56 protein-coding genes, 1 pseudogene and 1 riboswitch (1 of these 58 only partly in view) are annotated in these 56,426 nt (G+C 69.7%); of the genes and pseudogenes, 29 read left to right on the forward strand and 28 right to left on the reverse strand.

Annotated elements, in window-relative coordinates; genetic code table 11:
• Together CXP56_RS13655 and CXP56_RS13660 are read right to left on the reverse strand one after the other, a co-directional pair.
• A protein-coding gene (locus tag CXP56_RS13655) for a serine/threonine-protein kinase (RefSeq protein WP_286901348.1) crosses the window boundary here: on the reverse strand, positions 1–744 show its 5' portion. Its footprint begins 471 nt before the window's first position; the window shows 744 of its 1,215 coding nt (coding positions 1–744); its start codon is at positions 742–744; its stop codon lies off the left edge, out of view.
• A gap of 33 nt (positions 745–777) precedes the next feature.
• Positions 778–1,383: an AIM24 family protein gene (locus tag CXP56_RS13660; protein WP_028848661.1), complete on the reverse strand. Its 606-nt coding sequence runs from the start codon at positions 1,381–1,383 to the stop codon at positions 778–780.
• A gap of 83 nt (positions 1,384–1,466) precedes the next feature.
• Here CXP56_RS13660 and moeA point away from each other — a divergent pair, with 83 nt between their 5' ends.
• The 5 genes from moeA (at position 1,467) to CXP56_RS13685 (ending at position 7,114) form a co-directional block, all read left to right on the forward strand.
• Positions 1,467–2,702 (forward strand): molybdopterin molybdotransferase MoeA, encoded by a 1,236-nt coding sequence (moeA, locus tag CXP56_RS13665; protein WP_051310447.1) that lies wholly within the window; start codon positions 1,467–1,469, stop codon positions 2,700–2,702.
• A gap of 30 nt (positions 2,703–2,732) precedes the next feature.
• Positions 2,733–3,008, forward strand: a complete 276-nt coding sequence (locus CXP56_RS13670) for a GlsB/YeaQ/YmgE family stress response membrane protein (protein ID WP_028848659.1) — start codon at positions 2,733–2,735, stop codon at positions 3,006–3,008.
• 45 nt (positions 3,009–3,053) lie between these two features.
• On the forward strand, positions 3,054–3,764 hold the full coding sequence (locus tag CXP56_RS13675; protein WP_028848658.1) for a phosphatidylserine decarboxylase: 711 nt from the start codon (positions 3,054–3,056) through the stop codon (positions 3,762–3,764).
• Positions 3,761–4,729: a CDP-diacylglycerol--serine O-phosphatidyltransferase gene (gene pssA, locus CXP56_RS13680; RefSeq protein WP_028848657.1), complete on the forward strand. Its 969-nt coding sequence runs from the start codon at positions 3,761–3,763 to the stop codon at positions 4,727–4,729. The genes CXP56_RS13675 and pssA overlap by 4 nt, the downstream gene beginning before the upstream one ends.
• 117 nt (positions 4,730–4,846) lie before the next feature.
• A complete protein-coding gene (locus CXP56_RS13685) occupies positions 4,847–7,114 on the forward strand; it encodes an AAA family ATPase (RefSeq protein ID WP_028848656.1) in 2,268 nt (755 codons plus the stop codon).
• A gap of 8 nt (positions 7,115–7,122) precedes the next feature.
• On the opposite strand, the gene CXP56_RS13690 is transcribed toward CXP56_RS13685, so the two are convergent.
• Positions 7,123–7,323 carry a hypothetical protein gene (locus tag CXP56_RS13690; protein ID WP_156899334.1) on the reverse strand — a complete coding sequence of 67 codons (201 nt, stop codon included), beginning with the start codon at positions 7,321–7,323 and terminating at the stop codon, positions 7,123–7,125.
• Positions 7,324–7,669: 346 nt separating this feature from the next.
• Between CXP56_RS13690 and CXP56_RS13695 the strand changes: the two genes are divergently transcribed.
• Together CXP56_RS13695 and CXP56_RS13700 are read left to right on the forward strand one after the other, a co-directional pair.
• Positions 7,670–8,449 (forward strand): helix-turn-helix domain-containing protein, encoded by a 780-nt coding sequence (locus CXP56_RS13695; RefSeq protein WP_286901351.1) that lies wholly within the window; start codon positions 7,670–7,672, stop codon positions 8,447–8,449.
• 1 nt (position 8,450) lies between these two features.
• A complete protein-coding gene (locus tag CXP56_RS13700) occupies positions 8,451–8,924 on the forward strand; it encodes an NUDIX hydrolase (RefSeq protein WP_028848655.1) in 474 nt (157 codons plus the stop codon).
• Here CXP56_RS13700 and CXP56_RS13705 read toward each other — a convergent pair.
• The 5 genes from CXP56_RS13705 to CXP56_RS13725 all read right to left on the reverse strand — a co-directional run bounded on the left by CXP56_RS13705 (position 8,888) and on the right by CXP56_RS13725 (position 12,072).
• Entirely contained in the window at positions 8,888–9,475 is a 588-nt protein-coding gene (locus CXP56_RS13705) for an HDIG domain-containing metalloprotein (RefSeq protein ID WP_286901354.1), read from the reverse strand. The genes CXP56_RS13700 and CXP56_RS13705 overlap by 37 nt on opposite strands.
• Positions 9,476–9,603: 128 nt before the next feature.
• Positions 9,604–10,215, reverse strand: a complete 612-nt coding sequence (locus CXP56_RS13710; RefSeq protein WP_353744560.1) for a DUF3558 family protein — start codon at positions 10,213–10,215, stop codon at positions 9,604–9,606.
• Positions 10,215–10,856, reverse strand: coding sequence for a hypothetical protein (locus tag CXP56_RS13715; protein WP_286901358.1), 642 nt, complete (start codon positions 10,854–10,856; stop codon positions 10,215–10,217). Before CXP56_RS13715 ends, CXP56_RS13710 begins: the two co-directional genes overlap by 1 nt.
• A 227-nt stretch (positions 10,857–11,083) precedes the next feature.
• Positions 11,084–11,698 carry a LytR C-terminal domain-containing protein gene (locus CXP56_RS13720; protein WP_286901360.1) on the reverse strand — a complete coding sequence of 205 codons (615 nt, stop codon included), beginning with the start codon at positions 11,696–11,698 and terminating at the stop codon, positions 11,084–11,086.
• 41 nt (positions 11,699–11,739) lie between these two features.
• Complete coding sequence (locus CXP56_RS13725) at positions 11,740–12,072, reverse strand: DUF3263 domain-containing protein (protein WP_028848652.1); 333 nt, start codon at positions 12,070–12,072, stop codon at positions 11,740–11,742.
• 145 nt (positions 12,073–12,217) lie between these two features.
• On the opposite strand from CXP56_RS13725, the gene CXP56_RS13730 reads away from it, so the two are divergent.
• Positions 12,218–12,787 carry a peptide deformylase gene (locus tag CXP56_RS13730; protein WP_028848651.1) on the forward strand — a complete coding sequence of 190 codons (570 nt, stop codon included), beginning with the start codon at positions 12,218–12,220 and terminating at the stop codon, positions 12,785–12,787.
• Positions 12,788–13,009: 222 nt separating this feature from the next.
• Positions 13,010–13,954, forward strand: a complete 945-nt coding sequence (locus CXP56_RS13735; protein WP_286901361.1) for a S1C family serine protease — start codon at positions 13,010–13,012, stop codon at positions 13,952–13,954.
• Positions 13,955–13,957: 3 nt separating this feature from the next.
• Here CXP56_RS13735 and CXP56_RS13740 read toward each other — a convergent pair whose 3' ends face one another.
• The gene (locus CXP56_RS13740) at positions 13,958–14,416 is read right to left on the reverse strand and encodes a nitroreductase/quinone reductase family protein (protein ID WP_028848649.1); all 459 of its coding nucleotides are present in this window, start codon (positions 14,414–14,416) and stop codon (positions 13,958–13,960) included.
• A 218-nt stretch (positions 14,417–14,634) separates the two neighbouring features.
• Here CXP56_RS13740 and thiC point away from each other — a divergent pair, with 218 nt between their 5' ends.
• The 5 genes from thiC (at position 14,635) to CXP56_RS13765 (ending at position 20,291) form a co-directional block, all read left to right on the forward strand.
• A complete protein-coding gene (gene thiC, locus CXP56_RS13745; protein ID WP_084609337.1) occupies positions 14,635–16,332 on the forward strand; it encodes a phosphomethylpyrimidine synthase ThiC in 1,698 nt (565 codons plus the stop codon).
• Positions 16,329–17,165, forward strand: a complete 837-nt coding sequence (gene thiD / locus CXP56_RS13750) for a bifunctional hydroxymethylpyrimidine kinase/phosphomethylpyrimidine kinase (RefSeq protein ID WP_028848647.1) — start codon at positions 16,329–16,331, stop codon at positions 17,163–17,165. Before thiC ends, thiD begins: the two co-directional genes overlap by 4 nt.
• A 167-nt stretch (positions 17,166–17,332) precedes the next feature.
• On the forward strand, positions 17,333–18,139 hold the full coding sequence (locus tag CXP56_RS13755) for an ion transporter (RefSeq protein ID WP_286901364.1): 807 nt from the start codon (positions 17,333–17,335) through the stop codon (positions 18,137–18,139).
• Positions 18,140–18,213: 74 nt separating this feature from the next.
• Complete coding sequence (locus CXP56_RS13760; RefSeq protein ID WP_286901365.1) at positions 18,214–19,050, forward strand: ion transporter; 837 nt, start codon at positions 18,214–18,216, stop codon at positions 19,048–19,050.
• A gap of 533 nt (positions 19,051–19,583) precedes the next feature.
• On the forward strand, positions 19,584–20,291 hold the full coding sequence (locus CXP56_RS13765; protein WP_286901366.1) for an HNH endonuclease family protein: 708 nt from the start codon (positions 19,584–19,586) through the stop codon (positions 20,289–20,291).
• A gap of 350 nt (positions 20,292–20,641) precedes the next feature.
• Here the strand turns inward: CXP56_RS13765 and CXP56_RS13770 are convergent, their stop codons facing one another.
• From CXP56_RS13770 to thiO, 3 genes are all read right to left on the reverse strand, one after another.
• Positions 20,642–21,409 (reverse strand): thiazole synthase, encoded by a 768-nt coding sequence (locus CXP56_RS13770; protein WP_245566715.1) that lies wholly within the window; start codon positions 21,407–21,409, stop codon positions 20,642–20,644.
• 2 nt (positions 21,410–21,411) lie between these two features.
• Positions 21,412–21,615, reverse strand: a complete 204-nt coding sequence (gene thiS, locus CXP56_RS13775) for a sulfur carrier protein ThiS (RefSeq protein ID WP_353744561.1) — start codon at positions 21,613–21,615, stop codon at positions 21,412–21,414.
• A complete protein-coding gene (gene thiO / locus CXP56_RS13780; RefSeq protein ID WP_286901367.1) occupies positions 21,612–22,739 on the reverse strand; it encodes a glycine oxidase ThiO in 1,128 nt (375 codons plus the stop codon). Before thiO ends, thiS begins: the two co-directional genes overlap by 4 nt.
• A riboswitch (TPP riboswitch) is annotated at positions 22,731–22,837 on the reverse strand. It overlaps the preceding gene by 9 nt.
• Before the next feature lie 167 nt (positions 22,838–23,004).
• On the opposite strand from thiO, the gene thiE reads away from it, so the two are divergent.
• A complete protein-coding gene (thiE, locus tag CXP56_RS13785) occupies positions 23,005–23,676 on the forward strand; it encodes a thiamine phosphate synthase (protein WP_028848642.1) in 672 nt (223 codons plus the stop codon).
• 199 nt (positions 23,677–23,875) lie between these two features.
• On the opposite strand, the gene CXP56_RS13790 is transcribed toward thiE, so the two are convergent.
• Positions 23,876–24,904 carry a hypothetical protein gene (locus CXP56_RS13790; protein ID WP_286901369.1) on the reverse strand — a complete coding sequence of 343 codons (1,029 nt, stop codon included), beginning with the start codon at positions 24,902–24,904 and terminating at the stop codon, positions 23,876–23,878.
• A gap of 186 nt (positions 24,905–25,090) precedes the next feature.
• Here CXP56_RS13790 and CXP56_RS13795 point away from each other — a divergent pair, with 186 nt between their 5' ends.
• Positions 25,091–26,047 (forward strand): threonine ammonia-lyase, encoded by a 957-nt coding sequence (locus tag CXP56_RS13795; RefSeq protein WP_028848640.1) that lies wholly within the window; start codon positions 25,091–25,093, stop codon positions 26,045–26,047.
• On the opposite strand, the gene CXP56_RS13800 is transcribed toward CXP56_RS13795, so the two are convergent.
• Positions 25,986–26,675: a DUF3159 domain-containing protein gene (locus CXP56_RS13800; RefSeq protein ID WP_038045496.1), complete on the reverse strand. Its 690-nt coding sequence runs from the start codon at positions 26,673–26,675 to the stop codon at positions 25,986–25,988. The genes CXP56_RS13795 and CXP56_RS13800 overlap by 62 nt on opposite strands.
• A 307-nt stretch (positions 26,676–26,982) precedes the next feature.
• On the opposite strand from CXP56_RS13800, the gene CXP56_RS13805 reads away from it, so the two are divergent.
• From CXP56_RS13805 to CXP56_RS13820, 4 genes are all read left to right on the forward strand, one after another.
• Positions 26,983–27,795 carry an SGNH/GDSL hydrolase family protein gene (locus CXP56_RS13805; RefSeq protein WP_028848639.1) on the forward strand — a complete coding sequence of 271 codons (813 nt, stop codon included), beginning with the start codon at positions 26,983–26,985 and terminating at the stop codon, positions 27,793–27,795.
• Positions 27,796–28,047: 252 nt separating this feature from the next.
• The gene (locus CXP56_RS13810) at positions 28,048–28,398 is read left to right on the forward strand and encodes a PE domain-containing protein (protein ID WP_028848638.1); all 351 of its coding nucleotides are present in this window, start codon (positions 28,048–28,050) and stop codon (positions 28,396–28,398) included.
• 35 nt (positions 28,399–28,433) lie between these two features.
• Positions 28,434–29,915 (forward strand): hypothetical protein, encoded by a 1,482-nt coding sequence (locus CXP56_RS13815; RefSeq protein WP_286901370.1) that lies wholly within the window; start codon positions 28,434–28,436, stop codon positions 29,913–29,915.
• Positions 29,912–30,700 carry an ESX secretion-associated protein EspG gene (locus CXP56_RS13820; protein WP_028848636.1) on the forward strand — a complete coding sequence of 263 codons (789 nt, stop codon included), beginning with the start codon at positions 29,912–29,914 and terminating at the stop codon, positions 30,698–30,700. The genes CXP56_RS13815 and CXP56_RS13820 overlap by 4 nt, the downstream gene beginning before the upstream one ends.
• A gap of 49 nt (positions 30,701–30,749) precedes the next feature.
• Here the strand turns inward: CXP56_RS13820 and CXP56_RS13825 are convergent.
• The 6 genes and pseudogenes from CXP56_RS13825 to CXP56_RS13850 all read right to left on the reverse strand — a co-directional run.
• Positions 30,750–30,899 (reverse strand): annotated as a pseudogene (locus CXP56_RS13825) (Y-family DNA polymerase); the annotation flags it as partial.
• Positions 30,900–31,762: 863 nt separating this feature from the next.
• Positions 31,763–32,155, reverse strand: a complete 393-nt coding sequence (locus CXP56_RS13830; RefSeq protein ID WP_028848634.1) for an ectoine synthase — start codon at positions 32,153–32,155, stop codon at positions 31,763–31,765.
• A gap of 80 nt (positions 32,156–32,235) precedes the next feature.
• Positions 32,236–33,498 (reverse strand): diaminobutyrate--2-oxoglutarate transaminase, encoded by a 1,263-nt coding sequence (ectB, locus tag CXP56_RS13835; RefSeq protein WP_028848633.1) that lies wholly within the window; start codon positions 33,496–33,498, stop codon positions 32,236–32,238.
• A gap of 47 nt (positions 33,499–33,545) precedes the next feature.
• Positions 33,546–34,082 (reverse strand): diaminobutyrate acetyltransferase, encoded by a 537-nt coding sequence (gene ectA, locus CXP56_RS13840; RefSeq protein ID WP_286901374.1) that lies wholly within the window; start codon positions 34,080–34,082, stop codon positions 33,546–33,548.
• A 149-nt stretch (positions 34,083–34,231) separates the two neighbouring features.
• Positions 34,232–35,014 carry a hypothetical protein gene (locus CXP56_RS13845; RefSeq protein WP_286901376.1) on the reverse strand — a complete coding sequence of 261 codons (783 nt, stop codon included), beginning with the start codon at positions 35,012–35,014 and terminating at the stop codon, positions 34,232–34,234.
• A gap of 96 nt (positions 35,015–35,110) precedes the next feature.
• The gene (locus tag CXP56_RS13850) at positions 35,111–35,296 is read right to left on the reverse strand and encodes a hypothetical protein (RefSeq protein ID WP_038045494.1); all 186 of its coding nucleotides are present in this window, start codon (positions 35,294–35,296) and stop codon (positions 35,111–35,113) included.
• 72 nt (positions 35,297–35,368) lie between these two features.
• On the opposite strand from CXP56_RS13850, the gene CXP56_RS13855 reads away from it, so the two are divergent.
• Entirely contained in the window at positions 35,369–36,295 is a 927-nt protein-coding gene (locus CXP56_RS13855; RefSeq protein WP_028848630.1) for a LysR family transcriptional regulator, read from the forward strand.
• A gap of 74 nt (positions 36,296–36,369) precedes the next feature.
• On the opposite strand, the gene CXP56_RS13860 is transcribed toward CXP56_RS13855, so the two are convergent.
• Entirely contained in the window at positions 36,370–37,269 is a 900-nt protein-coding gene (locus tag CXP56_RS13860) for an alpha/beta hydrolase (protein WP_028848629.1), read from the reverse strand.
• Between the two features lie 623 nt (positions 37,270–37,892).
• On the reverse strand, positions 37,893–39,443 hold the full coding sequence (locus CXP56_RS13865; RefSeq protein ID WP_028848628.1) for an alpha/beta hydrolase: 1,551 nt from the start codon (positions 39,441–39,443) through the stop codon (positions 37,893–37,895).
• A gap of 196 nt (positions 39,444–39,639) precedes the next feature.
• On the opposite strand from CXP56_RS13865, the gene CXP56_RS13870 reads away from it, so the two are divergent.
• From CXP56_RS13870 to CXP56_RS13880, 3 genes are all read left to right on the forward strand, one after another.
• A complete protein-coding gene (locus CXP56_RS13870) occupies positions 39,640–40,836 on the forward strand; it encodes a beta-1,3-glucanase family protein (protein ID WP_038045491.1) in 1,197 nt (398 codons plus the stop codon).
• A gap of 247 nt (positions 40,837–41,083) precedes the next feature.
• Entirely contained in the window at positions 41,084–42,271 is a 1,188-nt protein-coding gene (locus CXP56_RS13875; RefSeq protein ID WP_028848627.1) for a beta-1,3-glucanase family protein, read from the forward strand.
• Between the two features lie 799 nt (positions 42,272–43,070).
• Positions 43,071–44,909, forward strand: a complete 1,839-nt coding sequence (locus tag CXP56_RS13880) for an Hsp70 family protein (RefSeq protein WP_286901377.1) — start codon at positions 43,071–43,073, stop codon at positions 44,907–44,909.
• Positions 44,910–45,296: 387 nt separating this feature from the next.
• On the opposite strand, the gene CXP56_RS13885 is transcribed toward CXP56_RS13880, so the two are convergent.
• Together CXP56_RS13885 and CXP56_RS13890 are read right to left on the reverse strand one after the other, a co-directional pair.
• Entirely contained in the window at positions 45,297–46,082 is a 786-nt protein-coding gene (locus CXP56_RS13885) for an HpcH/HpaI aldolase/citrate lyase family protein (RefSeq protein WP_028848625.1), read from the reverse strand.
• Positions 46,079–47,059, reverse strand: coding sequence for a MaoC family dehydratase (locus CXP56_RS13890; RefSeq protein ID WP_028848624.1), 981 nt, complete (start codon positions 47,057–47,059; stop codon positions 46,079–46,081). Before CXP56_RS13890 ends, CXP56_RS13885 begins: the two co-directional genes overlap by 4 nt.
• A gap of 113 nt (positions 47,060–47,172) precedes the next feature.
• Between CXP56_RS13890 and CXP56_RS13895 the strand changes: the two genes are divergently transcribed.
• The 5 genes from CXP56_RS13895 to CXP56_RS13915 are packed head-to-tail and all read left to right on the forward strand — an operon-like array spanning position 47,173 to position 52,300.
• On the forward strand, positions 47,173–48,363 hold the full coding sequence (locus tag CXP56_RS13895; protein ID WP_028848623.1) for an MmgE/PrpD family protein: 1,191 nt from the start codon (positions 47,173–47,175) through the stop codon (positions 48,361–48,363).
• On the forward strand, positions 48,360–49,541 hold the full coding sequence (locus tag CXP56_RS13900) for a CaiB/BaiF CoA transferase family protein (RefSeq protein ID WP_028848622.1): 1,182 nt from the start codon (positions 48,360–48,362) through the stop codon (positions 49,539–49,541). The genes CXP56_RS13895 and CXP56_RS13900 overlap by 4 nt, the downstream gene beginning before the upstream one ends.
• A gap of 9 nt (positions 49,542–49,550) precedes the next feature.
• Positions 49,551–50,696, forward strand: a complete 1,146-nt coding sequence (locus CXP56_RS13905; protein ID WP_028848621.1) for an acyl-CoA dehydrogenase family protein — start codon at positions 49,551–49,553, stop codon at positions 50,694–50,696.
• Positions 50,697–50,705: 9 nt separating this feature from the next.
• Complete coding sequence (locus tag CXP56_RS13910; RefSeq protein ID WP_028848620.1) at positions 50,706–51,446, forward strand: GntR family transcriptional regulator; 741 nt, start codon at positions 50,706–50,708, stop codon at positions 51,444–51,446.
• A 50-nt stretch (positions 51,447–51,496) separates the two neighbouring features.
• Entirely contained in the window at positions 51,497–52,300 is an 804-nt protein-coding gene (locus CXP56_RS13915) for a hypothetical protein (RefSeq protein WP_286901380.1), read from the forward strand.
• Positions 52,301–52,339: 39 nt separating this feature from the next.
• Here CXP56_RS13915 and CXP56_RS13920 read toward each other — a convergent pair whose 3' ends face one another.
• The 4 genes from CXP56_RS13920 to CXP56_RS13935 form a co-directional block, all read right to left on the reverse strand.
• Positions 52,340–53,083 carry an MBL fold metallo-hydrolase gene (locus CXP56_RS13920; RefSeq protein ID WP_286901381.1) on the reverse strand — a complete coding sequence of 248 codons (744 nt, stop codon included), beginning with the start codon at positions 53,081–53,083 and terminating at the stop codon, positions 52,340–52,342.
• Between the two features lie 119 nt (positions 53,084–53,202).
• Positions 53,203–54,840, reverse strand: coding sequence for an AMP-binding protein (locus CXP56_RS13925; protein ID WP_286901382.1), 1,638 nt, complete (start codon positions 54,838–54,840; stop codon positions 53,203–53,205).
• A gap of 238 nt (positions 54,841–55,078) precedes the next feature.
• Positions 55,079–55,972 carry a fumarylacetoacetate hydrolase family protein gene (locus tag CXP56_RS13930; RefSeq protein ID WP_028848617.1) on the reverse strand — a complete coding sequence of 298 codons (894 nt, stop codon included), beginning with the start codon at positions 55,970–55,972 and terminating at the stop codon, positions 55,079–55,081.
• Positions 55,969–56,376 carry a RidA family protein gene (locus tag CXP56_RS13935; protein ID WP_286901383.1) on the reverse strand — a complete coding sequence of 136 codons (408 nt, stop codon included), beginning with the start codon at positions 56,374–56,376 and terminating at the stop codon, positions 55,969–55,971. Before CXP56_RS13935 ends, CXP56_RS13930 begins: the two co-directional genes overlap by 4 nt.
• Positions 56,377–56,426: the final 50 nt, after the last annotated feature.

Here is a 56,426-nt window from a genome sequence, read left to right on the forward strand (position 1 = left end):
CGGCGGCGTGTTCAGGTGGCCCTTGATCACCGTCGGCACGTCTCCCATGAACGGCGGCCGCCCCGCCAAGCAAGCGAACAACACACACGCCAGCGCGTACTGGTCGGTCCGGCCGTCCAGCGGCTCCCCACGCAGATGCTCCGGCGCCGCGTACGTCGGCGAGCCGAGGAAGTCCCCGCCCCGCGTGCGGTGCCCTGTCGCGCCGCGCCTGGTCAACCCGAAATCGGCCACGTACACGTGCTCTCGGATCGACTCGCGCTGGGTCACCAGCACGTTGGCCGGTTTGACGTCCAGGTGCACCAGCCCCCGCTTGTGCAGTGTGTCCAGCGCGTCGGCCACCTGCTCCAGCAAGCTCAGCGCGCGCGACGGCTCCATCGGCCCGCCGGAGATGATGCTGGCCAGATCGGCCCCGTCGACCAGCCGCATGCCGATGTAGTGCATGCCGTCCAGTTCGCCGAAGTCGTACAGCGGCACGATGTTCGGGTGGTCGATCGCCGCCGTGTTGCGCGCCTCGTCGACGAACCGCTCGCGGAACTCCGCATCGGCGCCCAGATGCTCACCGATGACCTTCAGCGCCACTTTGCGCCCCAGCCGAACGTCGGTGGCGCGGTACATGACGCTCATGCCGCCCTTGCCCAGGACACCGTCGATGCGATAGTTGCCGAGCCTGCGGCCCGTCAGGTCGGTAGCGTCCTTGGCAGGGCTCTCCCCCGCCGCCGGGTCGGCAGTCGCCTCGTCCGGCATGCTCATCCCTTCTCTGCCGTGCTCGCCGACAGCCTAGACCGAAGCGCGTGACGCGCGGGCGCGAGACAACACGGTTCCCGGGCCTGCGAAGTCGAGCAACAGTCCCTCGCCGGTGCGCAGCGACTGGTGGCCCGCCGGGTCGATCGCCCGCAGCCTGCACTGCATGCCCTCCGGGTAGGCCAGCAGGTAGGCCGGGTTCATCGAGATCAGGTCGCCGTGCGCGAGCTCGAACGCGTCGATCGGGCCCGCGCAGGTGAGCACCAGCGTGCCGACCCCGCTGCAGTACTCGAGGAATCCCGTCTCCGTCCCGAACAGCGGGGCGAACCCCGGCCACTGGGGGTTCCGGCGCACGCCCGGCGGCTCCGCCAGCACCGCGTCGCGCGCCACACACCAGCCACGCTGGCCGTCCAGCTCCAGCGCATAGACGTCACCGGCGGCGGCGGGCGCCAGATCGATCCACCCGCCGTCGGAAGGGGCGGTGAACACCACGCGGTTGCTCTTGCCGCGCCCGTCCGGCGCGATGGTCACCCCGAAACTGCAGGCCAGCAACGCGTCCCGATCAGCGCGCACGGCCTCGCCGCCGCGCAGTCCCAAGCGCGCGACCCCGAACGACGGCGTGTGCCGGGTGTGTACCTCCACCAGGTTCCTCCGTTCGCGCGATCAGCGTTTCCAGCGAGTGCAGAGTGTGGCATGGCCGGTGGGCGCGGGATGATGTGCTCACCATGAGCACTGCGAACTCACCCTCCCGGGCAGGCCGTTCGGTCGACGAGCACCGTGCGGCGATCGCCGGCCTGATGCCGCCGCCGCGGGCAGACGCGCTGCCCCTGCAGGCCTGTGCCGGCCTGGTGCTGGCCGCCGACGTCAACGCCGATGTGGACCTGCCACCGTTCGACAACTCCGCCATGGACGGCTACGCGGTCCGCGCCGAGGACGTGGCGGCGGCGGGCGAACGGCCGGTGACCCTGCCGGTGGCCGCGGACATTCCCGCGGGCCGCACCGACGTTCCGGCGCTACAGCCGGGCACCGCGCATCGGATCATGACCGGCGCCCCGATGCCGGCAGGCGCCGACACCGTGGTGAAGGTCGAAGACACCGACGCCGGCACCGAGCGCGTGACCATCCACGCTGCTCCCCCGCGTGGGACGAGCGTGCGGCACGCCGGCGAGGACATCCGCCGCGGCACCACCGCGTTGACCGCGGGCACCCGGCTCGGGCCTGCGCAGCTCGCACTCGCCGCCGCTATCGGCCGCGGCGAGCTGCCGGTCTACCTGCCCCCCAAGGTCCTGATCGTCGCCACGGGCTCGGAACTGGTGGTGCCGCCCGCGCCGCTGCGGCACGGGCAGATCTACGAGTCCAACTCGGTGTATCTGGCCACCGCCCTCGGCTCGCTCGGCTGCCAGGTCGACGTTCTCCGCGCCGTCGCCGACGACGTGGACGAGTTCATGCGGCTGCTGACGCCCCGAGCCGCCGAGGCCGATCTGGTGGTCACGACCGGCGGGGTCAGCGCGGGTGCCTACGAGGTGGTCAAGGACGCGCTCACCGCGCGCGGTGTGGAGTTCACCAAGGTCGCCATGCAGCCGGGCGGGCCGCAAGGCTGCGGACGCATCGGCTCGACACCGATCGTGACGCTGCCCGGCAATCCGGTCAGCGTGGCGGTGTCGTTCGAGGTCTTCCTGCGGCCTGCACTGCTCAAGCTGCTCGGGCACCGGCAGACCGAACGGCAGCGGGTGCGGGCGCGGCTGCTGGAGGCCCTGCGGGCGCCCGCGGGCAAGCGGCAGTTCCGCCGCGGGTACTTCACCTGGGACGAGGGCAGCGTCACCGGCACGGTCGGGCCGCGCGGCGGACCGGGTTCGCACCTGCTGGCCGCGTTCAGCCAGGCGAACTGCCTGATCGACATCCCCGAGGAGGCCACCGAGCTCGCCGAGGGCGACCTGGTCGACGTGCTGCTGCTCGGTTGACCGGCTCGGACGATCACTACCATCGCGGCCATGGGATTGCTCGCCTGGATCGTGTTCGGAGCGCTGGCAGGCTGGGCCGCCAACGTGGTGGTCGGTGGACGCGACCGGCCTCGGCGCGGTTGCCTGGTCAGCGTGCTCGTCGGCATCGTCGGTGCGGCGCTCGGCGGGCTCATCTACCGGCTGGTGACCGGGCGGGAGAAGGTCTTCGAGTTCGACTTCGGCAGCTTCGGGGTCGCGGTGCTCGGCGCGATCGTGCTGCTCGTCCTGCTCAAAGCCGTCGATGGGGCGGTGCAACGCAGGCGGTAGCGTAAGGGCGTGGCCAGACCGGAAACGCCTGCGCCCGAGTCGGGCATGCGCGGCACTGTTCGGCACGCGGCGGAACTCGCACGCCAGACCATCCCCCCGATGCACCCGGCGGGGCGCCCGTTCGTGCTCGGTGCACTGGCGAGTGCCTTCGTGTTGCGCAAGCTCGCGCGGCCGCTCGGCACGCTCGGCTTGCTCGGTGCGGCCGCGACGGCGTGGTTCTTCCGTGAGCCCAAGCGGGTGCCGCCTGCCCGGGACGACGTCGCGGTTGCGCCGGCCGACGGCGTGGTGTCGCTGATCGAGGAAGCGGTGCCGCCGCCCGAGCTGGGCATGGCCGACCGGCCGCTGCCGCGGGTGAGCATCTTCCTGTCGGTGTTCGACGTGCACGTCCAGCGTGTCCCGGCCACCGGCCACGTCCAGCGAGTCGCCTACCGGCCAGGCAAGTTCCTCTCCGCCGATCTGGACAAGGCCAGCGAGGAGAACGAACGGAACAGCGTCCTGCTGCACACCAGCACCGGCCACGAGCTCGCCGTCGTGCAGATCGCCGGGCTGATCGCGCGCCGCATCGTCTGCCAGGTGTCCGAGGGGCAGGCCGTGCGGGTCGGCCAGACCTACGGGCTGATCCGCTTCGGGTCCCGCGTCGACCTGTACTTGCCGGCGGGCAGCACGGTGACAGTGCGTGTCGGTCAGCGCACCATCGGCGGTGAGACCACGCTGGCCGAGCTGCCTGCTGACCATCGGGAGTCGACGAAGGCATGAAGCCCGCCAGCGGGGTCCGCCTCCTGCCCAACGCCATCACCGTTCTGGCGCTGTGCGCCGGGTTGTCCTCGGTGCAGTTCGCACTGCAGAAGAGCTTCCAGTTGGCCATCGCCTGCGTGGTGGTGGCCGCGGTGCTGGACAGCCTGGACGGCCGCATCGCGCGGCTGCTGGACGCCACGTCGAAGATCGGCGCGGAGCTGGACTCGCTGTCCGACGCGATTTCCTTCGGTGTCGCGCCCGCGCTGATCCTGTTCGTGTGGCAGGCCGACGGCAGCCGGTTCGGCTGGGTCGCCGCGCTGATCTTCGCGGTGTGCATGGTGTTGCGGCTGGCCAGGTTCAACACCCTGCTGGACGATGCCGATCAGCCGCCGTACGCCAACGAGTTCTTCGTCGGCGTGCCCGCCCCCGCCGGCGGCCTGCTGGCGTTGATGCCGGTCATGGCCACCTCCGCGTTCGGTCCCGGCTGGTGGTCGGACGGCCCGGTGGTCTGGGGGTGGATCATCGCCATCGCCATGCTGGCCATCAGCCGGATCCCGACGCTGTCGGTGAAGGCGGTCAAGGTGCCCGCGAAGGCCGTCGCCCCGCTGCTGGTCGGCGTCGGGCTGCTGGCGGCCGCGGTGATCCAGTTCTCGATGACCACGCTGATGGTGCTGCTGATCGGCTACCTGGCGCACATCCCGTACGCGGTGCACCGGCACCATTGGCTGGCCAACCACCCCGAGGCGTGGGACGTCCCACCGCGCGAGCGGCGCGCCATCCGGCGCAGCACGCGACGGGCCCGCCGCCTCAGCCTCCGCAGGCCGCGGGTGGCGCACATCGCCGGTGGCCGCATGCGGCTGCCCCGCGCCGGCTTCACCCACGGCGAGGCGAAGCGCGCCGCCCAATCCGCCAACGGTCGTCCCCGCGCGGAGCGTCAGCGCAACTGGCGGCGGATCGGGCTGCGCCGGAACAACCCGGGGCGCTGATCCCAGCGTCGTGCTCGCGTCGTGCTCGCGTCGTGCGGCACGGGCGCGGCGGTGGGCGATTAGGCTCACGGACGAGCCGCCGCACATTCCCACCGGGGCTGGAAACAGGAGACTCGTGTGACCGAACCGCAGCTGGCCCTGACCCTCCGGCTCACCCCGTCCGCACTCGACGCCCGCCGGGGTGTCGTGCGGCTGCATCGCGAGGTGATCGACGCACTCGGGTTGCGCGCCTGGGATGCTGTGCGGTTGATCGGGTCGCGGGTCAGCGCGGCGTTGGCGGCCCCTGCGGAGTCCAGCCAGCCGCCGGGTGTCGTGCTGGTCGACGACGTCACGTTGTCCAACGTGGGGCTGACCGAGGGCTCCGAGGTGGTCGTCGCGCCTGCCACCGTCGCGCACGCCCGCACGGTGACCGTCGCCGGTTCGCGGATGGCGACGCTGTCGCTGCAGGCCGACACGTTGCGGCTGGCCCTGATGGGCAAGGTGTTCACGGCCGGTGACGCGATTTCGCTGCTGCCGCAGGATCTCGCGCCGGAACCCGGGGTCGACCCGGCCGACGCCCGCACCCGCCTGTCCCGGGCCATCGGCGCCACGTGGACCACCGAGCTGCTGACCATCACCGCCACGGATCCCGAGGGGCCGGTGTCGGTGGGCCCGTCGACGGTGATCGGCTGGCGGCACGACCCTCCCCGGCCGAGCCCCAGCCAGCCCGCCACGACGACGGCGACGCCTGCCTCGAGCGGACCCCAGACCACGCAGGCAGCGCAGCGGAGCGAATCGGTGCGCGTTCTGGTCGAACAACCCCAGCCGGAGCTGCCCGAGCCGATCCCGGTGGCCGACCTGGCCGGTGCTCGCACGGTCGCGCAGACGTTGACCGAGTGGTTCGAGCTCGCCTTCCGCCACCCCGAGCTGCTGGCGAAACTCGGGGCGTCCGGACAGCTCGGCGTGCTGCTGGCCGGACCGGAAGGGGTCGGCAAGACCACTGTGGTGCGGTCGGTTGCGCACGCGCTCGATCTTCCGGTGTCGCTGCTGGCCGGACCGTCGGTGGCGGTGCTGGAACCCAACGCGGCGGTGTCGGCGCTGGAGGCCGCGGTCGAACGGGCTCGCTCGCAAGGCCCTGGCGTTCTGCTGGTGACCGACGTCGATGCGCTGCTTCCGGCCAGCCAGCCGCCGCCGGTGGCCACCGTGCTGATCGATCGGCTGCGCGCGGCACTGGCCAACCCCGGGCTGGCGATCGTCGCCACGACTGCGCACCCGGAAGCGGTCGACCCCCGGTTGCGTGCCGTCGGGCTGCTGGACCGGGAGCTGGGGTTGCCGTTGCCCACCAAGGAGGTGCGCACCGAGCTGCTGAGGATCCTGCTCCGGGACGTGCCGTTGGAAAGCGGTATCGACCTGGGCGCGATCGCGGAGCAGACGCCGGGGTTCGTTGCCGCCGATCTCATCGCCTTGCGGCGGGACGCGGCGCTGCGTGCGGCCGTGCGACAGCGCGACGCGGAGAATCCGGTGGTTTCGCAGCAGGACTTGCTCGACGCGCTGCAGACCGTGCGCCCGATCTCCATGTCGGAGTCGGACACGCTGGCCACGGGTGGTCTGACGCTGGACGACGTCGGCGACATGGCCGAGGTCAAGCAGGCCCTGACCGAGTCGGTGCTGTGGCCGCTGCGGTACCCGGACTCGTTCGCCCGCCTCGGAGTGTCGGCGCCGCGCGGTGTCTTGCTCTACGGGCCACCCGGGGGCGGGAAGACCTATCTGGTACGCGCGCTGGCAGGCACGGGGGCGTTGAACGTCTTCGCTGTCAAGGGCGCGGAACTGATGGACAAATGGGTCGGCGAGTCCGAGCGGGCGGTGCGGGAACTCTTCCGCCGTGCCCGGGACGCCGCGCCGTCGCTGGTCTTCCTGGACGAGGTCGATGCGCTGGCGCCGCGGCGTGGTCAGTCGTCGGATTCCGGGGTGGCGGACCGCGTGGTCGCCGCGTTGCTCACCGAGCTGGACGGCGTGGAACCGATGCGCAACGTCGTCGTGCTCGGCGCGACCAACCGCCCCGAGCTGGTCGACCCCGCGCTGCTCAGGCCAGGGCGCCTGGAACGGCTGATCTACGTGCCGCCACCGGACACCGAAGCCCGGGCAGCCATCCTGCGCGCCGCCGCCAAACACACACCCCTGGCCGAGTCGGTGGACCTGGACGCACTGGCGGCCGAGCTCGACGGCTACTCGGCAGCCGACTGCGCCGCCCTGATTCGCGAAGCCGCTCTCACCGCCATGCGCGAATCCCTGGATGCCACCGAAGTCACCGCCGCCCACCTGGCGAAAGCACGCGAGACCGTCCGCCCCTCACTCGACCCGGAACAACTCGCCGCCCTAGCCGCATACGCCGCGTCACGCAGCTAGGCCAGATCTCAGCCGGCGTCGGCTTCGGTGGCGCATTCGACGATCTTGTGCCCTCGCGACACGCGGACGAGCGCAGCCGTCTCCTCCAGCAACATTGCCAGCTCCTCGGCACGGACTGTGGTGAGGCTCGCGACATCGCGGGCTACGCTGTCCAGCGCCCACTGGAGCTGACGCAACACAACAGCTAGCGCCGCATCGGTGCACGTCACTGCGACTGACTCCGGTGGACATCGGCCCCGGCCACAGGCCGCATCTGGCACAGGGATAGCGCTTGTGCGAGTAGTCATACGGGTGCGGCGTACGCATCCACTCCTCTCGGCTCGGCGGCACATCAAGGTCCCCAAGTCGTGGCGCGAACGCGAACCGTTCGAAAGCTCCATTGCCGACGTCCGAGTAGCTAGCCGGGAGCGGCATTGCAACAATGCCTCCAATCGAGTGCCGACTCTGCGCACTGTTTTGACTAGTCTCATGAAATCGCGAAAATGGAGGACGAGAAACGGCCTGCCGGGACATCTGCGGACGTCCTGGGACGCACAGAACTCGGTGGGACGTCCCATGAAGTACCAAGGGGGTGCGGTGCCGAACGAACGGCTACGTGGATGTATCTCAGCAGCCGGACTGACAGTTGCCGAACTCGCTCAGCAAGTAGGCGTGAACCGCAAGACGGTGGAGCGGTGGATCACCACGAACCGGTTGCCTTACCGCGAGCATCGTTGGAAGACGGCCACCATTCTCGGCCGAGACGAAACCTATCTTTGGCCAGAGCTGAACGACGATCCCGTGACCCAAAGGGCATGGAATGCCGAGTTCGTTCAGATCTATCCGAATCGTGGATGCGTTCCGTACACGACGTGGGTTCGACTCATCGACGGCGCAACAGAGGCCCTCGACATCCTGGCCTACGCGGGAAAGTTTCTCTTCGACAGCCGACCAGATCTTGCTGACGTACTGATCGAGAAGGCGAAGGCGGGGACTCGCATTCGCCTTCTTTTCGGCGATCCCGACTTCAGCGAAGTTCGTCGTCGCAGCGAAGAGGAAGGCCTACCCGCTTCCGCACTGTCCACCCGGATAGATATCGTCTTGAACTACGTGCGCAAAGCCATCAACGCACCGGGCATCGAGGTTCGGCTCCATGACACACCCTTGTACAATTCGATCTTTCGCAGCGACACAACGATGCTCGTGAATCTCCACACGTACGGCTCAGGTGCTCCGTTCAACCCCGTGCTTCACCTGCAGCACGTTCCCGGTGGGCGAATCTTCGACCACTACCAACAGAGCTTTCACAAAGTTTGGGACGCCGCCAAGCCTTTCGGAAGCGAGGTAAGCAGCTGACGTGGCACGAGTCGACTACTACTACGATCCGAAAGCTCCCGAAGCCAACAGTGTGGTGCCGTCGGTCACGGTGGCCGTGCAGGACGACGAGGGGCGAATCCTGCTCGTGCACAAGACTGACAACGACCTCTGGGCACTGCCGGGAGGCGGCCACGAGATCGGCGAGTCGATCTCGGCAACGGCGGTCCGGGAAGTCGAAGAAGAGACGGGCGTGACCGTCGAGCTGACGGGCATCGTCGGGCTCTACACGGACCCGAACCACGTCATGGCCTACGACGACGGCGAGGTCCGGCAAGAATTCTCGATCTGCTTCTCGGCGCGGCTGGTCGGCGGTCATGCGCGCGAGGACGGCACGGAGACGAAAGAAGTGCGCTGGGTCGATGTCGACCAGCTCGACCGGCTGAGCATCCACCCGTCCATGCGTCTTCGCATCCAGCACTATGTGGAGAGGAGACCGAAGCCGTTCATCGGATGACGGCGTATGCGCTCCTGGGTTCGCACCACGCACGCCTTCATCGGGTCCGCGGCCCGAAGCCACGCCCGATGAACCGGGTCCTCGGGTGGGTAGCGCCGAAGTATCTCTGCGATTCGCTGCTGATAGCTGACCTGCTCGCCCGCGGGGCCGGTCGTGAGATCCGCCGTGACCAAAGCGTCCATGACCGGGGTGTCTTCGAGCTCGAACTCGGCCAGCTCCGTTCTCAAGTCACGCTCGGCCGCTTCGAACCGCGCCCCTGAATGATGTGCCACCAGGTCGACGACACGGTCCGGATAACCCTCGGCACGAAGGTAGCGGGCACCATCGAGGGGATGAAATCCTGTGTCGACCAGCTCGGCGGCGTATCCGATGTCGTGAAGCCAAGCGGCGGCGATCAGCACCGGCCGCTCTTCGGGCGCCAAGACCGATGCCAACTGAGTCGCCGCACGGGCCACTGCTTGCACATGAGCCCAACGACGCCCCAGCGGCCGCATCAACTGCTCCGCCAGCCCGGCAGACTGGCGCACGAGGTCGGTCATGCTCGTCGCCACTCGCTCGACGTTACCTGCAACATGAAGCGGATCAACCCCGCCGTTCGCCTGAGCCAACCACCGCCGGTGGCCACTGATCCATCGGCTGCGAGCGGCGCCGGCCGACCCGCTGCTGACGATCGTCGGAACTAGTTGGCTGGTTCCGGTGTTTTGGGCTCGACCACCTCGGCCGCCCGATCAGCAATCTCGCAAGCACGCTCTACTGAGTCAGCCTCCACCACGACATCGACTCGCCCCTGCTCGGCAGCGAACGTCACAACACACTCGCCGGAATCATCCTTGATTTGCTTGGCCGGCCGCCCACCGACTTGGCCGTCGACGACCTGATCATTGGGTGTTGTCTTGTAGTTGTCGATCGTCAGCTTCGACCAGATGGCAATCCCCACGACAACGGATCCTTCGGAGGAGTCGCTGCTTTTGGACTGCCTTGTACATGTGTCACTATTGGGACCAACCGAACCTTGATCGACGATCTCAAAACTCTTGTAATTCTTATCCAGTTGATTGACTTCTTCGGTCGTGAGCAACTCGCACGCCACGGCCTTGTCGAGTTGCCCTTCTGGGCTACCCCGACCATCGGATGACTGCGGAGCCAAGCTGGCTGGCGGGGGACTGCTCGGGGTATTCTGACTACCAGCGACAGCCCGTCCCTCTTCGGTGGAGCAAGCCGAGCTCATCGCCAACAATCCTGTCGCCACGGTTGCCGAAACCAGCCGAGCAGAACGGGCCCAGCACCTCATCAAGCCTTCCCTCCGAACGATGTTGCCGCAGAATCATCGAGGCGCCGGTAGTTTTTCATGGCAGCGTCGATGCCTTCTCGATAGTATTGAAGCACTTTCCTCGTCGCCTCGAGTGAATTCTTGGCGGACTGTCCAGCCTCCGCGTAGGCGGGCGCGGCGCTGTTGGATGCGAACGGCGTGTTCCCGATAGGCAGCTGTGCCAGGTACTCGGAGATGGCGCTAGCCTTCTTCAGGCTGTCCTCAGCGTCTTCAAGCTGCCTGATTGCCTTCTGTGCCTGGTCGGGATCGACGGCGAACTTGCCTGCCTTGGCGGCGCCCCGGAATGCCTTGGCTCCTTCGACGGCTGCCGAGTTCTTGGCGCTGGAGCCGAACAGTGCTGCGACGCTACCTCCGATTTTCCGCCAGCGGGAACGGCCGGCCCGGTGGGGACGAAAGCCATGCGTACAACCCCCCTCACACTCAGTACGCGGCGGCCAGCTTACCAACGCTGACCAGGAGAAATAGGCACTTCGGACGAGCATTCGCCCGCCCGTACCATCAGCTGGCACCTGCTCCCAGCGCGGCACACCCCGCCTGGACTTCCGCACCTGGACGTCGACGGCGCCGAAACCCAGCCGCGGCCGCGCGAACAGCCGCAACACACCACGCCCTCGCAGGCCCGGCACGACCGCACCCGAGCCACCGGACCGAACTCGTCCTGCCCGTGATGCGGCTTCTCCAACGAACCGTCGCCAGAACGCGCCCGCCTCGGCACCGTCGCGCTCTTCGGCGCCACGGTCGCCTGTCGCCCACACGCGCCCGGATGACCTCGCAGCCTGGCGGCCGACGCGTGGCCCGGCCGCCCGTCGCCAGCACGCGCCCGGATCGCCTACTTGCCGCCCACGTAGTCCTTGGTGACGATGACGATCACGCCGGGACTGGAGTCCTCGATGCCCGGGAACCGCGGCTCGACCCGCATGCCGAACTCCGCACCGATGGCTTTCGCGGCCGCCTCCTCGCTGGTGCCCGGCCGGTAGTACACCGTGGTCTCGTAGATGATGCCCTGCGAGTAGTTCCCGACCGCGACCACGTTCCAGCCGCGGGACCGCAGGTCGTCGGCCGCGTGCGACGCCAGCCCCTTGATCTTGCTGTTGTTGTAGACGCGGATCGACACCCACTTGTACGCGTCGCCCTTGGCGCCGCCTGCAGGCCGCGCCGAACCGTCGGACGTCCCGCCCCGCGTGCCGTCCCCGGCCCCGCCGGGCTTGCCGGACTCGGGCGGGCGAGCCGACGACCGCGGTGGCTCGGACACCTCCGTGGACTGCTCCGGAGGCCGGCTCGGCTCCGGCTCTTTCGGCGTTGTGCCCGGCTCCTCGTCAGGAGCCGGCGTCTGCGACGTCTCCGGCCGGTCCGGCCGAGGCGAGGCCTGCTCGTCCTCGTCGCCGCTGATCGCGCTGGCCACCCCGATGACGGCCGCGACCGCGGCGATTCCCAGCAACGCCATACCCCCGAGCCGCATCGGCCGAGCTGGTCCCCGATGTGTCATCACAGCTCGATCCCCAACCTGCGGGCACTGCGCTTACGCCTGCGTTCCGCCCGCGTCTTGCGCAGGCGCTTGACCAGCATCGGGTCCGCGCGCAGCGCACGTTCGGTGTCCAGCAACCGGTTCAACAGCTGGTAGTAGCGAGTCGACGACATGCCGAACTGCTCGCGGATGGCCTTCTCCTTGGCGCCTGCGTACTGCCACCACTGGTTCTCGAACGCCAGGATCCGGCGTTCCAGATCAGACAGTTCCGCGGCCGCCGGACCGCGCGGGTCGCCGACAACCGGTGCGACCGCGCCCTCATCGCCCCGGGACATCGACTCCGCAGCGTCCATCCTCCTCCGATCGACTCACCGGCATGCGCCTGAGCTCCACGGCGAAATCACAGGCATGTGATTCCCCACCCGGATTCATTAGATCATGCGGGACCGGCACCCGCCCGGCTCCGGGCCCGGCGCGTCCCGCTTACACTCACCCGCTGTGACCATTCACCCCATCCGCATCGCCGGCGACCCCGTGCTGCACAAGCCGACGCGTCCGGTGGAGAAGTTCGACGAGTCGCTGCGCACCCTCGCCGACGACATGTTCGAGACCATGTACGCCGCGGAGGGCGTCGGCCTCGCCGCCAACCAGATCGGCGTCGATCTGCGCATCTTCGTCTACGACTGCCCGGACGAGGAGCTCGGCGAGCGGCGCAAGGGCCTGGTGGTCAACCCGGTGCTGGAGACCTCCGAACGCCCGGAGACCATGCCGGACCCGGACAACGACTACGAAGGCTGCCTGTCCGTGCCCGGCGAGTCGTTCCCGACCGGCCGCGCCACCTGGGCCAAGGTCACCGGCTTCGACCTGTACGGCAACCCGATCGAGGTCGAGGGCAAGGGCTTCTTCGCCCGCTGCCTGCAGCACGAGACCGACCACCTGGACGGCTACCTCTACCTCGACCGCTTGGTCGGCAGGTACGCCCGCGCGGCGAAGAAGATGATCAAGCGCAGGGGGTGGGGCAAGCCGGGCTTGAGCTGGGACCCCAGCAAGGACAGGCCCGAGGACTGACCGCCCTGCCACGACCGCACCGCGGCCCCGCCCGCCGCGACGTCGGCTTCGGCTCGTCCGGCCGCCCGACGGCGTCCGACGCCGTGACTCGGCACCCGGCCACCTCCCGGGCCGCCGTGTCGGCCATTTCTGCTCGCTGACCGCGAACACCGCTGACACCGGGCATCATTGCAACCCCGCTCACGTTGTAACGGTGTAATCGGCGTTGTGGAGGTGGTCGTCATGCCGGACAGCCGCCGGCCCGATGAATCGCTCGACGAACAAGCACTCGACGCCTACTCGCGCGTGGTCACCTCGGTGGCCCGGCGCCTCACCCCCCAGGTGGCCAGCGTCCGGCTGCCGCACGGCGGTGGGTCGGCCGTGGTGTTCGATCCCGGCCACCTGATCACCAACGCCCACGTCGTCGGCAGCTCCCGGCACGGCACGGCGACGTTCTCCGACGGCTCCGAGGCACCGTTCGAGGTCGTCGGCTCGGACCCGCTCTCCGACCTGGCCGTGCTGCGCGCGGACGGCACGCTGCCCTTCCCCGCCGAACTCGGCAACGCCAACGACCTGGTCGTCGGCCAGCTGGTCGTCGCCGTCGGCAGCCCGTTGGGCCTGTCCGGATCGGTGACCGCCGGGGTCGTCTCCGCGCTCGGCCGGGCGTTGCCCGCCCGGCACGGCCGCACCACCCGGCTGATCGAGGACGTCATCCAGACCGACGCGGCGCTCAACCCGGGCAATTCCGGCGGCGCACTCGCCGATTCCGCCGGGCGCGTGGTGGGCATCAACACCGCGCTGGCCGGCATCGGGGTCGGGCTGGCCGTGCCGATCAACGACACCACGCGCCGGATCATCGGCACGCTGCTGGTCGAAGGCCGGGTCCGGCGCGCGTACCTGGGCATCGTGGGCACCCCCGCTCCGCTGCCCGACGACGTGGCCGAACGCACCGGGCAGCGGGCGGGCCTGCGCATCGTGGAGACCGTGCCCGGTGGCCCTGCCGATGTGGCCGGGCTGCGCGCCGGGGACATCGTCCTGACCGTGGCCCGCACCCCGGTCAGAGACGCGCAAGGCATCCAGCGTCAGCTGTTCGCCGAGGTCATCGGCACCCGCCTTGCCGTGACCGTGCTGCGCAACGGTGCCATGGTCGACGTCTTCGCCACACCGACCGAGCTCACCGTCGGCTGACGCTCAGCCGCGCGGGCGACCTGCTGGGTCGATCCGGAACACCGGGAACCCGGGCGCGGCCGACCGCAGCCGCTCGTCCGGGGCGTCCTTGGTCAGGTCGCCGAGGAAGCCCTTGACCTCCCACGCCCAGCGGCGCAGGTACTCGCGCAGCACCGGCAGCTTGTCCTCGTCGGCCACCTCGCTCGCGGTGAACACCTCGGTCCGCTTGCCGACCCGCAACTCGGCCCGCCCGGCCACCCGCAGGTTCTTCACCCACTGCGTCTGGCCCCGCGGCGCAACCAGATACCTTCGACCGCCCACCTTCAGCGGATTGACCGGCACCCGCTGGATCCTGCCGGTCTTGCGGCCCGGCACGGCCAGCTCCCGGCTGCCCGCCACGCTCACGCCCAGCCGGGTCAGCCGGACGACGAACCAGTTGAACACTCGCGTCGCCCGATCCGGCGCGACATATCGCTCGGCCATGCGTCCACCTTTCGTGGGCCTGGCCACCACGCTAGCGCCGACCTTGAACCGATGCAGGAGACCATGGCAAGGTCGAAAGCCGACAACTGCACAAAACCACGCGGGAGCTCGCGCCGTACTCGTACCAGCGGGCTGAGAGGGCGGCTGATGTCCACGCGGACTCGGTGCCGCCGACCGCACGAACCTGTCCGGGTAATGCCGGCGTAGGGAGGAAAAGCGTGTCAACGCTGAGTGATTCGACGCGGCTGAACGACGTCAAGCCCACCATCACCACCGGACCGATCCCGGGATCGCGCAAGCACTACATCACCACCGAACGGCGTGGCTTGCGCGTGCCGGTGCGGCGGATCGACCTGACCAACGGCGATCACTTCGACGTCTACGACACCTCCGGCCCGTACACCGATCCGGACGCGGAGATCGACGTGCACCGGGGACTGCCCAAGCTGCGTCAGCCGTGGATCGACGGCCGGGAGCACAACACCCAGCTCGGCTACGCCAAGGCCGGGATCGTCACCGAGGAAATGGAGTTCATCGCCGCACGCGAGCGGGTCAGCCCGGACTTCGTGCGGGACGAGGTGGCCGCGGGCCGCGCGGTCATCCCGGTCAACCGCAAGCACCCCGAGTCCGAGCCGGCGATCATCGGCAAGAACTTCCTGGTGAAGGTCAACGCCAACATCGGCAACTCGGCGGTGTGGTCGTCGGTGGAGGAAGAGGTCGAGAAGATGGTGTGGGCCACCCGCTGGGGGGCGGACACCGTGATGGACCTGTCCACCGGCAAGCGCATCCACGAGACCAGGGAGTGGATCCTGCGCAACTCCCCGGTGCCGATCGGGACCGTGCCGATCTACCAGGCGCTGGAGAAGGTCAAGGGCGACCCGGCCAAGCTGAGCTGGGAGGTGTACCGGGACACCGTCATCGAGCAGGCCGAGCAGGGTGTGGACTACATGACGGTGCACGCCGGCGTGCTGCTGCGCTACGTCCCGCTCACCACCAACCGGGTCACCGGCATCGTCTCCCGCGGCGGGTCGATCATGGCCGCCTGGTGCCTGGCGCACCACAAGGAGTCGTTCCTCTACACCCACTTCGAGGAACTCTGCGAGATCTTCCGCGAGTACGACATCACGTTCTCGCTCGGCGACGGCCTGCGGCCCGGCTCGATCGCCGACGCCAACGACCGCGCGCAGTTCGCGGAGCTGGAGACGCTGGGCGAGCTGACCAAGATCGCCCGTGAGCACGACGTGCAGGTGATGATCGAGGGCCCCGGCCACGTGCCGATGCACAAGATCAAGGTCAACGTGGAGCTGGAGGAAAAGCTCTGCGGGGAAGCGCCGTTCTACACGCTCGGCCCGCTGGCCACCGACATCGCCCCGGCCTACGACCACATCACGTCGGCCATCGGCGCGGCGCAGATCGGCTGGCACGGCACCGCGATGCTGTGTTACGTCACGCCGAAGGAACACCTGGGCCTGCCGAACAAGGACGACGTGAAGACCGGCGTGATCACCTACAAGATCGCGGCGCACGCGGCCGACCTGGCCAAGGGCCACCCCTACGCCCAGGAGTGGGACGACGAGCTGTCCAAGGCGCGGTTCGAGTTCCGCTGGGAGGACCAATTCAACTTGTCGCTGGACCCCGAGACGGCGCGCGCCTACCACGACGAGACGCTGCCCGCGGAACCGGCCAAGACCGCGCACTTCTGCTCCATGTGCGGACCGAAGTTCTGCTCGATGCGGATCACCCAGGACATCCGGGAGTACGCCGCCGAGCACGGCCTGGAGACCGTGGAAGCGATCGAGGCAGGCATGGCGGCCAAGGCACGCGAGTTCACCGAGAAGGGCAGCAAGGTCTACCTGCCGGTGGAGCCGGTGACCGGCGACGGTGCGGCGGCAGGCGCGGAAAGCGGCAGGCCATGACCGGGCGGCCGACGCCGAAGAAGGCCCTCACCATCGCCGGTTCCGATTCCGGCGGTGGCGCGGGCCTGCAGGCGGACTTGCGGACGTTCTTCGCCAACGGCGTGCACGGCATGTCGGCCGTCACCGCCGTGACGGTGCAGAACTCGGTCGGGGTGACCGGTGTCGCGGAGATCCCGCCGGAGACCGTCGCCGCGCAGATTCACGCGGTGGCCTCCGACATCGGGGTGGACGCCGCCAAGACCGGCATGCTGGCCACCGCGGAGATCATCACCGCGATCGCCAAGGCGGTCGACGAAGTGGGCATCGGCCGCAACGGCAGCGTTCCGCTGGTGGTCGACCCGGTGGCGGCCTCCATGCACGGCGACCCGCTGCTGCGGGAAGAGGCGATGGAGGCCATCCGCGGGTTGATGTTCCCGCGCGCGACGCTGGTGACGCCGAACCTGGACGAGGTCCGTCTGCTGGTCGGCATCGACGTCCGCACCCGCGAGCAGCAGCGCGAAGCGGCCAGGGTGTTGCACGAGCTCGGCCCGCAGTGGGTGCTGGTCAAGGGTGGCCACATGCGCGACGCCCCGGAGTGCACCGACCTGCTCTTCGACGGCACCACGTTCACCGAACTGACCGGCCCGCGCTACGACACCGACAACACCCACGGCGGCGGGGACACCCTGGCGGCAGCCATCACGTCGGCGCTGGCCAAGGGCGCGTCGGTGCCGGAGGCCGTCCGGCACGGCAAGCAGTTCATCGAGCGCAGCGTGCAAGCGTCCTACCCGCTGGGCGCCGGGGTCGGCCCGGTGTCGCCGCTGTGGGTGCTGGACGACGTGCACGGCCGCTGACCATTCGGCGGCGCCGGCGACGGCACCGGGCATCCGGCGGTCCTCGCCGGCGTCGCCACGCTCAGCGAGCAACGCGTCACAGATGTCCGCCATCCGATGATCATCGGACGTTACGGCCGTTACGATGCGGACATTCACCACGCAGCCGATGACGTAGGGATCCCCGGGTGACGCCACGCGAACGAGTCAGTGCGCTGGTCGATCACCCGTACTTCCAACGGTTCATCGTCACGGTGATCGGCATCAACGCGGCGCTGCTGGCCGTGCAGACCTCCGCATCGCTGGAGCGGCACTATCACGACCTGATCGCCGCGCTGGACACCATGGCGCTGGCGATCTTCGTCGTCGAGCTGGCGTTGAAACTGTACGCGCAGCGGTCGGCGTTCTTCCGTGACCCATGGAACGTGTTCGACTTCGCGATCGTGGCGATCGCGCTGATACCCGCCAGCGGGCCGTTCGCGGTCCTGCGCGCCCTGCGAGTGCTGCGGGTGCTGCGCCTGGTGTCCGCGGTCCCGCCGCTGCGCCGGGTGGTGAGCGCGTTTCTGCGCGCCATCCCCGGCATGGTGTCGATCATCGCGCTGGCCACGCTGGTGATCTTCGTCGCGGGCGTGATGGGCACCGCCCTGTTCGCCGAGGCGTCCCCGCACTATTTCGGCGACCTGGGGCGTTCGCTGTTCTCCCTGTTCCAGACCATGACCGGGGAGTCGTGGCCGGACATCGCCGAGGAAGTGATGGCTGCCCAGCCGCTGGCGTGGATCTTCTTCGTCGTCTACATCCTGGTTTCCAGCTTCGCGGTGCTGAACCTGTTCATCGCGGTCGTGGTCAACGAGATGGAACAAGAGGTGCGCGCCGACATCCGGGCGGAGGAACAGCAGCACGCCGACGAGCTGGCCGCCGACCACGAGCGCATCAGCGCCGAGCTGGCGGCGATCCGCCAGGACCTCGCCGCGCTGCGCAACCGACTCAGCGGATGAGCCGTCTCAACCAAGACGTTCAGCTGGAGCGACCGCACGCTTCATGCCGACACAGTGCACCCGGGAGGACGCAGATGCAGTGGCGTGACCGCCTGGCCGCGGCGGTGGAGAACCGCCGTTTCCAGCAGTTCATCATCGCGGTCATCGTGTTCAACGCGATCACTCTGGCGATGGAGACGTCCGAGTCGATCATGGCGGGCAGCGGCGACCTGCTGCACGTGCTGGACAAGATCGTGCTGGCGATCTTCGTCGCCGAGCTGGTGGCCAAGCTGGTGGCCTTCGGCCCGCGCTTCTTCTCGGACGGCTGGAACGTCTTCGACCTCGTGGTGGTGGTGATCGCGCTGGTTCCGGCCAGCGGCCCGTTCGCCGTGCTGCGTGCCCTGCGCGTGCTGCGGGTGCTGCGGCTCATCTCGGCTGTGCCTGCCATGCGCAAGGTGGTCTCCGGGCTGCTGTCGGCGATCCCCGGCATGGCGTCCATCGTGGCGCTGCTCGGCCTGGTGCTGTTCGTCTCCGCGGTGATGGCCACCAACCTGTTCCGCGACGTGGCCCCGCAGTACTTCGGCGATCTGGGCACGTCCCTGTTCGCGCTGTTCCAGATCATGACCGGGGAGTCCTGGCCGGACATCGCCGACGCCGTGATGGCCGAGATGCCGCTGGCCTGGATCTTCTTCGTGATCTACATCCTGATCTCGACGTTCGCGGTGCTGAACCTGTTCATCGCGGTGGTGGTCAACGCGATGGAGGCGCAGCTGCGTGAGGAGATGCACCAGGAAGGCGAGCAGCACCACCAGGAGCTGGCCGATTCGAACGCGACGATCCTCGCGGAGCTGCAAGCGCTGCGGGCGGAGGTGGCCCAGCTGCGCGCCGGGCTGGACGGCCAGCGGGTGTCCGCCACCGACGGCGCGAACTGACGGCCTGCGCGCCCCGTGACCGGCTGCGCGACCCGCGAGCCCGGCTTCCTGCCGACGAAGTGACCGCCTGCGGCCCCTCCGATCGATCCCGGCCGGGGAGTCCCCTGGAATGTGCGTCGTGTCGCTGACGCGGTGAGTCGCCGCGCCGGAGTGCCCGGCGGCGGTTGCCCGAGCATGAGCCCGGCCCGACCTGGTCGAGGCGGTGCCGGCTGGACGGCTCACGCCGGCGGACGAGCAGACGAGCCCTGCGGGAAGGTGCCCGGGTCGTGCCAGGTGCAGCGCAACCGGCACCGGCTGCGGCAGCCGATGACGAGTTTGGCATTGTTGATCTTCCGGACGACGACCCCGAGATCGAGCGTTTCGCGCGTTTCGACCGGTCACTGCGCCGCCTGGCACCACTGTTTGCCGACGTCTTGCCTACCCGTTCCGGAGCCCTTGTCCGGGGAGCACGCCGGCCCGCCTCGTCCCCGCCTCTGCCCGGCAGGCCGGTGCGTTGTCCCGGGCGCCGAGACGACGAGAAAGGGGAAGTGTGCATGTCGAACGTGCGCAGGATGGTGGGCACGTTGCTGGCGGCGGTGGTGGCCGCGGTCGTTTTCTGGGCGTCCGGCCAGACGGAGGAGCAGGGGCCGGTTTCGGCGCCCGGCGAGGTGGCGGTCTCCGAGCAGTCCGCTGACGTGGCGGCGTTGCTCGACGAGATTCCGACCCGGCCGGAAACCGGCCACCGCACCTACGACCGTGAGGAGTGGCGGCACTGGATCACGGTGACCGGTGATCCGCGCTGGCGGGCATGGGTCGGGGATCGCACCGGCTGCAACACCCGCGAGGCGGTGCTGATCCGGGACGGCTGGAAAGTGCGCACCGGCGAGGGCTGCCGGATCACCGACGGCAGCTGGCGCACCAGCTACGACAACCGCAGGCACCCCTCCCCCGAGTCGATCGACATCGACCACCTGGTGCCGCTGGCCGAAGCCCACCAGTCGGGCGCAGCGAACTGGCCTGCCGAGAAGAAGGAGCGCTTCGCCAACGACCCGCGGAACGTGCTGGCCGCGAGCGGCACGCTCAATCGCGCCAAGGGCGACAAGGACCTGGCCGAGTGGCTGCCCGAGCGCAATCGCTGCACCTACGTCTCGGAGTGGGTGTCGATCAAGAAGGAGTACGGGCTGGCGATGGACGCCCGCGAAAAGGACACCGCCCGGCGGATCTTGTCCAGCCCGGCCTGCTGGAAGGACCAGCCGAACTGACCGGCAGGGCCCGGAACACCGTCGTCGACCTTGCCGGTGAGCCGGGACTCGATCTTGCGCGCGGGGTGCATCGGCGGCCCCTTCGCCCTGACGATTCCCAGTGGAGCGCCACCTGTGGCGATCGCGGCCCAGCCGCGCACAGGCAGCGCCATCGCGCTCGCGGCGGGCGTGGTCACATCGCGACCGGCGCACGCACCCGACAAGATCGAAACGTCACCGCGGCCGGACAGATCGCAATCAGACGCACGCAGCCGGCCAGAACACGAACCCGCCGCGCACGCCCGGCCGGATCACGGTCAGGCACACGCAGCCGGGCGAGAACGCGCACCCGCCGCGCGCGGCCATCGCGGTCAGCGCGGCGGGCTGGATGCCTGCGCCCAGAACCGCTTCGGCACGCGGCCGGACAACCTGGCGTAGCGTCCCGCGATCACCGCATGCCGCATCGCCGTCGCCATGCCCACCGGGTCCTCGGCACGCGTCACCGCGGTGGACAGCAGCACGGCGTCGCACCCGAGCTCCATGGCCAGCGCGGCGTCCGATGCGGTGCCGATGCCCGCGTCCAGGATGATCGGGACCGATGCCCGCGCCACGATGAGCTCGATGTTGTGCGGGTTGCGGATCCCCAGCCCGGTGCCGATCGGCGCGCCGAGCGGCATCACCGCGGCGCACCCGGCCTCTTCCAGCTGCAACGCCAGCACCGGGTCGTCGTTGGTGTAGACCAGGACGGTGAAGCCGTCCGCGACCAGCCGTTCGGCTGCCTCCAGCGTCTCCACCGGGTCGGGCAGCAGCGTCCGGTCGTCGGCGTGCACCTCGAGCTTGACCCAGTTCGTCTCCAGCGCGTCCCTGGCCAGCTGGGCGGTCAGCACCGCGTCCGCGGCGCTGCGGCACCCTGCGGTGTTCGGCAGCACCTTGATGCCCAGCCTGCGGATCAGGTCCAGCACGCCCGACCCGCCCTCGGCGTCGGCGCGGCGCATGGCCACCGTGGTCAGCTGCGTGCCGGACGCTTCCAGGGTCCGTTCCAGCACGCTGAGGCTGCTCGCCCCACCGGTGCCGATGATCAGCCGTGATTCGAACTTCTCGTCGCCGATCACCAGCGGGTCCTGCGGCGTGGAGTCCACCGTCAGCCTCCTTGCACGGCGCTGAGGATCTCCACCCGAGCGCCATCCGACAACGTCGTGTCCGCCCACGTGCTGCGGGCCACGACATGACCGTTCATCGCCACCGCCACACCGGGGCGCGCGGCACCGAGCTCCTCCAGCAGCGCGGCGACCGTCGTCTCCGGGGCGACCTGGCGCGTCTCGCCGTTGACCTCGACCTCGATCACACCGATGCCTCCTTCCTGGCCCTGGCCGGATCGGCCGCACGGGCAGCGCCCGGCGGCTCGTCGTCCTCCAGCAGCGCGACCACGGCGTCCGCCGTGACCGGTGCGTGCAGCAGACCGTTGCGGTAATGACCGGTCGCCACGATCACGCCGTCGGACAGCCTGCCGATCAGCGGCAGGTTGTCCGTGCTGGCCGAGCGCAGCCCGGCGGCGGCCTCGGTCAGCTCGTACTCGGCCACGCTCGGGTAGACCCGCTCCGCCGCGTCCAGCAGCTCGCGCACGCCACCGGCGGCCACCGTCTCGTCGAAGCCGGCCTCGTACTGGGTGGCGCCGACGACGACCTCGCCGTCGGTGCGCGGCACCAAGTACAGCGGCCGGTTCTCCACCACCGCCCGGACGGTCAACGGCGGGGGCGGCAGGCTGGTGCGGCGGGCCCGGAGCCGCAAGATCTCGCCCTTGAGCGGGCGCACCAGGTCCTTCAGCTCGCGGTGCAGCATGCCGGTGCGGGCCCCGGCGGCCAGCACCACTTCGTCGTACGCGAACTCTCCGCTGCCGGTGCGGACCGTGGCCGGCTCCACCGCCTCGACCCACTCGTGCCGGAACCGCACTCCGCGGTGATCGCACGCGCGCTGCAGCGCGCGGAGCAACTTGCGGTTGTCCACCGCCAGGTCGCCGGGCACCCACAGCCCGATCCGCAGCCTGCTGGACAGCCCGGGGACCCGTTTCCGCAGCTGGCGCCGGTCGACCAGCTCGGCGCCACGGCCCACCCGACGCAGGTATCCGGCCAGCACCTCCAGCTGCGCCGCGTCGCCGGGGTCCCATGCGGCGATCACCGTGCCCGCGGTGTTCATCACCGGGTCGGCGCCGTCGGTGGTCAGCTCGCGCACGAATCGCGGCCAACGGGCCAGCGACTCCTCGCCGAGTTCCAGCACGGCTTCCTCGCCGGGCCACGCCTCGGCCACCGGGGCGAGCATGCCCCCGGCCACCCACGAGGCGCCCGCGGCGGGCTTGGGGTCGAACAACGTCACCGCGTGGCCTGCCGCGGCGGCTCGCCACGCGACGGAAAGCCCGATCACCCCGCCCCCGACGACGGCAACACGGGCTCCATTGCGGGTGTCGGTCGTCATGATCACGCTCCCTGCGCCGGCATGACCCGGATCAGGTTCCACGGTCGGAGCCGCAGCTCCCTCTCAGCCCGCATACGCAGGCTCCCGTGCGGACGCCTCAACCGTAGCGTGACCGGACGCACCGGCGCCAACTTCGCCACCGTGGCACTTCCCACGTTGCGGTACGCGGCGCGCGCCGAAAGCCGCGGGATGCACGGGCGTGGCCTGCTCCGCAGCACATACCGGCGGCCAGGGCCGCTCGTGGCGGGCCAGGTACCGTGACGACGTGCCTGGAGCAAACGGCGATCAGATCCGCGCCCGGTTGGCCGAGGCCCGGCTGTACTTGTGCACCGACGCCAGGGGCTCACGCAGCGAGCTGGCCGAGTTCGCCGATGCGGCGCTGGCCGGCGGGGTGGACATCATCCAGCTGCGGCACAAGCCCGGCGGCGTGCCGCTGGAAGCGCGCGAGGAGCTGGCCGCGCTCGAGGTCCTGGCCGAAGCATGCGAGCGGCACGGTGCGCTGCTGGCGGTCAACGACCGCGCCGACGTGGCGTTGGCGGCCGGAGCCGACGTCTTGCACCTGGGTCAGGACGATCTCCCGGTGGCGCTGGCGCGCCGGGTGGTGGGCGACGAAATGGTCGTCGGCCTGTCGTCCCACTCGGTCGAGCAGGCGACGGCGGCCGCCGCGGCCGACGGCGTGGACTACTTCTGCACCGGGCCGTGCTGGCCGACCCCGACCAAACCAGGACGGCCTGCGCCCGGTCTCGGCCTGGTTCGCGCGGTGGCGGAGGCGAATCCGGCGCGGCCGTGGTTCGCCATCGGCGGCATCGACCACCAGCGCTTGCCCGCCGTCCTCGACGCCGGCGCCCGCCGCATCGTCGTGGTGCGGGCCATCACCGAGGCCGAGGATCCGACGGCAGCCGCTCGCACGCTCAAGGACGCGCTGCTCTCGCACTGATTCGTTCCCCGGCCGGGTCGCCAGCACACTGCGGCGGAGCTACGCAGCGCCACGGGCGCCATCGGCCGGCTACGGCAACGGGCGGCCGGCTCACGGCCCAGCACACACCACCCGCCACAACCCCTGCTCACTCGACCGGCCGCCACAACGGCCAGCCGACCCACGCGCCCAGCACACACGGCCCGCCACAACCCCGTGCTCACTCGGCCGGCGGCTGCTGCTGGGCCGGGCGCTCGTTCTGCCCCTGCTGTGGCGGCAGCTCCTCCTCGGGCTGCTCTTGCGGCGTCGAAGGCGGCGCCGGTGCGCTGGACGCCGGCGGCTCGCTCGTCGCAGGCGGCTGCGGCTGCTGAGGGTTCTGCGGAACCTCCGGCGACTGCGGCTCCTGCTCGTCCTCGGTGCTCTCGTCCTGCTCCGGCGGAGCCTCGGGTGTGCCGGACTCCTCGGTCTTCTGGGGAGCCGGACGCTCCTGTTGGTCATCACCGTCGGGCTGGCCGCCGAGCACGTTGGTGATCGTCCGCCCCTGCTCCCCGGACAGCGTGTTCCCGGTCAGCATCTCGATACCGGTGATCACCGCCATGCCCAGCACGAACGCCGCCACGGATCCGCCGATCACCACACCCCAGCGAACACGGCGGCGCGGCTTGGACGTCTCGTCGGCCTCGTCCGCGTCCGTGGTGTCGTCGGAAACGCGCGGGAGGTACACCGTGGGCGCATCCGGGTCGACCACATCACCCTGCGCCCCCATGCGGCGCGTCGGGTCCGGATCGGCTGACTGCCCGGGCCGCATGACGCGGGTGGAGTCATGCGCCCACTGCTGCTGAGCAGGCAGCACTTTGGTGCCGTCCTGAGCTGCGCCCTGTTGCCGGGCCAAGACCCGGGTGCGCTCATCTTCGTGCCGGGCAGGCATCACTCGCGTGCCGTCCTGCCCCCAGCGCCGCTGCTCGGGCAACGCCTGGGTGCGTTCGTCGTCCCGGCCGCGCACGTAGACCCGCCCCGCCACCTTGGCCAGCGCGGCATGTTTGGTCCGCTTGGCCGCTTCCTTGGTGCGCTCCAGCGAGCGCAGGTAGAGCTCACTGCCGATGGTGGTGCCCAGACTGAGCAGGCCCGCGCCGATGACGGTGCCGTACACCCCGATCTGCGCACCGATGAACGCGGCCGTGATGGCGGCCAGTGCGCCAGCCACGACCTGGGCGGGCCGGAGTCCGTCCCGTTCCCTTTCCTTCGACACTCGCCAACATCCCAACGAATCGCGGCTGCACTCTCCACACCGTCAACGTTCCGGTCCCGGCAATAGTTGCCGGACGTAACGGACACCACGCACATCCGTCCACAATGGACTCAATTTGCCAACGCCGCCCGCTCGTCCCCCGCGCTGCCTTACGCTTGCCCGCGCAGCGAAGGCAATCTGGAGGACATGCGCTTGATCACCATCGACGACATTCGCGCCGCCGCCGACCGGATCGGCGACAAGGCCGTGCACACTCCCCTGCTCCGCCAGGTGTGGGACGGCCGCGAGCTGTGGCTCAAACCGGAGAACCTGCAGCCGGTCGGCGCGTTCAAGGTGCGCGGCGCCGTCAACGCGCTGGCCGCGCTGGACGAGACCACGCGGGCACGCGGGGTGGTCAGCTATTCCAGCGGCAACCATGCCCAGGCGGTCGCCTACGCGGCGCGGCAGTTCGATGTGCCTGCCACCATCGTCGTGCAGGAAGGCGCGCCGGAGGTGAAAGTCGCCGCCACCAAGGCCTACGGCGCACAGGTCGTCGAAGCCCCGATGGCGGAGCGCAGCGCGGTCGCCCATCGGCTGGCCGAGCGGCTGGACCGGGTGATCATCGCCCCGTTCGATCACGCCGACGTCATCGCCGGGCAGGGCACCGTCGGGCTGGAGATCGCCGAGGACCTGCCGGACGTGCGCACCGTCCTGGTCCCCGTCTCCGGCGGCGGGCTGGCGTCCGGGGTCGGGGTCGCCATCACCACCTTGTGCCCCAACGCCCGGGTCATCGGCGTCGAGCCGGAACTGGCAGGTGACACCGCCGAGTCCCTGCGCGCCGGGCGGCTGGTGCGGTGGGACCCCGCCGATCGCGCCCGCACCATCGCCGACGGCCTGCGAGCCGAGCCGTCCCAGCTGACGTTCGCGCACCTGCGGGCGACGCTGGACGGCGTGGTCACCGTGACCGAGGACGAGATCCGGCAGGCGATGCGGGTGCTGGCCACCCGGGCCAAGCTGGTCGCCGAGCCGTCCGGCGCGGTCAGCACCGCGGCCTGGCTGTTCCACCAGCACGAACTGCCCGCCGGGCCGACGGTGGCGATCGTCAGCGGGGGCAACGTCGATGCTCGTCTGCTGGCCGAGGTGCTGACGGAGCAGACTCAGTGACGGGGTGCCGGATGCCCGGATGCCCGTCCGGCAGCGCCCGGTGCAGCACCCATCCGCTGACCGCGATGACCGTAGCCACCAGCGGCCAGCTCAGCACCGTCCTGGCGACCCCGAGCGCCACCACGTACCCGCCCCACCACAGCACGCCGAACACCACGACCCGGATCACGTACTGCGCGACCCAGACCCAGCTGGCCAGCGAGTAGGCGCGCAGCAACGCCGGATCCCTCCGCCACCGCGTCTTCTGCCCCAGCAGCGTTCCGACGACGACACCGAGCAGCGGCCAGCGGATCAGGATGCTCGCCGCCCAGGTCAGTGCGCTGGCGATGTTGGCGAGCACTTGCAGCAGGAAGAAGTCCTGGGCCCGGCCGGTGTACAGCGCGATCAGCGCGGCGGCCACCACGGCCGTCAGGCTGACGACCACGGCGGCGACCCGCTGGCCGCGGACCAGCCGGACGACGCCGAGCAGCACGGCGACGGTGATCGCGGCCGCGGCGCCCCAGCCGATCGAGTTTCCGGACACCAGCCACCCCAGCACGAACGCGACGGGCGGAATGCTGGCGTCGAGGGCACCCCGGCGGCCACCGAGCACCGTCGCCAACGACTCCGGACGGACTGCGGCACTCACGCGTCCAGCCTGCCGCAAAAAGCCAAGGAAGGTAAGCCTTACTTTCCTTGCCGTGATGCGTCGAACGTCCGTGTGATCAATCCGGCAGCATGACGTGCGCCGGCGTTTGCCCTCGTCAGGGTCGTGCGGGGAGCTGGACAGGCTACTATGGCGATGTTCGTCCGGATTACTGGTAGTGGCGAAAGTCGCGTTCAATCCGGCATTCTCGTCTTGATCGGTGCACGCCCCGAAGGGGTCCCGTGGCGTGCTGCCTTGCCGTGAACGTCGTCGCGCAGTGACCCGCCGGGAAGGAGAAGGGAGACTCTGCATGCATCGGTTCACCAGCTTCATGGCCTTGGGCGACAGCTTCACCGAGGGTATGAACGATGAACTGCCTGACGGCACCTTCCGCGGCTGGGCCGACCGCGTCGCAGAGATGCTTGCCAAGGACAATCCCGGATTCTCCTACGCCAACCTCGCGATCCGCGGCAAGACGCTGCGCCAGATCATCGACGAACAGCTCCCGGTGGCGCTGGAGGCGCGCCCGGACCTGGTGACCGTGTGCGCAGGCGGCAACGACATCATCAAGCCGGGCTCGAACGTCGACCTCGTCGCCGAGATGTTCGACGGCATGATCCGGCAGCTGGTCGAGGCGGGCATCGATGTGCTCATGTTCACCGGTCCGGACCCCCGCCAGGTCTCGGTGGTCAACCGGCTGCGCGGCAAGGTGGCGCTGTACAACGCGCACCTGCACGCCATCGCGCAGAAGTACCGCACCCGCGTGGTCGACTTGTGGGCGATGGACGTGCTGCGGGACCCGCGTGCGTTCAGCGAGGACAGGCTGCACTTCAGCCCGGAGGCGCACCGCCGGATCGCGCTGCGGGTGGCCGAGGAGCTGGGCCTGCCGGTGGAGGAGGACTGGCGGGAGCCGTGGCCGAAGCCGGCCCGCCGCCGGGACTGGCTGCGCGCCCGCCGCGACGACCTGGTCTGGGCGCGCACGCACTTCTGGCCGTGGCTGGTGCGGCAGATCCGCGGCGTGTCCACCGGCGACGGCCTGCAGCCGAAGCGGCCGAAGCTGATGCCGCTCAAGCCGCCCGCCCAGCTCACCGGCGACAGCGAGATGGTGAACGCGGCAGGCTGACGCCGACGCCGCCGCGGGCCGGGACAGCACTCGGCCCGGCCCCGAGAGGACCATTTCAGCCCCGCCCTGCACGGCGGGGCTGACGCATGTCGGGACAAGGACGCGGCCTGCTCCTGCCGGTCGATCCGCGGCCGAATCACCCTCCGCGTGGTGCTCCGGTCCATTACCCTGAGCCTGCTGGGAACCAGGGCGGAGAGCCGGGCGTCCGATCGGATGTCGCGAGCGACGGACCCGAAGGGAACAGGGGACTCCATGACGGTCAAGGATCAGGGCTACGAGATCGACCCGGACAAGATGCGCCAGGCGATCAAGCTCGCCGAGGACATGCTGGAGGAGCTGGAGAACCGCAACGAGCAGATCGCCGAGATGCTCGACCTCCCCGCGGCCGCCGCAGACCAGGTGTCCACCCAGTACCACGCCGGCCAGAAGGTCGCCAATCGCAACTCGCAGCTGCTCACCAACCAGGCGTATCAGCAGGCGTTCTCCGCGCAGGTGGCATACCTCAACCAGCTGATCCCGCAGCTGCGCAACGCGTTGACCACCTACGAATCGATGGAGCAGGCCACCGCCGACTCCATGCGGGACCCGGGACGGCAGCTGTGACCGGCCGCCCGCTCCGGGGAGCTTAGGGGGATTCCATGGACTGGAAAGAAGTCGCCACCACCGTAGGCAACACCGCGCTCGCGATCAACCCGATCACCGCCCCGTTCTATCTGGGCTGGGCCATCTTCGGCAGCGACGACCTGACCGAGGTGCACAAGGCGCTGCCGATCTATCTCGCCGTCAAGGAGGGGACCCCCGAGCCCTTGTTCACCGCGTCGCGCCTGGCCGACGAGCATTCGCGCAAGCAGGACGAGTTCGCCGTGAACGCCGACAAGCTTCGCCTCCTGCTCGACGGCGCGTGGCGTGGCGAGGCCGCCGAGAAAGCGAACAAGAAGATCAAGAAGCTGGCCGAGGAAGCCCGCAAGACGAGCCAGTCGCTGCAGCAGAACGCGCAGAGCTTCCACAACCAGGGCAACAACTTCTCCGACTTGCGGAAGAACATGAAGCACATGGACGACCCTCCGCCGGAGGGTGCGGGTTTCCTGGACCGCCTTGCGCCGTGGGACACCGCGGCCGAGGAGGCGGTCGAGCGGAACCAGGAAGCGGCGCGGCACAATCTCGCCCTCTACGAGAAGTACGAGAAGACCACGAAGTCCAACGCCGAACAGCTGACCGACAAGTACGGCAACGCGGGCAACCCGGGGCAACAGAACAACCCGTACCAGTACGACCCGAACCAGCACGACGAGCAGCGCCGCCGCATGGAAGAAGAGGCGCGGCGCCGTCAGGAAGAGGCGCAACGGCAGGCCGACGAGGCCAGGCGTCGCATGGAGGAAGAGGCCCGCCGCCGTCAGGAGGAAGCCCGGCGGCAGGCCGAAGAAGCCCGCCGCCGCATGGAAGAAGAAGCGCGGCGCCAGCAGGAGGAAGCGCGCCGCCGCCAGGAAGAAGCCCAGCGGCAGGCCGAAGAAGCCCGCCGCCGCATGGAAGAAGAGGCACGGCGCCAGCAGGAGGAAGCGCGCCGCCGCCAGGAAGAAGCCCAGCGGCAGGCCGAAGAAGCCCGCCGCCGCATGGAAGAGGAAGCCCGCCGCCAGCGGGAGGCCGCCGAGGAGCAGGCGCGGCGTGCCCGCGAAGCACTGAGGACCAGCTCGTTCTCGCCGGGCGAGTTCAAGCCGGGTGAGTTCAAGCCGGGCAAGTTCGGCGGCACGTCGGCCTCCAGCTTCTCGCCGTCGGACTTCGCCGGTTCCGGTGTGGGCGGTGGCGCAGGCAGCCTGTCACCGGGGGCCTTCGGCGGCAGCGGGGCGGCGTCCGGGGCACCCACCGGCGACGGGCGTGCCAGTGGCGCGGTCGGATTCGGCTCGGGTGCGGCCGGTGGTGCCGCTGCGGCCGCGGCCGGTCGCGCGGCAGGCATGGGCGGCATGCGCGGCGGCATGCCGATGGGCATGATGGGCGGCGCGGGTGCCGCGGGCAACAGGGGCGAAGACAAACAGCACAAGCGCAAGTACATGGCGACCGAGGACCCGAACAAGTTGTTCGGAACCGACGAGAAGTCCGTCCCCCCGGTGATCGGTGACAAATGAGCATCATCAACGACATCGTCCAGCTGCCGCTGATCGGCGTGGACTGGCTGTGGAACTCGCTCGACCCCGGCCGGCCTCACCCGGCCCTTGGCCTGGGTGACATGTACGTCTCCGAGGACGATCGGCCCCGCATCGCCGGCGTCGTCGACGACGTGCTCGCCAAGCAGCAGCTCGGCTCGCTGGACGAGCCGGCGCCGGAGCTGGTGGAGACCCTGCGCCTGCTGGCCACGGCCACCGACGAGTACTACGCGTGGGTCAACGGCCTCACGGTCGGCTTCACGGGCGCGATCCTGGTGTCCGGCAACGGCAAGGAAGCGGTGCGGATGGTGCGCGACCAGCAAGCCATGGCGCTGGCGCCGGTGCCTGCGGAGAAGCTGCTCGACGAGTTCCTCGACTCGATCAGGCCGGCCGAGGGAGCGAAGATCCCCCAGCTGAGCGTGCCCAAGGCGGGCTTCTCCGTGGAGGAGGACACCGCGGTCGACGAAGTCGTGGACGACGAGTTCTCCATCTACGAGGGCGGCGACGACGACGTCGACCCGGCCGCCCGGCTGCGGGAGCTGATGCGCGCCAAGCGCGAGGCGATCTTCCAGGTCTACACCGCGAAGCGTTCCGGCGGCTCCGGCCGCAAGAAGGTGGGCCCGTACGCGGTGGTCGACATCGTGGACGAGGGGCGCGTGGTCACGTTCGTGGACGAGTCGGGCGCGGAGCCGACGATCAAGTGCCTGCCCGGCGGCCGCGACGATCTGGTCAAGGTGCTGAAGGAAGCGAACGCGGCGCTCGGCTGAGTCACAAGCCGGGAAGTCGTGCGTCGTGGGCAGGCGCGCCCTTGTCGCGCGTCCCGGACAGCCTGGCCAGCCCGCCGACGTCGAGAAACGCCTCGTCGGTCGAGATGCCTTCGACCACCGGGGTGATGTCGCGGAACACGTCGAAGGCCGCCTCGCCGGCGGACACGTAGGCCTGCATCCGGGGTGGCACCACCACCGCGCGGTGCGGTGTGGATGCCTGACCGGCCAGCACGATCCGTCGGTACGGGCTAGGCCGGGAATGTCCGCGCCGCGGGCCGGCGCCCGAGACCCGGCGTACCCGCACGCACTGGCACCCTCCCACGACACGACACACCGCGACCAGCCAGGCCAGGCCCAGGCAGGCACGCCCCAGACCAGCACCCAAGACCCGACGTGCCCGCACGCACTGGCACCCTCCCACGACACGACACACCGCGACCAGCCAGGCCAGGTCCACGTAGGCGCTCGTGTGGTGTGATCACCGGGCAGGCGCCGAGTGGGCGCGTGCCTGAGACAGGCCGTGCCTGATCGTCCGATCCGGGCAACTCCGAGTCGTCCTGGTATGTCGCGGCCGGGAGGACCGGCGTGTGCCTCCGCCGCATCGAGGGTGGCCCGTGCACGCGCCCAGCCCCACGACAACCCCGGACACCCGTTGAGCGTGACTGCCCGGCCCCGCGCCGACACCTCCTGATGTTCGGCCGTGCGGTCGTCATGTCATGACTGCTTCGAACTCGCGGATCATGGCCACGGAGCCGACGCCACGGTCGTCGTGCGCGTCACCCGGGACAACCTGCACACATGGGAAAGCGGCCGGCACATCCCCTACGTGCCGGCCGCTTTCGGACCCCCGGTCGTCGCCTGTATCCCTCCGTGCACGGTGGTTGGCCCCCAGGCCACACCGTGCCACGGCGTCCTGACCCCCTCCGTGCTCTGCAGGACCGCCGTGTGCGACGTCCGTTCACTCATTAAGAGTCGCGAGGGGGGCCAAAGGTTCCCTCGCCACCCGAACTTTTTTCCCGCGGTGGGCGAAAGCCCCCGCTCAGGGGCAGAAAGAAGGTCCGCTCAGTCCTCTTCGACGATGAGCGGGTAGACACCGTTCTCGTCGTGCACCTCACGGCCGGTCACCGGCGGGTTGAACACGCACACGGTGCGCATCTCGGTCTTCGGCCGCAGTTCGTGCTTGTCGTGGTCGTTGAGCAGGTACAGCGAGCCCGGCCGCAGCTGATGGGTCTCGCCGGTGCCCAGGTCGGTCAGCTCCCCTTCACCGGAGACGACGAACACCGCTTCGATGTGGTTGGCGTACCAGAATCGGTTCACCGTGCCCGCCTTGAGCACGGTCTCGTGCACCGAGAACCCCGCCTTGTCCCTGGCCAGCACGATGCGCTTGCTGCGCCAGTTCTCCGTCTCCACGTCGGCGTCGGTGCCGGTGATCTCGTCGAGGTGGCGGACGATCACGCCTCTGCTCCGTTTCTCTTCGGTTCCTTCTTCAACTGCTCGGGCCGGATTCCCCTCCAGCGCCGTCCGCGGTCAGGCGGTCAGCTCATCACCGCGTCCACCGAGGCACGCAGGATGTCCAACCCCTGCTCGACCTCGGCTTCGGTGACGGTCAGCGGCGGCAGCAGCTTGACGACCTCGCCCTCCGGGCCGGAGGTCTCCATCAACATGCCGCGCTGGAACGCTTCCCGGCACACCGCGCCGGCCAGCTCGCCGCCACGCTCCCCTTCGCCCATCTCGATGCCGCGGGCCAGTCCCTTGCCCTTGGCGACCAGCCCGGCGCCGGGGTAGGACTCGGCGATCTCGCTGAGTGCGTTGCCGATCCGCTCCCCCTTGGCCTTGGTGGACTTCTCCAACGTGTCGTCCCGCCAGAACAGGTTCAGCGCCTCGGCGGCCGTGACGAAGGCCGGGCTGATCCCGCGGAAGGTCCCGTTGTGCTCACCGGGCGCCCACACGTCCAGGTCGGGGCGGATCAGGGTGAGGGCCATCGGCAGCCCGTATCCGCTGATCGACTTGGACAGGCACACGATGTCCGGGGTGATGCCGGCGTCTTCGAAGCTGAAGAACGGCCCAGTGCGGCCGCAGCCCATCTGCACGTCGTCGACGATCAGCAGGATCTCGTGCCTGCGGCACAGGTCGGACAGCGCGCGCAGCCACTCGGCCCGCGCCGGGTTGATGCCGCCCTCCCCCTGCACCGTCTCGACGATGATCGCGGCGGGCTCGTTCAGCCCGCTGCCGGAGTCCTCCAGCAGCCGCTCCAGGTACAGAAAGTCCGGAATCTCGCCGTCGAAGTAGTTGTCGTACGGCATGGGGGTCGCGTGCACCAGGGGAACCCCGGCGCCGCCCCGCTTCATCGAGTTCCCGGTCACCGACAACGCGCCGAGCGTCATGCCGTGGAAGGCGTTGGTGAAGTTGATGACCGACTCCCGTCCGGTCACCTTGCGGGCCAGCTTGAGCGCGGCTTCCACCGCGTTGGCGCCACCGGGACCGGGGAAGATCACCTTGTACTCCAGCTCCCTGGGGCGCAGCACGATCTCGTCGAACGCCTCCAGGAAGCGGCGTTTCGCCGCGGTGTACATGTCCAGCGAGTGCGTGACGCGGTCGGAGGAGATGTAGTCGAGCAGGACCCGCTTGAGGTCCGGGTGGTTGTGCCCGTAGTTGAGCGCACCTGCCCCGGCGAAGAAGTCCAGATACGGTGTGCCGCTCTCGTCGTACAACCAGCTGCCCGTGGCCTTGTCGAACACCACCGGCCAGCTACGGCTGTAGCTGCGTACCCGGGATTCGAGTGCTTCGAAAATACTCACCTTCGCTCCGTTCGCGATTCGGGTTCGTCGTGCATGAATAGCCGGAATCAGCGCCGGATACGCAGGGGTCCGATCCGGTACAGGTCCTCGGGCTCGTGCTCGTCCGGGAAATCCTCCGCGGCGAACAGCGGGCTTCTGCCGACCTGCGCGTCCCAGCGCCTGGCGAATGCGGCGAACAGCGCAATGGAGGCCTCGTTGTCCGGCGTGATCGTGGTCTCCAGGTAGCGGACCCCGTCCGCGACCAACGGCGTGACCAACCGGTCGAGCAGCCTGCCCGCCACGCCACGGCCGCGCGCCCTCGCGTCCACCGCGACCTGCCAGACGACCACGGTGTCCTTGGCGCGCTGCTTGCGGTATCCGATGACGAATCCGACCGGCTCCCCGTCGAGGCGCGCGATCACCGACGTGTCGGCGAAATCGTGCGCCCACAACAGGTACGCGTAGGAGGAATTGAGGTCGAGCTTGCCGGAATCGCGGGCCATCCGCCACAGCGCCGCCCCGTCGGACTTCCGGACATTGTCGATGACTAATTCGCCGGCGGCGGCATGGCCACCGTCGGCGGAGGTGGTGCTGTTCCCCGACATAAGGGTTCCCAACGTAACCAGATCTTCCCGGTGAGTCCAGGGCTACTGACCGTAATCACCCGCCTCACCTGCGCAGACGATCCGCAGGTTGGTGAACGACTGTGACCATCCCAACCTTTCGCACCCGGCGGCCCACCGAGAGCGGCCGGTCAGGAACCGGGCTCGTCGAGGCCGATCCGGCGACGCAGGAGCGCCACGACGGCGTCGGCCGACTCGACCGGCAGCACCCAGTCGTGCCCGTAGACGCGGAGCCCGACGGCGGGCCCGGAGACTTCGTCGATCTCACCGCGGATGGCCCTGGGCAGGTTGGCGGGCGCCGTTCCGCTGATCGAGGCGTCCCACACCCAACTCACCGCCGACAACGGGTACTTGGTGGCGCGAGAACTGTCGAGGTCGAGCAGCTCGAGCAGGAACGAAGCGTCCTTGCGCACTTCGAGCGACGTGGTGCCGACCGTCAGCGCCACCCGGCGCATGCCCCGCACCGGGATCGCCCACTCGTAAGCGCTGTCGGCCATGTCCGGCACGAGCGGCATGGTCAGCCTGCGGGCGGCGCGTGCCGCCAAGGCGGGAACGCCGACCACGATGAAAGGCACCGGCACCACCGCGGCAAGCACCAGCGGCAAACTCCGCTCCGCACCGACGCTGCTGACCAGTACCGAGATCACCAGCGCCAGCGTGGTGGCCACCACCACGACGCGGGCGAAGACCGGCCACCGGCCGGGCCGCCGGCGAAGGACGATCCACAGCAGCACGCCCAGCGCCGCGACCACCCAGCCGGCGTAGGCGGCCCGGGCACCGCCCAACGGCCGATCGACCAGCAACGCATCGACGACAAGGCAGTAGGCACTCACCACCACCGGGACGCCGACGAATGCGAACCCGAGAAGTGCGTGCGCACGGACTTCACGCTCGCGGACGACCTGCGCGGTCACGTGCCACCCCCAAACGAAAAGCGCCGCGTCGCCGATGGTCCGACGATACGGCGCTGGAGGCGTCGAGGAGGAAGCTTTGCGTGATCCCGGCGGATCTCAGTCGCAGAACGGGCACGTCGGCGCGTGGCTTCCGGCCACCGCGGCGGCGCTGAGCATCCGCAGCTTCCCGCACGCGTCACAACGCGCGTAGATCACCTCGCCGGTACTGGTGTTGTGTCGGGAAACGACGGTGTAGCCGGTCCTGGTCTCGGTCGTGCCGGAAGGCAAGGTCGCGGTGCTCATACCTCCATTCTGGAGCCGTCCACTGTTGAAGTCCATTGCATGTTTCTTTGCAATACTGTCTAATCTCTCTTCATGATTGACCTTCGTCGGCTGCAGGTCCTGCGGGCCGTGCACCAGCACGGCACGGTCACCGCCGCGGCGGCCGCGCTCCATCTGACCCCCTCGGCGGTGTCGCACCAGATCCGCGAGCTGTCCCGGGAGCTCGAGGTCCCCCTGCTCGAGCCGCAAGGGCGCGGAGTGCGGCTCACCCCGGCCGCGCTGGTGCTGGTCGAGCACGCCGACGAACTGCTGGCGCGCTGGGAGGAAGCCAGGGCGGCACTGCAGGCGTATCGCGCGGGTGCGGCCGGGATCCTGCGGCTGAGCGGCTTTCCCACCGCGATGGCGCTGCTCGCCCCGGCGGCCGTGCTGCTGCAGGAGCGCAACCCTGGGCTGCGGGTGACCGTGCGCGAGTGCGAGTCCGAGGAAGGCTTCAAGCTGCTGCTGGCCGACGAGACGGATCTGCTGCTGTTGACCCCGACCGACAACGGCCCGGCGCCGGACGACCCGCGCTTCGACCAGCAGCCGATGATGTCCGAGCCGTTGGATCTGCTCGTGCCTGCCGATCACCCGCTGACCGGGAAGAAGAGGCTCGCGCTGGCCGACGCCGGATGCGAACCGTGGATCCTGCCGGTGCCCGGCACGTGCGATCACCACGACCGGGCCATGGTCGCCTGCGCGGTCGCTGGGTTCACGCCGCACGTGGCGCACTTCGCCACCGACTGGAGCGCGGTGGCGGCACTGGTGGCCCACGGGCTCGGCATCTCGCTGATTCCCCGGCTCGCCGAACTCCCCGCGAGCTTCCAACTGCGGCGCCTGCCGCTGACCGTCGAGCCGCTGCCGACCAGGCAGATCATGACGTGCGTGCGGCGCGGCAGCAGGAACAGCCCGCAGATTCAGCAGGCGCTGCAGGCCCTGCGCGAAGTCGTCGAAAAACGCGGGACGCTGGCCGCGGCCAGCTAGGTACTTGCCACGGCGCAGGCACACGCCTGCACCACGGGAGGCTCGCTTTCGTAGCGCGCCGGAGCGTAGGCCGGTCAGCGCGCGCTGTGCTCGGCGGTCGCGACCATAGCGCGCTCCACCGTGTGCTCGATGTACTGCACGTACCGCGCCCACAGCGCCGGCGGCAGCTCGTGACCCAGGCCGTTGATGACGTGCAGCTCCGCGCCGGAGATGGCTCGCGCGGTGGCCAGGCCGCCACTCACGTCGATCACGTGGTCGTCGGTGCCGTGGATGACGGTGGTGGGCAGGCGGAGCGTACGCAGCCGCGACGTCCGGTCGGTCGCGGCGAGGATCGCGGCGAACTGCCGTGCCCGGCCCGCCGGGTTCAGCCCCCGCTCGTACGTCTCCACCGCGCGGCGGCGCACCCGCTCTTCGTCCACCGGGTAGCACGGGGAGGGCAGCCTGTGGGCCACCCGCACCTGATGCTCGATGAATCCCTCACGGGTCTGCGGCGCCGGCTTGAGCAGCGTGCGCCACCCCGTCAGGGACGGGCGACCGACCAGCCTGCTGCCGGTGTTCGACATGATCGAGGTGAGCGACCGCACCCGGGAGCGGTAGTCGAGCGCCATCAGCTGGGCGATCATCCCACCCATCGAGGCCCCGACCAGGTGTGCCTGCGAGATGCCGAGGTGGTCGAGCAGGCCGACGGTGTCCTTGGCCATGTCCTCCAGCCGGTACGGGGACTGCCGCAGCAGCAGGGCGCGCAGCAGGTCGGCCGGTTCGTCCAGCCAGGTCGAGCGGCCGCTGTCCCGGTTGTCGAACCGCACCACGTAGAAGCCGCGGTCGGCGAGCATGTCGCAGAACTCGGCGTCCCACCACGTCATGGGAGAGCCGAGCCCGATGATCAGCAGCAGCGGCTCGTCACTCGGGTCACCGAAGGTCTCGTAACAGAGGTCGATTCCGTTGTTGACACCGCGCGCGAATTGCTCTGCCATGCCACCTCCCGAAACATCCCGGCGACCCGACCGGTCGGTTTCCCTACCACGGAGGATACGGTCATGCGGGTTCGCCCGGCACGCGTCGCACGGAGTATTCCCGATCACGGCCGGTACGACGACGGCAAGCGAGGTTACGTCGGACGGGTGCCGCACCGGCCGACCTCGGCCGCATGCGGGACCCGGCCTAGACAGGTTCGCTGCCGACGTGCCGACCCCGACGCCGGGAGAACATCGCCATGTGACCTTCCCGTCCCAGCGCTCCGCCGCACACCGGCTACCGACACCATCTGCCCCGCCGAGGCCCGGCAGGCACATACGACGCCCGAGTAGACGCCCCGGATGACCGGGACCGACCGACTCGCACACCGGCCGGGGTGCGAGCCACCGACGGCCCGGCGACATCCGCAGCCGCCACCAGCCAGCCCACCCAAACCCACCGGCACACACACCAGCCACCAACCGACGCACAACGCCCCGGCAGGCAGCCACGTCAACCAACCCAGCTCACCCGCAGCCCGGGCGGCCAACCGAGCTCGCCCCGCAGCCTGGACGGCCGTCCTCCGCTCGCTGCCGAGCGACCGGTGCCGGGCCCGCCGTCGGCGAGCCCGGCGCCCGGGGCGTCAGCTCTGCGTTCCGACCACCGGCAGGTGGACCTTCATGTTCTTCAGCACCATGGCGCCCGGCACCCGGCTGCCGTGCCCGAACGACATGTCGGAGATCGGCGTGACCAGCAGGTACAGCGTCTGGCCCGCGGGCACGTCGATGGCCACCGACGGCAGCTCGATGTCCCGCCGCGGCTTGTCCACCACCAGGCCCGGCTCCCGCAGCGGCAGCATGTTGTTCTGCACGATCTTGGCGTTCAGCGGGCTGCTGCCCACCGCCAGCGCCAGGAACATCCTGCCGTCCAGCGCCAGCGAGGTGACCTTGGCGTCCAGCGTCGGCGTCCCGGCCACGGTGATCGGGCCCGAGGTGATCGGCACGGCCACCGGCAGGCCGACACCCACCAGGTTCGCGGTCTTGCCCAGCTCGATCGTCGTGTTCGCCTCCGTGCTGGTCACCGTCTGGCACCGGCCGCCCGCGGTGGCCAGGTGGTACTGGCCGAGCCCGGGGATGCTGACGTCCTCACCCAGCAGCTCACGCTTGAAGAACGCCAACCGCAGCTGGTTGAACGACCCACCGAGTTCCTGCGAGCACGGGTCGGACTCGGTCAGCCCGCCCGCCAGTGCCTTCAACGCGTCGTTCGTCCCCGGCGGCACGACACTCGGCAGCGTGTGGCCACCGTTGTAGCCGATCAGCAGGCTGCGCTCCCGCGCCTGCGGGGTCAGCAGCTTGTCGTAGGTCTTCAGCGCCTGATCCAGTGGGAACAGGTTGTCGGTGATCCCTTGCCGGATGAGCACCGGAACGTCCAGCTTGCGGCCCTGGGCGACATGCCAGGCCGGGCCGTTGCGCTCGAGGAACTTCTCCAGCGACACCGGGATGTTGCCCGTCACCAGCGCCTCGAGCAGCGCCGTCGTCACCGTCGTGGTGTGCGCGTCCGACGGCAGGCCGGCCAGGTAGAGCAGCAACGCCCACTCCGTCCTAGCAACGCCTTGCGGTGCGAGGCTTTCGCTCAGGCTGTACCAGGTGATCTCCGGCGCGAGCGCGTCGAACCGGGTGGTGCCGGTCTTCATCACCTCGCTGAGCGCTCCGACGTACTGGTAGCCGCCGCCGTACGAGCCGCCGATGGCACCCAGCACCGGGTCACCGGGTGCGTCCTTGGCCACCCACGGCTGCTCGGCGACGAAGTCGATCAGCCGTTGCACGTCCTCCCCCTCGACGTCCGGACGCATCAGGTGGGCCTTGCCGCCGCTGTCGCCGAAGCCGCGCTGGTCGAAGCTGAGCACCCCGAACCCGGCGTCGATCAGCCCGCCGAACGACGCCGACGGGTCGGTCTTCCTGCTGCCGCCCCAGCCGTGGCCTTCCAGGATCATCGGCACCGGGTTGTCCGCGCTGGCACCCGGCGGCTTGTAGAGCGTGTAGCAGATCGAGACCGGTTTGCTCGTGCCTGGATCCGGAACGCTTTCGATGCAGCCTTCGGTCACCTCGGTTTCCGCCGACGCCGCGGGTGCGGCCACCACCCCCAGTGACATCCCGGCCAGTACGGCCAGCACCGCGGACCCGACTCTGCGCACGCTCCCCATGAAGCCACCTCGCTCCGTGTCGATCGAGTACGCGAGAGTAACGATCACAAGGACGGTGAGGATGCGCGGAAGTGCACGACGGCGAGGACGGCTGGGGCAGACTCTCGCCGCCCGAGCGTGATCGGCGCCACACAGGACCCGTTGTCGACCCACACTGACAGGCACCCCTGCACTTCAAGGAGTCGACATGCGAGTACGAACGAAGGTGTTCGGCGCGCTCGCCGGAGTGGCCGCCGGGATCGCGGCGACCACGGTCGCGGTCCTGCCCGCGGCGTCCGCGCAGAACGCCGCACCGGACAAGCTGCCGATCACCGTCACCAACAACAGCGGCCGATCCGAGCCGGTCCACCTCTACGTCACGGGCGTCCGGGACGGCAGGCTCGGTTACGTCAATCAAGCCGGTGACTTCTCGGCATGGCCACCGGGATCGATCCCGCCGTCGCCCGCACCGGACGTGTCCATCCCGGGGCCTGCCGCGGGCCAGTCGACGACCCTGTACGTCCCGAAGAACATCTCCGGCCGGATCTACATGTCGTTCGGCGAGAAGATCCGGTTCTTCCTGACCCCGGACGGCCTGGTGCAGCCTGCGCCGTGGAACCCGAGCGATCCCAACCACGACATCCTGTTCGACTTCACCGAGTTCACCTACAACGACGCGGGCCTGTGGCTGAACAGCACGCAGGTCGACATGTTCGCCGTGCCGCACTCCGTCTCGGTCACCGGCGCCAACGGTCAGACCATCACCCGCGGTGAGCTCAAACCCGGTGGCCGTACCGCGGTGATCAACGGCCTGCGCAGCACACCCGGCTGGGAGAACACCGTGGTGACCCGCGGCGACGGGACGATGCTGCGGGCACTGGCGCCGGGCAAGGCGGCCGAGGTGGGCAGGCTCGACCCCGGCTACCTGCAGCCGTACATCGATCAGGCGTGGAACACCTACACCGGCAGGGACCTGACGGTGGTGCCGTTCGGCGATCGGCCGGACGTCCGGTTCACCGGCCGCACCTACGGATCGACCATGGTGTTCACCGACACCAGTGGCGCGCAGGTCGCCACGTTCGAGAAGCCGACCTCGAGCGACGTGTGGGGCTGCCACGGCAGGCTGCACGCGCCGAACGATCAGGTGATCGGGCCGATCGCCCGCACCCTGTGCGCGGCGCTGCACCGCGGCACGCTGCACTCGATCGACGTGCAGCCGGGCGGCAACCCGGCGACCGACTTCTACCGGGTGGAGCGCACCAACCACTACTCGCGGCTGATCCACGAGAACATGGTCGACGGGCGGGCGTACGGCTTCCCGTTCGACGACGTGATGGCGCAGGAGTCGCTGGTGCACGACGGCAACCCGCAGTCGGCCGCCATCACGCTCACGCCGTTCAGCTGATTCCTTCCCTTCACCAGCCCGCGGGGCCGCGTGCCCCGCGGGCTGTCGTATTCCGGTACCGTGCCGCGGCACGGAGTAGTCGATCTTCCGGCGCGGCCGGGGCGGAAGCGGAAAGAACGCCTTGCGCCTAAGTGCACCGTGACGGGAAGACCGGGCAGATCTTCACCGGCCGGCGTTGCGTGACGGACCGCACAGCGAGTGCAGTCGACACCCACAGACTGTGCGCTCTTCCGCCCAAGGAGTCGACATGCGAGTTCGAACGAAAGTGTTCGGCGCGCTCGCTGCGATAGCTGCCACCGCGGCCGCTGTCCTGCCGACGGCGACCGCGCAAAGCGCCGCACCGGACAAGCTGCCCCTGACCGTCGTCAACAACAGCGGTCGTCCGGAGCAGGTGCACCTCTACGTGGTGGGCCAGCAGAACGGCCAGCAAGGTTACGTCACCCAGGCGGGCGACTTCGTCCCGTGGCAGGGCGGCGCGGTCCCGCCGGTCCCCGCCCCCGACATCTCCATTCCCGGCCCCGCGCTCGGCCAGTCCACGACCCTCCAGCTGCCCAAGCACGTCTCCGGCCGGATCTACATGTCCTTCGGGGACAAGCTGCCGTTCAGCCTGACTCCCGACGGCCTGGTGCACCCCGCGCCGTGGGCGCCCGGCGACCCGAGCCACGACATCCTGTTCGACTTCGCCGAGTTCAACTACGACGACAGCGGCATCTGGATGAACACCACCCAGGTGGACATGTTCGCGGTGCCGCATTCGGTGTCGGTGACCGCGCCGGACGGGCAGACCATCACGCGCGGTGAACTCAAGCCGGGCGGGCGGAACGCGGTCATCGAGGCCGTGCGCAACACGCCCGGATTCGAGAACACCGTCGTGACCCGCGCCGACGGCACGGTGGTGCGGGTGCTGTCCCCGATCAAGGCCACCGAGCACGGGCTGATGGACCCGAACTACCTGCAGCCGTACATCGACCAGGTGTGGAACACCTACATCGACCGTGACCTGGTGGTGAAGCCGTTCGCCGACCAGCCCGACGTGGCGTTCTACGGCCGCAGCGACGGCGCGACGATGACGTTCCGCGACGCCAACGGCCAGCCGGTGGCGACGTTCGAGAAGCCGACCTCGGCCGATGTGTGGGGCTGCCACGGCAGGCTGTTCGCCCCGAACGACGCGGTCATCGGTCCGATCGCCCGCACGCTGTGCGCGTCCCTGCAGCGCGGCACCCTGCACACGACCGAGGTGCAGCAGTACGGCGCGCAGCAACCGGACACCTTCTACCACGTCGAGCGGACCAACCACTACTCGCGGATGGTCCACGAGAACATGGCCGACGGGCGGGCGTACGGCTTCCCGTTCGACGATGTGATGGCGCAGGACACCCTGGTCCACCACCCCACCCCGCAAAGCGCCGCGATCACCTTGACGCCGTTCGAGTGATCGCGGTTGGTGTCCTCGCAAACCGGTGACGGGGCGGCTGCGGCACGCGGCCGCCCCGTCGCTTCTGCGGTGGGACAAGATGCCGAGCGGCCGTGCGCTCACAAGGTGCGGTCGAGGGGTGGTGTGTGCGTGGGCGAGAAGGCGGGGATGAGCTGTCCGGCGAGCGGGAAGTGGCCGTGCGCCTAGGAGCCAGCCTTGCATCGGTCAAGCTCGTGGTGCACGTGCCGTGTGCGCGGCATGCACGGCAGCGACTCTTCCGACCGCGGGTTCGCCGGGCACGCCCAAGCATCGAGCACCGGCGACTCACCGTCGGAAACCTCGGCGCACGCCCAGCGGCAACCGTCGACCGGCCCACCGCCCACCTCGACACACCCCCAACCGCAACCACCGACCGGCGGTTCGAACACCATCGTCGGCTCGGACAACGACCACATCGCGACCCTGTCGTCCGCTGTCGTATCCGCTGTCGGCACGCACGACGGCTGCTCCCACCGTGGCCGCAAGTCGCGCGCACAGGAATCGATGAACGACGTCGCCGCCGGGCCGGGTACGGCGGCATCTTCCGGCTCCGACCTCCACACGGTGGGCAGGCACCAGCCGACGGCCACGTTCCGTCGCATCTACCTCGGTGTCGGCGCGCACGGTGAAGGACCGGTTACAACACGGACAGTGGCGTGGTGGCGGTGGGCCGGTCAGGTACGGTGACCTAGCTGACATCGGCTCGTCCAGAGTCGCAAGGGGTGGAGTGGTGTGGTACGGGCTAGGCGTTGATCTTGGGACGTCGTTCTGCGCCGCCGCCGTGGCGAGCCCGAGCGGCGTGCGCACGGTGTATCTCCCGCCGGACGTCGTCACGCCCTCGATCGCCTACCTGACCGCCGAATCGAAGCTGGTCACCGGCGCCGCAGCGCTGGACGGCACGGATCCGAAGCGCAGGGCCACCGAGTTCAAACGCCGGCTCGGTGAGCCGAGCCCGATCATCCTGGGCGGGCAGCCGTACTCGGCGGCCGCGCTGATGGCCGCCCAGCTGCGCGACATCCTGGCCGAGGTCGAGCGGATTCACGGCGGCCCGCCCGCCACCGTGGTGCTGACCCATCCGGCGATCTGGGGCCCGTACCGACGGGAGCAGTTCACCGAGGTGCCCCGGCTGGCCGGGATTACCAACTACCGGCTGATCACCGAACCGGAAGCCGCGGCCACCCACTACTGCCGGGAACGCCAGCTCTCCGACGGCGACGTCATCGCGGTCTACGACCTGGGCGGCGGCACGTTCGACACCACGATCCTGCGGGTCAAAGACGGCGGCGCGGAGATCCTCGGCACCCCGGAAGGCATCGAGCACATGGGTGGTGTCGATTTCGACGAGACGCTGCTCGCCGAGGTCGACAAGCGCGTGGACGGCGCCATCTCCCGGCTCGACCGCACCGACGACGAACAGGCCGGGCTGCACGAGAAGATCCGCGCGCTGGTCGTCAAGGCCAAGGAGGACCTGTCCATCGAACCGGACGTGACGGTGTCCGTGCCGTTGCCGGACGGTGCGCGCGAGGTGTCGATCTCCCGGCTCGAGTTCAACGAGCTGATCAAGCCCAGCATCGCGCTGACCGTCGAAGCGGTGCACCGGGCCGCGGCCTCCGCCGAGCTCAAGCCGGAGCAGCTCGACGCCATCGTGCTGGCAGGCGGCTCGTCCCGCATTCCGCTTGTCGCGCAGCAACTTGCCCAGGAGTTCGGCAAGCCGGTGCGCACCGCGATGCACCCCAAGCACACGGTCGCGCTGGGCGCCGCCCACCTGGCGCAGCGCCACCAGCCGAGCGAGGTCATCCGCCCGGCCGCCAGCCGGGTACTCGCCGCGCCCGCCGCTCCCCCGGCTCCGGGCGCAGCTGGCCAGGCCACGCCGGTACCGCCGCCCTCACCGACGGCCACTGCGGAAACGACCCCACCCGCTGCCGCCGACGCCGGCTCTCGCGTGCCGTGGCTGGCGGTCACCGTGAGCGCGTGCATCGCCGTGGTCGTCGCCGTCCTGCTCACCATCGCGCTGCTGCCGTCCCCACCACCACCTGCCCAGCAGGCCCACCCGGAGGACGACAGCCACCGGGCGGACCTGTTCACCGACGGCTCCATCCGGCCCCCGTGGCGTGGGTACCTCGGCTCGGTGGCGAACTACTGGGCAGGGGTGCCGATCGGGTCGAAGGGCAACAGCACCGACACGGTCGCCGCGAGCATCGACGGGCTCGGCAGGCTCAACGTGACCTGGACCGGCAAAGGCCAGGTCTACCTGCAAAGCGGCGAGCCACAGCCGATGGACGACTTCTTCGCCCACTCCGACGCGGCCATGGTGTTCGACGTGCTGGTGCGCACCCCGCCCACGGACGAGACGACTCTGCAGGTGCAGTGCGAGCACCCGTGCTTTGCAGGCGTCCCCGTCTCCGACCTGTTCAAGCGCCTGCCGGTGAATCAGACCGTGACGGTCGCGGTGCCGCTGCGCTGTTTCGCCGAGAACGCGGGCACGCTGTGGCGTCCGGAAGCCATCGACACACCGTGGCTAGTGCTGTCCGAAGGCACGTTCGCCGCGTCGTTCTCCAACATCTACTGGTCCACCGACGTCGCGGAGGTGGAACCGGTGCCGTGCGATCAGCTCAGCTGACCCCACGCGACCGCATCAACCCGAACACCGGCCCGACACCGACATCGGCGCCGACACGACGCCCGTCACCGGAACCGAGCCGATCCCCCAACCAGCACAACTGACCCACGCGACCGCACCACACCCGACACCGGCCCGACCACCGACACCAACACGACGCGACACCCGTCATTGGAACCGAGCCAATCCCCAACCAGTACACGACCGCATCAACCCGAGGGTCGTGGTCCGAACACCGACACAGCAACACCGACGCGACAGCGTCGACCCGACGTCGGACCGATGCCCCGCGACCAGCTCAGCCGAGCTCGGCCAGCGGCCGCGTCGAACCGGGCGCAGGCCCGAGCACCGGCTCGAGCGCCGACAGGACCGGGCTGCCCGTGACGATCAGCGCGCTGCGCCTCCGCGGCTGAGCAGCCTTTGGGCGCGCAGCACGACCGGCCGGTCGATCATCTGCCCGTCCACCACACTCACCCCGCCGTTGGCGGCGGCCACCACCCGCCGAGCCCAGTCGAGCTCGGCATCCGACGGCCGCAGCGCGGCATGCACGTGCTCGATCTGCCGCGGATGGATGCACAGCTTCCCGGTGAAGCCGAGCTCCACCGCGTGCACGGTGTCCGCGCGCAGCAGCCCAACCTCGTCCAGCGACGTGGTCACCCCGTCCAACGGCGGCGCGCACCCGGCCGCGGCCGCCGCCAGCACCAACGCCGACCTGGCGTGCAGCAGCGCGTAGTACGAACCCGGATCGACCCCCAGTTCCGCGGCCAGGTCGACGCTGCCGAAAGCCGCGCGGATCACCCCGGGAGCGGCGCAGATCTCGCGCGCGTTGGTGATCCCCGCGGCCGTCTCCACCAGCGGAATCAGCTCGCCCGGCGGCAAGTCCGCTGCCCGCTCGGCCTTGGGCACCATCAGCGCCGTGGCCAGGTCGCGGACCGCCGCGACGTCGTCGTCGTGCCACGGCGTCCCGGCCGCGTTGATCCGCACGACCGCGCGGTTGCCGTCGGCCAGCCAGCGGGCCACATGCTCCCGCGCGGCCGCCTTACGTTCCGGCGCGACGGCGTCCTCCAGGTCGAGCACCACGGCGTCGGCGCCGCTGGCGGCCGCCTTGCCGAACCGGTCCGGGCGATCACCGGGGACGAACAGCAGGGTGCGGGCGCCTGCCAGGTCGGTCATGCCATCACCACCGTGAAGCGCCAGTCCAGCACGGGCTCGGCGGCGCTCGTGACCACCCGCAGGTCGACCAGCCCACCGCCGTCGGGCAACGCGTGCACTCCGGTGACCTCCAGCTCGCTGGTCAACGAGTCGTTCTCGTGCACCGGTGCCAGGTGGTCACAGCCCTCCCACGCGGTGACCGTGACGATGTTCGGCAGCGCGCGGCTGACGTGGCTGAGCGCCAGACCGATGGTGTGGCCACCGTACACCAGCCGCCTACCGCCTGCGGCCTCCGCGTCGTGGTGGGCACGGGCGATGTTCAGCGTCAACCGGGCCAGCTCGGGCGCGCTGGAGACGACGTCCGCCCCCTCCACCCGCCACTTCCGGCCGACGGCCATGTCGGCGAAGTGCTCGCCGGGCACCCGGTCCCGGAACTCGGCCAGCCGCCACCCGTCCACCGGCGGGGCTGGCCGCGGGACGTTGCCCAGGTCGGAGAAGTCGTCGCGATGCCCGGTCTCCCGCTCGGGGTCGCGCAGCGGCAGCATCGCGCACCGCCAGAAGTCCAGCACCGGTCGATCGTGCTGATCCACCGTGGTGATGCGCAGCGCAGCCATGCCGGTCGGCTTTCGCCCCGGCCGCCGGCTGTTCTCCCGCAAGCCGACCACTTCGGTGACCGTGCGCAGCGTGTCCCCGATCACGGGATACCGCCGGAACGCCAGCCCCCGGTAGAACAGGTTGGCCCGCACGTGATGCGTCACCAGGGTCGACTGCCCGATCGCGACGTCCCACACCAGCGCCGGGTGCGCCAGCGGCGCACCGTTACCGGTCACGTCCGCGCACAGCGCATGGTCCAGCGGCAGGCGCAGCCGGTCGCCCACGATCGCCTGGTGAACCGCCGCATGACCTTCGGTGAGCGTCACTCCTGGCGCGCCGGTGAACTTCTGACCGACGGTGAGCTCGTCGAACCACGGCCCTTCTGCTTTATCCGGCCATTTCATGCCGACAACCCTAGAACAGGCTTGACACCAGAGGCAATGCCACGAGATATTGGCCGTACATTTCACTCCACTCGCGTCACGAGCAACGTGCTGCGGCACCACAGGGAGCGCCGATGACGACAACCGCCGAGCAGCTGGCGGCGTGGGCGAGCGGGTATCGGCCCACCGCAACGGATCGGGACCTGGCCCGCCGGGCCCTGCACGACACGGTGGCGGTGACGCTCGCCGCTGTCGATTCCCGGATGACCGACCTCACCAGCGACTTGCCCGCGGCGGCGCGCTGGGCCGCCGTCGGGCACGTGCTCGACTTCGACGATCTGCACCTTGCGTCGACGGCGCACATCAGCGTCGTGTGCGTGCCCGCAACGCTTGCCGTCGGCGGCGACGAACGGGCCTACCTCGCCGGGGCCGGGGTCATGGCCCGCCTCGGCACCGCGCTGGGCTGGCAGCACTACGCCGCCGGGTGGCATGTCACGTGCACCGCAGGCGCACCGGCTGCCGCGGTCGCGGCAGGCGTCGCGTTGGGACTGTCGGAGGAGCAACTCGCGCACGCCATCGCGCTGGCCGTACCGCAAGCCGGGGGCGTGCAAGCCGCGTTCGGCTCGGACGGCAAGGCATTGCAGGTCGGCCTGGCCGCGGATGCGGGCGTGCGCGCGGCGAAACTCGCCGCCGCCGGAGCCACCGCCGATCCGGCTGCGCTGGACCAGTGGCTTCGGCTGGTCGGCGCGGGAGGACAGGTCGAGGTGTCCGGGCCCGCGGTGCCGTGCGGGTTGGCGATCAAGATCTTCCCGTGCTGCTACGCCTTGCAGCGCCCGATCGCGGCGCTGCGTGAGCAGATGCCGGACGTCGTGGCCGCCGATGTCGTCGGGATCGTCGTGCGCACCCCGGCTTCGGCGGTCCAGCCGCTGCACCACCACCGGCCGCAGACCGGCCTGCAGGGCAAGTTCAGCCTCGAGTACGCGCTCGCGGCGGCCTTGCTGGATCCCTTCCCCGGCTTCGCCAGCTTCACCGACGACGCGGTGCGCCGACCGGAAGCACGCCGCCTGGTCGAACTGGTCGACGTGCGGACCGAGCCAGGCGGGGAAGGCCTGCTGCACGGCACGTTCGAGGTGGACGTCCAGCTGCGTGACGGCTCGAGCAGGCACGCCTCGCTGGCCCTGCCGCCCGGCGCGCCGCAGCGCCCGCCGACGGAGCTGGAGTTCGCCGAGAAGCTGGCCGCCTGCGGAGCCAGCGAAGTATCCACCGTGGACTGGCAGCAGGCCGCCGGACTGCTCGCGGCCAGGCTGCCCGGGAGGGCGTCATGACACCACCACTCGCCGGAATCACCGTCGTGACCCTGGAGCAGGCCGTCGCCGCCCCCTACGCCACCCGGCAGCTCGCCGATCTCGGTGCCCGGGTGATCAAGGTCGAGCGGCCGGACGGCGGCGATTTCGCCAGGCACTACGACCAGACCGCGCTGGGCCAGTCCAGCTACTTCGTCTGGCTCAATCGCTCCAAGGAATCGATCACCCTCGACGTCAAACAGCCGGAGGGCGCGGCGATCCTGGACGACCTCGTCGCCCGCGCGGACGTCGTGGTGCACAACCTCGGGCCGGGAGTGGCCGACCGGCTGGGTGTCAGCGCGGCCAGGCTCCGCGCCAAGCACCCGCGCCTGGTGCACTGCACCATCTCCGGCTACGGGACCACCGGGCCGTGGGCCAGCCGCAAGGCCTACGACCTGCTGGTGCAATGCGAGACCGGCCTGGTGTCCCTCACCGGCACCGCGGACGACATGGCCAAGGCGGGCATCTCGGTGGCGGACATCGCCGCGGGCATGTACGCGTACTCGGGGATCCTCGCGGCGTTGTTCCGCCGGGCCACCACCGGCGAGGGCTCGACCGTGGAGATCTCGCTGTTCGAAGCGCTCGGCGAGTGGATGGGACAGCCGGTCTACTACACCCGCTACGGCGGCTCCGCGCCGAAACGGGTCGGCGCCCAGCACGCCACCATCGCCCCCTACGGCCCCTACACCACCAAGGACGGCGACGTCGTGGTGCTGGCCGTGCAGAACCAGCGTGAGTGGGTGGCGTTGTGCCGCATCCTGCTCGAGGACCCGAACATCGCCGAAGACCCCAAGTTCGCCACCGGTTCGGCGCGGGTGGCCAACCGCGACGAGTTGAACGCGATCATCCAGCGGAAGTTCGACACGCTGGACACCGAGACCGCGCTGCACAGGCTGGACGAAGCGCGGGTGGCCAACGGCCGGGTCAACTCCATGCAGGACTTCATCGAGCACCCGGTGCTGGCCGCGCGCGATCGATGGCGCACCGTGCCGAGCCCGGGCGGTGAGCTGGCCGCGCTGAAACCTCCCGCAGACATCGCGGGCGTGGAGCCCGTCTTCGGCCCGGTGCCGGCACTGGGCGAGCACACCGAAGCCATCCTCCGTGAACTCGGCCGCACCGACGACGACATCGCCGCTTTGCGTGCCGCCAACACCGTGTGAGAGGACACCATGCTGAACGAGGAAGAGCAGTTCATCGTCGACACCGTCCGGGAGTTCGTCGACCGGGACGTCAGACCGGTGGCACGCGAGCTGGAGCACAGCAACACCTACCCGGAAGAGCTGATCGAGCAGATGAAGCAGCTCGGCATCTTCGGGCTGATGGTGCCCCCGCCGTACGGGGAGGTGGCGGTGTCCACCCCGTGCTTCGCGGCGATCACCGAACAGCTGGCCAGGGGGTGGATGAGCCTGGCAGGGGCGATGGGCGGGCACAGCGTGGTGTCCAAGCTGATCGCGCGGTACGGCACCGAGGAGCAGAAGCAGCGCTACCTGCCCAGGATGGCCACCGGCGAGCTGCGCGCCACCATGGCGCTGACCGAACCCGGGGGCGGCTCCGACCTGCAAGCGATGACCACGGTGGCGCGGCGGGACGGCGACCACTACGTGATCAACGGCGCCAAGACCTGGATCTCCAACGCGCGCCGGTCCAAGCTCATCGCGCTGCTGTGCAAGACCGACCCGGAGGCCACCCCGCGCTACCGCGGCATCAGCATCCTGCTGGTCGAACACGGCCCGGGGCTGACCGTCTCCCGCGACCTGCCCAAGCTCGGCTACAAGGGTGTGGAGAGCTGCGAGCTGCACTTCGACGACTACCGGGCGCCCGTCGACGCGGTGCTCGGCGGCGTGGAGGGCAAGGGCTTCGGTCAGATGATGAACGGCCTGGAGACCGGCCGGATCCAGGTGGCTTCCCGGGCGCTGGGCGTGGCGCGCGCCGCGTTGGACGATGCGATGCGCTACGCCCAGGAACGGGAAACGTTCGGCAAGCCCATCTGGAAGCACCAGACGATCGGCAACTACCTGGCCGACATGGCCACCCAGTACACCGCGGCCCGTCAGCTGGTCATGTTCGCCGCGCAGCGGCACGACACCGGCCAACGCTGCGACATGGAAGCCGGCATGGCCAAGTTGTTCGCCTCCGAGGTGGCGATGCAGATCGCGCTCAACGCGGTGCGCATCCACGGCGGGTACGGGTACTCGACCGAGTTCGACGTCGAACGGTACTTCCGCGACGCGCCGCTGATGATCGTCGGGGAAGGCACCAACGAAATCCAGCGCACGGTGATCGCCGAACAACTCATGGCGCGCGGCCTGCCATAGAGTCGGGTCATGACCGCCCGCCCAGAAGCGGCCTACGCCCGCCTGTCCCGCGCCCTGCGCGAGGACATCCTGCGCGGCCGCTACGACGGTGACACGCGACTGCCCACCGAGGCCGAACTGGCCGCCAAGCACAAGGTGAGCCGCCAGACGGTCCGGCGCGCGTTCCACGACCTGGTGTCCGAGGGCCTGGTGCGCCGGATCCCCGGCCGCGGCACCTACGTCGCCAAGCGCAGCGGCGAGTACTTGCGGCAGTTCGGCTCGGTGGAGGACCTGCTGGCCCTGTCGGAGGACACCGAACTCGTCGTGCTCTCCCCGCTCCGTCGGCTGGTGGACGTGGAAGCCGCCGGCAGGCTGCGGCTGAGCACCGACGCGGTGTACCGGACGTCCTTCCGGCGCGTCCACCAGGACGAGCCGTTCTGCCTGACCACGGTGTGGCTGCCGCCGGACATCGGTGAACGGCTCGCCGACCTGCCGGAACTGCGGGAGACCGGAGCGGTCAGTGACGCCACCGTCATCGGCCTGATCGACAAGCACGCCACGCGGCCGATCGCCGAGGCGGAGCAGAGCATCACCGCCGTGGCGGCGTCCGACACGGTCAGTGAGCAGCTGGGTTGTTCGCCGAACGAACCGCTGCTGCGCGTCGACCGGATGTACCTGGACACCGAGGGCGTCCCGGTGGAGCTGGCGGTGAGCTACTTCCACCCGGAGCACTACTCGTATCGGGTACGGCTGCGACGCAGTTCGGCGTGACACGCTCGCCCGGCCGTGGTCGCCGCCCATGTTGTGTCACCCTGGCTCGCATGAGCTCGGACCGCATGCCGGAGCGCTACCGGGACGACCCGGCCACGCCGGTCCCGGCCGACATCCCGACCGGCACGCTTTTCGCGGCCTTGTACGCGGACAGCCCCGTCGAGGTGGGCCCTGTTCCGGAAGGTCAGCAGGACCACTTCTCGCTCTTCGTCGCGTACTCGGCGGCGATGGGGTGGCTGAGCGACGACGACCACCGTGGGTTGTGGAGCATGAACGACGCGGGCGGTCCACGCTCCGGCGGTGACAAGCGTCTGTGCGCGTGGTTTCAGGTGGGGATCAGCCAGGTCCCGGCGAGCCGGCCGCTGCCTGTTCAGCCCTTCCTGCAGTGCACAGGCACCGTCAATGCTCGACTGGGCGGGCCGCCTGCCGCCGAAGTCCTGCTCCTTCTTCCGGTGCAGTGCCTGGGCACGCGCTCGCGGCACGCGGTCCCGGCGATGCGAACGGTGGGCTGGTTCGAGGCGGTGCCGCCCGAGGCACGGGTGTCTGCCGAGGTCCAGGTCTCGATCGGCCGGGCCGGGTCACGCGAAGCCCTGAACGCGGCCGTCGCGGACTTCCTGCACCTGGACCAGCCGGTGCTGACGTCACCGACGACAGCCGCTCCGAGCGCGGCGCCCACCCCGCCGTTCGACGACACGTTCTGGGACGGCCCGGCAACCACGACGATTGCCCTGCACGGCACCCTGGTCTCCTGGGAGCCGGTGACCTTGGGCTGGGTGGCCCAGGCGCTGGCCGAATGCGCGGCGGCCAACGACCTCGGCGGGTCCCTGCTCGTCACGTTCCTCCGCCGCCAGTGATCCGCCAGTGATCACTGCACCCCGGCGAAAGCCGAGGGGTCAAGGGACAGTGACACGCAGGCCGATCGTGGCCACGTCGATCGGTCCGGCGAAGCTTGCGGACGCTGCCTGCAGCGCTTCCATGTCGTCGACTTCCGGCATCAGGTGGGTCAGCACCACCCGCCGCACGTCGGCGATCGCGGCGAGCTCCCCCGCCTGGCGGGCGCTGAGCAGCGTGCCGCGCGTGTCTTCGGGCACTTCCTCCGCGTAGCTGGAGTCGATGATCAACACGTCCGCGTCTCGGGCCAGGGTGGCCAAGTGCGGGCTCGGCCCGGTGTCGCCGGTGAAAGCCAGCACCACGCCGTCGGCTTCCAGCCGCACGCCGGCGTTCGGCTTCGAGTGCGGCAACAGCCACGTGCGGGCCCGGAACGGACCGATCGTCAGCGACTCGCCCGGCTCGAAGTCATGGCGAACGTAGCCGGGATCGAGCATGCCCGGGCGATCCAATGCCAGCACCACGTCCAAAGCCCCGCGCGGTGCATACAGCGGCAGCGGTGGCACCGGGTCGTCACGCAAGACCCGGGCGCGCAGCAGCGGGTTCAGGTCCGCGCAATGATCCGGATGACCGTGCGAGACGTAAACGGCGTCGACGTCCTCGGCCTTCGCCCACCGCTGCAGCTGCGGGAACGTGGCGTAGCCGGGGTCGAGCAGCAAGCGGTAGCCGGCATGCTCGACCAGGTAGCCGCTGCATGCCTGACCGGGACCGGGCCATGCGCCCGTCCCACCCAGCACCGTCAGCCGCACGATCGCGCAGCCTAGTCACCCTGTCCAGCCCCCGGCCACTTCACTTCGCCGAGCACGGCCAACGCCGCCGCGGCCTGGTTGCCGCGGCGGCACCCGTCGCAGTCCTGGTGATCCGGCGGCTAGTTCTTGTCCTGGTCCAGGCCCAGAATCTGCACGGCCATCTCGCGCATCTCGACCTTGCGCACCTTCCCGGTGACCGTCATCGGGAACTGGTCGACGACGTGCACGTAGCGCGGGATCTTGTAGTGGGCCAGCTTGCCCTGGCAGAACTCGCGCAGCTTCTCCGCGGTCAGTTCCTCCGCCCCTTCGCGCAGGATCACCCACGCCATCAGCTCTTCGCCGTACTTCTCGTCCGGGACGCCGATCACCTGGACGTCCTGGATGTCCGGGTGGGTGTAGAGGAACTCCTCGATCTCGCGCGGGTAGATGTTCTCGCCACCGCGGATCACCATGTCCTTGATCCGGCCGGTGATCTGCACGTACCCGTCCTCGTCCATCACCGCGAGGTCACCGGTGTGCATCCAGCGCGCCGAGTCGATCGCCTCTGCGGTCTTGTCCGGCTGCTCCCAGTACCCGAGCATCACCGAGTAGCCGCGGGTGCACAGCTCGCCCGGCTGGCCGCGGGGCACGGTCAGGCCGGTCTCCGGGTCGATGATCTTCACCTCCAGGTGCGGGTGCACCCGGCCGACCGTGGACACCCGGCGATCCAGCGAGTCGTCCTTGCGGGTCTGGGTGGACACCGGCGAGGTCTCCGTCATCCCGTAGCAGATGGTCACCTCGGTCATGCCCATCCGCTCGATGACCTGCTTCATCACCTCCACCGGGCACGGCGAGCCCGCCATGATGCCGGTGCGCAGGCTGGACAGGTCGTGCTCCTCGAACGTGGGGTCGGCCAGCTCCGCGATGAACATGGTCGGCACCCCGTACAGCGACGTGCACTTCTCGGCGGCCACCGCCTTCAGCGTGGCCGTCGGGTCGAATCCGGGCGCCGGGATGACCATGCAGGCGCCGTGGCTGGTCGCCGCCAGGTTGCCCATGACCATGCCGAAGCAGTGGTAGAAGGGCACCGGGATGCAGATCCGGTCCTGCTCGGTGTACGAGCACAGCTCGCCCACGAAGAAGCCGTTGTTGAGGATGTTGTGGTGGCTGAGCGTGGCACCCTTCGGGAAGCCGGTCGTGCCCGACGTGTACTGGATGTTGATCGGGTCGTCGGCGGACAGCTTGATCTGGTCCAGCGTCGAAGGGTCGCCCGCCTTGCCCGTGGCGAGCAGGTCGTCCCAGTCCTGGGAGTCGAACAGGACCACGTCGGTCAGCTTGGGGCAGTCGGGGCGCGCTTCGCCGATCATCGCGGCGTAGTCGGACGTCTTGAACGACTGCGCCGAGATCAGCATCTTGATGCCCGCCTGATTGAGTACGTAGGTGAGCTCGTGCACCCGGTAGGCGGGGTTGATGTTGACCAGGATCGCGCCGAGCTTCGCGGTGGCGTACTGCACCAGGGTCCACTCCGCCCGGTTCGGTGACCAGATGCCCACCCGGTCGCCTTTGCCGATGCCGCGCGCGGCCAGCCCGAGGGCCACCACGTTCACGTCGTCGGCGAATTCCCGATAGGTCCAGCGCCGCCCCGATGCGCAGTCGACCATCGCCTCCCGGTCGGGGAACGTGGCGACGGTGCGATCCAGGTTCTCGCCGATGGTGTCGCCGAGCAGGGGAACGTCGGAGGTTCCGGAGCTGTAGCTGAGCTGGGCAGGGACCGCCATTGGCTTCCTCCTCACGCGTCGCTGCGGGTGCCCCGAGTCTGGCACCGGTGAGCGGCGAACTGAATACCGTTGCGAATGACGCACCTGGCCGGGCCACGCACTCGGGCGAACGACGCGCACCGTTTGCCGGGCACTGCCCCCACCACCATGCGAGTGCCGACGGCTCCGGCCGAGCCGGCTCTCCGGAGACGACGGCATCCGGCCGCGTACTGCCGTCGGCCTCGCAGCCGAAGCGGTGTCAGCCCTGGTAGCTGCTGAGATCCCGCTCGACCACCCGGTTCCTGAGCACACCGAGTCCGCTGACCTCGGTGACGATGTCGTCGCCCGGCTTCAGGAACACCTGAGGGGTGCGCGCATTGCCCACGCCGGGTGGTGTCCCGGTGAGGATCACGTCCCCGGCGTGCAGCGTCATCCCCCAGCTCAGCTCGGCGATGATCCGCTCGAACGAGAACGCCACCTGCCGCGTGGACGCCTCCTGCAGCACCTCCCCGTTCACCGTGCAGCGGACCGTCAGGTCATACGGGTCGGCGACCTCGTCGACGGTGGTGATCCACGGCCCGAGCGGCATCGTGCCGTCCAGGCTCTTGCCCTTCAACCACTGGCCGCCGTGCCTGCGTTGCAGATCGCGCTGCGAGACGTCGTTGGCCACGCACAGGCCGAACACGTGCTCCCAGGCCTTCTCCTCCGGGATGGACCGCCCGGTCCTGCCGATCACCAGCGCCACTTCGGCCTCGTAGTCCCACTTCGCCGACACCGCCGCGTCGTAGGCGATGTCGTCGCCAGGGCCGATGACCGTGTCCGGTCCTTTGGTGAAGAAGGTCGGGTGTTTCGGCCGCTCGGCCGGGTCCTGCCCGTCCCGCCTTCCCTTCGATTCCTCGAAGTGATCCCAGTAGTTCCAGCCGGTGCACAGGATGTCGCGGTTGAACCTGTGCAGCGGAGCGCCCAGCCGGACGTCATCGAGCGCGCGGCGTTCCGCACTGCCGAGCTCACGCCGGACCGACTCCATGGCCTCGGGTCCGCCACGCACCACGTCGTCCAGCGTCCGGTCACTCGGCAGCACCGCGATCGTGGCGTCGTCCTCCACGACACCCAGCCGCGGCCGGCCGGCCACCACGACCGTTGCCAGCTTCACCGCGACCCCTCTTCCGGCAGCACGGCGATCGCGTTCATCTCGATCAGGTAGTCCTTGTTCACGAACTTGGACACCTCGACCATCGTCGACGCCGGCGGGACGCCCTTGAAGTACTGCTTGCGCACCTCGTGGATGGCCGCGAAGTCCTCCATGTTCCGCACGTAGACGTCCACCCGCACGATGTCGTCCAGCGTCCCCCCGGCGGCCCGGACCGCCGCGTCCAGGTTCTGACAGACCTGATGCGTCTGCGCGGTGATGTCACCGACGCCGGTCACTCCCCCGGCGGCGTTGCGCGCGGTCATCCCGGAGATGAACACCAGCCGTCCCGCGGGGACCGTGATCGCCTGGGCGAAGTGGCCGTTGGGCTGGGCGAGTTCCGGTGAAACGACTTCCTGCTTGAACAAATCGCTCTCCTATCGGCAGGTGCTGACGTTGCTGAGCGGGCCTGCGGCCA

The organism is Thermocrispum sp. (genome assembly GCF_002919275.1).
Taxonomy (GTDB): domain Bacteria; phylum Actinomycetota; class Actinomycetes; order Mycobacteriales; family Pseudonocardiaceae; genus Thermocrispum; species Thermocrispum agreste.

Bases quoted from the DNA above. Each gene is read 5' to 3' on its own strand.
- moeA (WP_051310447.1), top strand. From the start codon at position 1,467: ATGAGCACTGCGAACTCACCCTCCCGGGCAGGCCGTTCGGTCGACGAG.
- CXP56_RS13670 (WP_028848659.1), top strand. From the start codon at position 2,733: ATGGGATTGCTCGCCTGGATCGTGTTCGGAGCGCTGGCAGGCTGGGCC.
- CXP56_RS13675 (WP_028848658.1), top strand. From the start codon at position 3,054: ATGCGCGGCACTGTTCGGCACGCGGCGGAACTCGCACGCCAGACCATC.
- pssA (WP_028848657.1), top strand. From the start codon at position 3,761: ATGAAGCCCGCCAGCGGGGTCCGCCTCCTGCCCAACGCCATCACCGTT.
- CXP56_RS13695 (WP_286901351.1), top strand. From the start codon at position 7,670: ATGAAGTACCAAGGGGGTGCGGTGCCGAACGAACGGCTACGTGGATGT.
- CXP56_RS13710 (WP_353744560.1), bottom strand. From the start codon at position 10,215: ATGAGGTGCTGGGCCCGTTCTGCTCGGCTGGTTTCGGCAACCGTGGCG.
- CXP56_RS13720 (WP_286901360.1), bottom strand. From the start codon at position 11,698: ATGGCGTTGCTGGGAATCGCCGCGGTCGCGGCCGTCATCGGGGTGGCC.
- CXP56_RS13725 (WP_028848652.1), bottom strand. From the start codon at position 12,072: ATGGACGCTGCGGAGTCGATGTCCCGGGGCGATGAGGGCGCGGTCGCA.
- CXP56_RS13735 (WP_286901361.1), top strand. From the start codon at position 13,010: ATGCCGGACAGCCGCCGGCCCGATGAATCGCTCGACGAACAAGCACTC.
- CXP56_RS13740 (WP_028848649.1), bottom strand. From the start codon at position 14,416: ATGGCCGAGCGATATGTCGCGCCGGATCGGGCGACGCGAGTGTTCAAC.
- thiD (WP_028848647.1), top strand. From the start codon at position 16,329: ATGACCGGGCGGCCGACGCCGAAGAAGGCCCTCACCATCGCCGGTTCC.
- CXP56_RS13760 (WP_286901365.1), top strand. From the start codon at position 18,214: ATGCAGTGGCGTGACCGCCTGGCCGCGGCGGTGGAGAACCGCCGTTTC.
- CXP56_RS13765 (WP_286901366.1), top strand. From the start codon at position 19,584: ATGTCGAACGTGCGCAGGATGGTGGGCACGTTGCTGGCGGCGGTGGTG.
- thiO (WP_286901367.1), bottom strand. From the start codon at position 22,739: ATGACGACCGACACCCGCAATGGAGCCCGTGTTGCCGTCGTCGGGGGC.
- CXP56_RS13795 (WP_028848640.1), top strand. From the start codon at position 25,091: ATGCGCTTGATCACCATCGACGACATTCGCGCCGCCGCCGACCGGATC.
- CXP56_RS13805 (WP_028848639.1), top strand. From the start codon at position 26,983: ATGCATCGGTTCACCAGCTTCATGGCCTTGGGCGACAGCTTCACCGAG.
- CXP56_RS13810 (WP_028848638.1), top strand. From the start codon at position 28,048: ATGACGGTCAAGGATCAGGGCTACGAGATCGACCCGGACAAGATGCGC.
- CXP56_RS13815 (WP_286901370.1), top strand. From the start codon at position 28,434: ATGGACTGGAAAGAAGTCGCCACCACCGTAGGCAACACCGCGCTCGCG.
- CXP56_RS13820 (WP_028848636.1), top strand. From the start codon at position 29,912: ATGAGCATCATCAACGACATCGTCCAGCTGCCGCTGATCGGCGTGGAC.
- ectA (WP_286901374.1), bottom strand. From the start codon at position 34,082: ATGTCGGGGAACAGCACCACCTCCGCCGACGGTGGCCATGCCGCCGCC.
- CXP56_RS13850 (WP_038045494.1), bottom strand. From the start codon at position 35,296: ATGAGCACCGCGACCTTGCCTTCCGGCACGACCGAGACCAGGACCGGC.
- CXP56_RS13855 (WP_028848630.1), top strand. From the start codon at position 35,369: ATGATTGACCTTCGTCGGCTGCAGGTCCTGCGGGCCGTGCACCAGCAC.
- CXP56_RS13860 (WP_028848629.1), bottom strand. From the start codon at position 37,269: ATGGCAGAGCAATTCGCGCGCGGTGTCAACAACGGAATCGACCTCTGT.
- CXP56_RS13870 (WP_038045491.1), top strand. From the start codon at position 39,640: ATGCGAGTACGAACGAAGGTGTTCGGCGCGCTCGCCGGAGTGGCCGCC.
- CXP56_RS13875 (WP_028848627.1), top strand. From the start codon at position 41,084: ATGCGAGTTCGAACGAAAGTGTTCGGCGCGCTCGCTGCGATAGCTGCC.
- CXP56_RS13885 (WP_028848625.1), bottom strand. From the start codon at position 46,082: ATGACCGACCTGGCAGGCGCCCGCACCCTGCTGTTCGTCCCCGGTGAT.
- CXP56_RS13890 (WP_028848624.1), bottom strand. From the start codon at position 47,059: ATGAAATGGCCGGATAAAGCAGAAGGGCCGTGGTTCGACGAGCTCACC.
- CXP56_RS13895 (WP_028848623.1), top strand. From the start codon at position 47,173: ATGACGACAACCGCCGAGCAGCTGGCGGCGTGGGCGAGCGGGTATCGG.
- CXP56_RS13900 (WP_028848622.1), top strand. From the start codon at position 48,360: ATGACACCACCACTCGCCGGAATCACCGTCGTGACCCTGGAGCAGGCC.
- CXP56_RS13905 (WP_028848621.1), top strand. From the start codon at position 49,551: ATGCTGAACGAGGAAGAGCAGTTCATCGTCGACACCGTCCGGGAGTTC.
- CXP56_RS13910 (WP_028848620.1), top strand. From the start codon at position 50,706: ATGACCGCCCGCCCAGAAGCGGCCTACGCCCGCCTGTCCCGCGCCCTG.
- CXP56_RS13915 (WP_286901380.1), top strand. From the start codon at position 51,497: ATGAGCTCGGACCGCATGCCGGAGCGCTACCGGGACGACCCGGCCACG.
- CXP56_RS13925 (WP_286901382.1), bottom strand. From the start codon at position 54,840: ATGGCGGTCCCTGCCCAGCTCAGCTACAGCTCCGGAACCTCCGACGTT.